Here is a 55,394-nt window from a genome sequence, read left to right on the forward strand (position 1 = left end):
CCAGGTCGCAGGCGCAGAGCTCGCCGTCGCGGAGCGCGTGGACGACCGCGAGCCGCTTCTCGTTCGCGAGCGCCTTGAACACAGCCTCCTCGTTCGCGACCGCCTCCGGGTCGGGTCGGCGATCGTCGATGGCCGACCCCTCACAGCAGGCCCTCTCGCTTCCCTCCTCGAGCCGCCCGAGCGTCGCGGTCGTCGATCCGGTTCCGTCGTCGATTCGGTCGCCGGTTCCGTCGTCGATTCGGTCGCCGGTTCCGTCGTCGATTCGGTCGCCGGTTCCGTCGTCGATTCGGTCGCCGGTTCCGTCGCGTTCGTCGTTGGACTGATTGGACATATTCGATGAGTTCTTTCTTTTCGTTCGGTCGTTCACGCTTCCCCCTCGTCCGTATCCGGGTCTATCTCCTCGATACGAACGTCACAGCAGTCACTGTCCTTCTCACCGCCGCCGAACAGTCGGTCAAGCATCGACATACATATTGAGAAAACTCGATTCGACTTTAGTGTTGTGGTCGTTCCGGTTCGAGAGGGTCCACGCTACCCGTCCCGTTCGCGACCGTTCGAAACCGATGATCCCGTTGAGATCCTGTCTTTCAGATGAGGTCTCGTGTGAAACGGGTGCTCGATGAACGGTGCGTATTGTATGCCGAGGATTCCACCAGATCAGAGAGATGTTTCGATAGTCACGCGGGATACATCGCGCGAATGTAGCATTGAAGTGACCGAAGAATTGGGTACACCGATCAGTCAGCACGAGTACGAGCTGAACACAATTAAAATAATCTTCACAAGTGTTGGTTGACAACGCCGCGGCCATACTGTTTTATCGCTCTCAATAGAAGCCGTCCAGACACGCGTCGGAGTATCGATCTGTCCGGCGGTGTACTGCCAGCCAGGGACGTTTCCCAGCCAGTACGCCGCTGAAAACGTTCTCGCTCTCGGATTGCGGCTGCTTGAACGCTCTCGACATCCATGGATTCGATCGACTGGTCCTCCATCAGGATGTCACCTTCTACGACAACCGTCTCAACATCTCCCGCAGTTACGGTATTCATCAGTACTGAAGGAAGGTTGCTGTACGGCTGATGGCGCGGCGTATTGACGTCGATGACGACGAGGTCGGCGCGTTTTCCCGGTTCGAGACTCCCGATCTTCCCGTCGAGACCAAGTGCGCGTGCGGCATCGATGGTGAGCATTTTGAGGAGATCGTACGAGGACCATTGCTGAGCTCCGTATTCGAAGTTCGCCAATAACCGGGCGTGTTTGGATTCCTGAATGAGGTCCCAGGAATCGAACCAGAACGGATCATCTAGGCCGATGACGACGTTCGCGCCGAACTCTTGGAGTGCGGGGAGCGGGAACCAAGTTTGTGTTCCGGCTTGGAAGTAACTGTACACAGTCGGGCAGTGAAGCACGTGTGCGCCGGCATCGGCGATCCGCTTCGCGTCGTCTCGGCCCGCGTGTAGTAGATGGGTGAGTAACGTTCGCTCATCAAGGAGGTCGTACCGGTCGAGTAAGTCGAGTGGATCATCGGTGCCGCTTCCCGCAGCCATCGTGTTGGCCACGGCGGAATCGTACAGATGTGTATGAAGTCGCAAGTCGGGATAGTCCGCCCGTAGTTCGGCCACACCCTCCCAGAGCGTCCGTGAACAACCGGCTTCGCCGCCCGGTGCGATACTCGCTGTGACTCGTCCCTCGAAAGTATCGTGATAGGTTTCGATGAACCGTCGGGCGTCTGCGAGCTGTTCGGCTGCGGACGCGGGGGTGAGGAAGTCCGCGAGTTCCGGTCCGATCACGCCGCGTAATCCAGTCTCACCGATCGCTTCCGCCCCGAGTTCCGGCGTGAAATCCATCGCGTTGACGGTTGTGACGCCGTGTGTGAGTTGGCGCAGGCAGGCGAGCCGCCACGCGGCGTCGAAAAAATCGTCCCCCAGAGTCGATTCGGCCGTGTGGTACAACGCGAAGGCTTCCTTGAGCAATTCGTCACCGGCGAGTTCACTGAACAGTCCTTGAACAAGGGTGAAATCGGTGTGACGGTGGGCGTCGATGAGACCAGGGATCACGACCTTGCCGCTCGCATCGATCACGTGTTCCGCGGTCGATCGGCGATCTGCGGGCTCAGTTGGTTCGACCGACGAGATGGTTCCGTCGCTCACTCGAACAGAGCCATTCTTCAGCAACCGGTTTTCATGATCCACCGTAACCACGATCCCGTCGTGAATCAGGAGATCAGTCATGATCGACACACGGGAGCTGAACCGCGAAAGTCGTTCGGGAACGGTGACCGCTCGGCAGGGCAAGCTCCCGGCTGTCCGGTCGTGGTGCGGTCGTCAGCATCCTTTCAGATCGTCCGTGGCGACCACGTGTTCAATCGGTAGATCATCCGCAGCACAGCCAGTACGATTCCAGTACCGACCAGGACACCGAGATATGACGGTGGGTTCGTCACGGAGACGAGAATACCGATGGCGAACACGGCGAGACCGACACGGAGAACGGTGTTCCCCGCAATGTCCTGTACTACGTCGTCCGGGATCGCCGCAGTCTCGTCGTAGCCAGCGAGGAGAAACGTCCACCCGCGGAACTTGATTAGTGCGCCCGCGATCGTCAGGAGGAAACCGAGTGTAAGCCATGCTAACGGGCTGGATGACGGCTCCATCACGGGCAATCACCTCGCCCGGGGGTAATCTCGAAGGTAGTGATCATGCCGAACAATCCGGTTTCGATCTCCTCGACTGAGAGATCTGCCTCGTCGACGATTTCGTTCGGTTCTTGGGTCCAGCGACACCCACTCTTCGCATAGTGAGCATCGGCGCGCCACTCTTGGAACCGAGCAATCGGTCCTACATTACTCCGGCCGTGTTCGATGAGACGAATCGTTCCGTCCGGCTCACAAACCCGGTCCATTTCTTGGAGTACAGCGACGGGATCTGGGAACGTACACGTCGATAGCGCTGATATCACCGCATCGAAGCTGTCATCCGGGAACGCGAGATTCTGGGCATCCATCTCCAAGAGTGTCCCCTCTCTCCCTAGATCAGTGAGTTGCGTCTCAGCGTTCGCCAGCATCTCCGGACTGATGTCTATCCCGACGAGTTCGACCGTCTCGGGTAGATATCGGAAGTTCGTTCCGGTGCCGCAAGCGATGTCTAACACTTTGCCTTCTACGTCGCCGAATTGGTGGCTACGACGGTGCCCGATGATGAGCCGATCGAGCCATTCGAGCCGACGCATCCCGTCCGCAAACTCGTCGTATGAGTCTTTGATTTCCGAGACCGACATTGGTCGGTTCGACGACGAGCCCGTATCATTCCGATCGTGATTGTGGGTTGTGTTCATTCGTTTTGAGTTCTCAATTGGGATTACTATTTTCGGCCGTCAGTTCACAGAACCGTCTGAGGAACGTCTTGCGGTCAGTCCGTCCGGCTTCGGCCGTCACTAACGCCTCTTCGAGTCCGTCGCGGTTCTGGTGACAACACTCACGATCACAGGGCTTACAGAGGTACTCGAACTCCTTGCCCTTACGGCTCCAGCGGTCGCCGTGTTTATCATACTCTCGAGCGTCCTCGCGGTTGAGTGTCTCACCGCAGGCGATACAGGTCACTTCCTGGTTGGAGTCGTCGCCCCACGACCTCAAAGTGGACATCGTCACCGATCCACCTCCCCCATGATGGTGTCGAGACTTCCGAGGGTTGCGACGAGATCAGCGATATACTCTCCCTCTGCCATCGCCGGAAGTGCCGACAGGTTCGAGAACGATGGCCCCCGGATCTTGAACCGTGCGGGGGTCTCAGTGCCGTCTGCGCGGATGTAAATTCCGAGTTCACCCTTGGCACCCTCGACGGCCCTGTAGCACTCGCCGGACGGTTTCAACGTCCGCGGCACGTTGGACTGACAGGTTCGATCTGCTTCCGGCCAGTCGGTAAGGAGATCGACGCATTGTTCGACGATGGCTGCCGACTCTTCCATCTCTCGTAGCCGGACAAGCACGCGGGCAAAGTTATCACAGCCGTCCTCGGTGACGACGTCCCACCTGAGACGATCATAGTAGCCGTACGGGTCGTCTCGCCGGAGGTCGTAGTCGATACCGGAGCCGCGAGCGACCGGTCCAGTGACTCCGTATTGCTTTGCCACCTCCGCCGGAAGTTCGCCGGTGTCAACACAACGCAGTTGGAAGACCTCGTTGCTCGTCAACAGGTCATGGTACTCTTCGAGCTTCTGTGGCAGATCGTTGGTGAAAGCGCGTACGTTCTCGAAGAACTCATCGCGCGGCTCCGGAACGTCCCAGGCAACGCCGCCGACCCGGAAGTAGTTGAACATCATCCTCTGGCCAGTCAAATCCTCTAAGAGATCTTGGACGCGGTCCCGGTCTCGAAAACCATACATAAAGGTGGCATTGAACTCGCCGCTGACGTCCAGTGCGTACATCGCAGTGAACAGCAAATGCGAGAGGATGCGCGACAGTTCGGCGCTCATCGTCCGGACGACCTGCGCGTACTCCGGAACTTCAATATCGGCCAGGTCTTCGATGACGCGGGCGTACGCCCACTCGTTGAGTAATCCCGCCCCGCCCCAATCCCATCGGTCGGGGTATGGCATGATCTGATGACGATAGGTTCCCTGCTGACACATCTGTTCCTCACACCGGTGGATGTACCCGATATCCGGCTCCACGTCGATTACTTGTTCACCATCCAAGACTGCCTCCAGATGGAGCACGCCGTGGGTCGAGGGGTGATGTGGTCCAATGTTGAGAAACATCGTATCACCCTGCCGACTGTCCTCTTTGATGGGATTGGCATGCTCGGACAGCGGCACGATCTGGGACTGGTTCCGATCGTAGTTCTTCGAAAGCGGGTGGCCCTGCCAGGTCTCCGGCAGGAGAATCCGTCGTAGGTTCGGGTGCCCTTCGTACTTGATACCGACGAGGTCGTAGGCCTCCCGTTCGTGCCACTCAGCTGTCGGATAAACCGGCGCGGCCGATTCGGATACCGGGTCATCCTTTGTTGTCGGGACGACGAGGGACAGCTCGCACGTCCGGTCGTCGTAGCTGGTGAGGTGATACACCGTCTCGAAGCGGTCTTCGTACTCTTGGGCAGTCACACACGAACAGTGGTCGAACCCCACTTCCGAGCGAAGTACTGAAAGAGCTCTACGGATCCGGTCGGCACGGATCACGACCGCGGGGGCGTTCTCGTGTACTTCACGGCTGACGACGGCGTCGTCGGGGAGGGCCGTGACCGCCTCATCCACGAGTTGATCAGCGGTCGAGCGTTGTTTCCGTTGCATCGTCTAGCGGGTGTCAGTTCGCGTCGCAGTCTGGTAGGAACGCTGCCTCACCAGTGGTGGTGTATAAATACGAAATCCGTGATAATTTAGTCAAACACACTCCATTTCGGTACATGCGCTATCTCACAGTATTAGTCAAACCAAGTGGAGGTGGTACGTTTCATCCGCTTGGAGAGAAGCTGACGGATGACCCTTCTATTAATCGGCGAGCCATTCACTACGTTGAGCTTCTCGCTGATGACACCGTACTGTTGTTTGCTGAGGCAAGTGGTAGTCAGGAACGGTACAGACAGATTATGGAGGAGTCATCTCATGTGATCAGTTATCTGACTGCCGGAGCGGACCGTTGGATGGCTGTGAGTCAATTCGACCCGACAGAACCGGTACAACGGGCACTGGAACTACAGCGAGAATCGTTTTTGGTGGTTGATACACCTATCCGCTTTACCGCTGATGATTCGCTCAAGATAACGTATCTGGGGACTGATGAGATCTTCAGAAAACTGTACGAGTACGTCGAAAGTGTAGAATATATGGCGATTGATGTTCTTGAAACGGGTGATTACGAAGCCAACGGATCATCCTTTAGCAGGATGATTACGTCTCGGCAAGAAGAAATTCTGGAGACAGCGGTTGATTTAGGGTATTATAATGAACCTCGGCAAGCATCACTTGAGGACATCAGCGAGGTCGTTGGAATCACTCCTGGAACAGTCGGTGAACATCTCCGAAAAGTCGAAGAACGTGTATTTAACGAAATCATTCAGTAACGTAATTTCAAACATCGTTCAATTCTGGCGTAATGCTACGCAGTGCGAGTTAGGGCGTCTATGAGGACAATAGGTCGATCCGTCCCCGACCCTGCCGATCAGTCTCTGTATTCAAAAATGACCCCATGGGTGCGGCAATTATCGTATTCGGTTACGTAACGTATCCTCGCTCACACGAGAGTACAATTCGATGATCGTGGTATATATTCAGAACACGGTTGGCGTTTCAAGCCCCCACTAATGTCAGTCACAACAACACCCCCGAGTACTGAGGTATCGCTACCAGCCGATCACGATTTGGAATCGACTTATCGCAGCGTTAACGACGTTCAGCTACATGTGGTGGCGGTCGGCGACCCCGATGCTCCACTCGTCGTCCTTCTACACGGACACCCCGATTTCTGGTACGGCTGGCGTGACCAGATTATTCCGCTGGTCGAAGCAGGTTTTCGTGTCGTCATTCCTGATCAGCGGGGCTGTAATCTAAGCGAAGCTCCCGATGGGATCGATGCCTACCGACTCTCGAATCTCGCATCTGATGTCTGTGAACTGATCTACAGCGAAGGTAGGGAGTCAGCCCACGTAGTCGGACACGATTTTGGTGGCTTTGTCGCTTGGAATGTCGCCCTCCGGCACCCCTCGATGGTCAATCACCTCGGGATCTTGAATGTTCCCCATCCGACAGTGTATCAAGAGACCCTCCGGTCGAGCCCCCAACAGATCCTTCGGAGCTGGTATGTGTGGTTCTATCAGGTTCCGAAACTCCCCGAATGGCTTCTGGGCCGAAATGACATGGCCAACATGGTTGATTCCCTCAAAATCACGTCAAATGAGGGCACATTCGATACTGAAACGATTGAGCACTATAAGGCAACTTGGCAAAACACTGGTATCAAGCCACGGATCAACTGGTACCGGGGATTCCGTCGGTCAGACAGCCCTCCGCGCGACACAATTACCCACCCAACGCTGATCTGCTGGGGGGAGGATGACATCGCTCTCCGCCCTATAATGGCCGAAAAGAGCCTCAATTACTGCGAGAATGGGCAACTTCGGATATTCCCCGATGCGTCACACTGGGTCCACCACGAGCGGGAAGAAGTGTCTGAAGAGTTAGTCCAGCATCTCGAATCGAGATGAACACACAACCGTGCCCTCCACTCAGTCACGCCGGATGCTACTACTGTCCGCCGGAATCGTGCTCTCGATTCTGCTTTCTGGGTGGTCGTCTGTCTCGGAGTTCACCCGGGAATCGACCCCTGTCTCCATTGCGGAGGTGTGGATAAGAACCTCGGCGATAACTACGTTGTATTCGATGTCGTAATAGATCGCCGGTCTCCATCGATACGTGCGTGGCCTGTATCGATCACGAATGGATCGATATCTGTCTGTTGATGGAAATTCTATGGAGCCAGACCGATCTCAAGGACATCGACTATCCTCGATGAACTCCTCCAGTCGCTTCCTCCCCCTCGTCGACGACTACTCCTCGTCGGGCTCCGCCGCGAGCGCGTCGTCGCGCAGTTCCCGACAGCGCTCGCCCTCGACGGTGAGTTCCGGAACGGGCGTCGGCGACCCGTCCGCGTCGACGGCGACGAAGACGAAGTACGAGTCCGTCGTCAGCTCCCGCTCGCCGGTCCGGGGCGACTCGCGGAACGCCCGGAGCCGGACGCGCACGCTCGTCCGGCCGGCGGCGTAGACGTACGACTCGATCACGCAGGTGTCCCCCTGCGGGATCGGCCGCTTGAAGTCGAGCTCGTTGATCTTCGCGGTGACGCACGTCTCGCCGGCGTGGCGCATCGCCGACATCGCGCCCACCTCGTCCATCCACTTGACGACGTTGCCCCCGTGGGCCGACGCGTAGTTGTTGGTGTGGGTCGGCTGGACGCGCTGACGGTTCTCGATGTAGGTGTCGCTGACGCTCGGCATACCGCGAGGAGGGTCGGCGGATGGAAAGCGTCGTCGGCGGGCCGGACGCGTCAGTCGTCGGCGGGCGCGGCCGGTTCCGTCGCGTCCGCTGCGCCCGTCGTGTCCGCCGCGTCCGCGCTCCCGGCCAGCGCCTCCGCGACCTTCTCGATCGGGTGCGGCGGGGCGCTCGCGCCCTCGCGGTCGCCGAGTTGCGAGCGACAGGACGCCCCCGGCGCCGTCACCGTCTCGCCCGGGCTCTCCTCGACCTGGTCGAAGAGGATCCGACCGATCGCCCGCGAGAGGTCGTAGTGTTCCGACTCGTAGCCGAACGACCCCGCCATGCCGCAACACGAGGAGTCGAGGGGATCCACCTCGTAGCCGGCGCGCCGCAACACGCCCACCGCGTGGTGGTCCTTGTCCGTCGCCTTCTGGTTACAGTGGCCGTGATAGGTGAGGGACTCCTCGGGCGCGTCGAACGCCAGTCGCTCGTCGATCCGGCCGGCGTCGAGGTACTCTAGGACGCCGTAGGCCGCCGCCGAGGCCGCCCGAACCTCCTCGCCGTCGAGGAGGTCCATGTACTCGTCCTGGAACATCACCGCGTCGGAGGGCTCGACGAAGAGGACGGACCGGCCCTCCCGGACGCGCGGCGCGAGCGCCTCGACGTTCGCCTCGGCGCGCTCGCGGGCGACGTCGAGGAAGCCCGTCGAGAAGGCCGCCCGACCCGAGGGCGCGAGGTCGTCCGGCACCTCCACGCGGACCCCGGCGGCCTCCAACACCGCGACGGCGGCCTTCCCCGCGGCCGGGTAGCTGTAGTTCGTGTAGGTGTCCGGAAAGAGCACGACGGTGTCCTCGGCGTCCGCGGGGGAGACCGTCGACCCGCCCCGCGCCACGAACCACTCCTCGAAGCTCGTCGACCGGAACGTCGGCAGCTCGCGCTCGGGCGCGATACCGGCGACCGCGTCCATGACTCGTCGAGCGCCGGGGAGCTTCGCCGCCGCGTTCGACACCGGCGCGAGCTTGCTCCCGAGCGCCGAGAAGCGGTCGATGTCCCGGAAGATCCGCTCGCGGAGCCCCGACCCCTCCTCCTCGTGGTGTTCGTGTTTCACCTCCGCTTTGAGCTTCGCGAGGTCGACGCCGGTCGGACAGTCGCTCTTACACCCCTTGCACCCGACACAGAGGTCGAGCACCTCCTCCTGGAAGCGGTCGGAGTGGATCTCCCCCTCGTCGAGGTCGCCGCTGATGGCGGCTCGGAGCATGTTGGCGCGTCCCCGCGTCGTCTGGATCTCCTCGCCGGAGGCCCGGTAGGTCGGACACATCACGCCCGAGTCGGTCTCCCGACAGGTGCCACAGCCGTTACACAGCTCGACGAGGTGTGAGAAGCCGCCCTCGTCGTCGAAGTCGAGCGCCGTCCGCGGCTCGATCGACTGATACGTCGCCCCGTACCGGAGGTGCTCGCGCATGTCGGTGTCGGCGGCCGTCTCGGGATAGCCCCGGTCGCTCGCGGTGTCGCCGTCGACGTAGACGACCTTACCGGGGTTCAGCCGCCACTCGGGGTCGAACGTCGACTTGAGTTCCTGGAACGCGCTCCAGAGCGTCTCGCCGTACATCTTCGGGTTGAACTCGGTGCGCGCGAGGCCGTCGCCGTGCTCGCCCGAGAACGCGCCGTGGTGCTCCAACACGAGGTCGGTGACGTCCTCCGAGATGGAATGCATCCGCTCTATTCCCTCCTCCTCCTTCAGGGAGAGGATGGGCCGGATGTGGAGGGTGCCGCTCCCGGCGTGGGCGAAGTACGCCGCCGACGTGTCATGGGCGTCGAGCACCGCCTCGAACTCCCCGACGTACTCGGCCAGCTCCTCGGGCGGCACCGACGCGTCCTCGATGAACGGGTACGGCTTCGGGTCGCCCTCCATGCCCATCAACAGCGGAATGGCCGCCTTCCGGAGGCTCCAGAGGTCCGCCTGCTCCTCCTCCGTGTACGCCTCCAGGACGTCGAAGGCGTCGCCCGCCTCGACGAAGTGGTCGTTCGCGTCGGCGACCGCCGCCTCGAAGTCGTCGACCAGCTCGTCGTCCCACTCCAGCATCAGCGCCGCCGCGGCGCGGTCGGGGATCGGCTCGGCGTACTCCGCGAACTGCGGAGAGCCCGCCGCGAGCCCGAACACCTCGTCGTCCATCAGTTCGACCGCGCTCACCGGGAACTCCAGGGCCTCGGGGACCGCCCGCATCGCCGCCGGGAGCGAGTCGAAACAGTACAGCGCCAGCGCGGTCTCCTCGGGGCGGGTGACGAGCGACACCTCCGCCTCGACGACGACGCCGAGCGTTCCCTCCGCGCCGACGAACAGCTTCGAGAGGTTGATGACCTCCTCGCCGTCGTCGTTCTCGTAGACGACCTTGTGGAGGTTGTACCCCGAGACCGACCGCTTGAGTGTCGGGTACCGCTCCTCGATCTCCGCCTCGTTCTCCTCGACGAGCTCGCGGACCGTCTCGTACAGCGCCGCCTCCCGCTCGCCGCCCTCCTCGCCCGCGACGATCGCCTCATACTCGGGCGAGTCGAGGACGACCTCGCGGGTCTCGATGAGCGTCCCGTCCGCGAGCACGACCGTCAACTCCTCGGTGTAGGCGTCGGTGATCCCGTACCGGACCGAGTGCGCGCCGGTGGAGTTGTTGCCGATCCCGCCGCCGACCGTCGCCCGCGCCGAGGAGGCCGGGTCGGGCGCGAACTTCAGCCCGTCCTCGGCGAGGCGGTCGTCGAGGTCGTCCTGGACGACCCCCGGCTCGACCACCGCCCGGCGTTCCTCCGGGCGGACGTCCAGTATCCCGTCCATGTGCCGCGAGAAGTCCAACACGACACAGCCCGGTCCGACGGTCTGGCCCGCGAGCGAGGAGCCCGCCCCGCGCGGGAGGACGGGCACGCCGTGGTCGGCGGCGACCCGCATCGTCTCCCGGACGTCCGCGACCGACCGCGGCGACACGACCCCTGCGGGCCGCGCCGAATAGATGCTGCCGTCCGTCGCGTACAACACCTGCGCGTACTCGTCGAACTCGACCTCGCCCTCGACGCGCTCGCGGAGGGCCGACGCGAGCGCCCGGTAGGCGGGCACGTCCGGCCTGTCGTGGCCGAGCGCGGCCGCAGACGTGTCGAGCTCGGACGCCTCGATCCCGGACACGCCGACTCCTGACGCGTCGAGCCCGGAGGGATCGGACTCCGACGCCCCGCTCCCCGTCGTGGGGTCTGTTGCCATACCGTAACAGGGCGTCGACCGCCGAATAAATCCATCGTTAACGATGATGACGTACGTTCGTCGTCAGTCGCGGTCGACCGGGATCCCGGAGTAGCCGCAGCCGTCACACGAGAGCGTCTCGCGCGCGCCGAACGCGTACGTCGACAGCGGGGCACCACAGCGCGGGCAGGGGTCGCCGCCGTCCGGGGGCGGGGCGTACTCCACGTCCGCGACGACGACCCGGACGGCGATCTCGTCCGCGGCCGAGTCATCGACCGCGCCGCCCCAGATCACGTTCGCGTCCGCCCCGACTCGCTCGCGGACCGCCGCGATCGCGTCGGTCGCGGCGGCGATGCTGGTCTCCGGGTCGACGACCACGTCGACGAGGACGGCGCTCGCGCCCGCGGGATCGACGCCCTCCGGTAGCCGTGCGAACGCCGCGTCGACCGCGGTCGCGGGCGCGGGATCGAGCGCGGCCGCGGACGAGGACGGGTCCGCGAGCGCGACCTCGGGAGCGTCGCGGTCGGCGGTCGGGCCGCTCCCCGTTTCGGCGGCTCCGGTCCCCAGCGCGGCGACGCCGGTCGAGAGGGCGGTCCGGGCGTCGGCCAGGTCCAGGTTGACGAAGCCGGGCCGTTGAACCGCTTCGAGGAACGTCCGGATCGCCTCCTCCGCCCCGCCGTCGCCGGCGAGAAGCGTCGCGTCGACCCGCCGACGCACCGCCGCCAGCGACTCGGCGTCGACGCCCGCCGGAACGACCGCGACCGTGAACGCGTCGACTGCGTCGAGCGTGTCGAGGGCGTCCGGAGTCCGATCCGAGTCGAGAGTCGGGTCCACGACGACCAGGACGGCGGCGACGTCGTCGGGGTCGCCGCCGCCCCCGGCGACGAGTTCCGCGGTCGTCGCGACGCGAGCGCCGGGGAACGCCCCGTCCGAGGGGGTGGCATCGCCGTCGATCCCGCAGACGACCACGGAGCCGTCGAGCGCATCGGCCCGCCGCCTGAGGTCCTCGCTCGAGACCATCTACCGCGTCGGTTCCGCCCCCGACGACAAACCTCTTGGCACTGGGGACGTCACCGACCCGCTCGTCGTCCGCGTTTCAGCACCCTGAAACGACATGTCAGGAAAAGAGAATCGTTATATCGGATCGCCGGACACCGGTCGATCAGACGAGCGCAGAGACGTGACGAGTCCCACCCTGCGGATCGGCGGCGGCTCCGAGGACCCCGACGCCTCGGTTCCGGCACCGGTCTCGCCCGACGACCCCGAAGCCTGGTACGCCCCGGACGTCCGCGCGCAGTACGAGTCCGCGCCCGGCGTCGTCGCGACGATCCGCGAACGCGACGGCGGCCGGTTCGGCTATGACGTCCGCGAACCGCCCCTCTCGACGGCCGACGAGCGCGCGCTCGAACGGGTCAGAGAGCACTTCTCGGCGGTTCGTGGCCGCCGCCCGCTCACCCGCGCCGGCGCGGTCGAGCGCGCGGAGGCGGGGTTCGAGCCGAAGTACGAGCGGGTGCTCGACCGCCTGCTCTCGACGACCGCGGCCGCCCGCCGCCGGATCGGTCACCACGCGCTGTGTGAACTCCGCCTGTTCGGCGACCTCACGCCCGTCGCGCTCGACGGCCGGATCGAGGTCGCGGACGTCGGCGACGACCGCGAGCTCGTCGTCCACACCGACGCGTTCGCGCCGCTCGAGACGGGCGTGGACGCCGACGCCGAGTACGTCGAGCGCGTCGCCGGCGAGCGGCTCGCGCGGTACGCGGTCGAGTTCGCCGGGTTCGCCGTCGACGTGGTGATCTACCGGGAGCGGCTGCTCGGCTCGGACGCCTTCGAGACGAAGTACGCCGCGCTCGAGCCCGACCTCCTCCCCGGCGACGAGGCGCTGATCCGCGACTGCGAGCGCCGGATCTGGGAGACGCCCGTCGACCGACTGATCGACGACCGGACCGCGTTCGTCGCCGAGCACGCCCGTCGATACCTCTCGCGGCGGCTCGCCGGCGGCTCCTCTCCACGGGGGTGGGTCGCGACCGTCCGCGAGCGCGTGCGGAACGCGCTCGTCGATCGGGACCTCCTCGCTCCGAGCGTCGATCCGACGTACGCCGACGACCGTCTCGAGGACCTCGTGTACTACGTGCTCAGGGACTTCGTCGGCGAGGGCGTCCTCACCGTTCCGATCCGCGACCCGCACCTGGAGGACGTCGAGGCCAACCGCGTCGGCGAGCGCGTGAAGGTCGTTCCCCGCCCCGCGGTGTTGTCGAGCGCCGCCGCCGGGGCTACCGACGATCCGGCGGCCGACGCCGTCGAGGGGGACTCGCCGAGCGGCCGGGCCGGCATCGACCCGCTCGCGGGCGGCGGCCGGATCCCGACGAACCTCGCCTTTACCGACGAGTCGCGGTTCGTCGACGTCGTGACGCGGCTCTCGGCCCGCGACGGCGTGGAGCTGAACGCCTCGACCCCGTCCGCGAAGGTCAACCTCGACGTCGACGGCGTCTCGGAGACGGTCCGGTGTGCGGTCGCGCTGCCGGTCATCTCCGCGGACGGCCCGCACGTCTCGATCCGGAAACAGGCGCCCGACCCGCTCACCCCGGTCGATCTGATCGCCCGGAACGCGCTCTCGACGGAGCTCGTCACCCTGTTGTGGCTGTTGTACGAACACCGCGGCGTCGTCCTCTTCGCGGGGCCGACGGGGGCGGGCAAGACGACGTTGATGAACGCCCACATGCCCTTCATCCCCTTCGACGACCGACCGATCTCCATCGACGAGGGGTCCCGCGAGGTGCGGCTCCCCCACGAGACCGGCGTGGCGCTGACGACCCGCGACCACGAGAACGACTACAAGGCGGTGAGCATGGCGACGCTGATGACGGAGGCCAACTACCTGAACCCCGACGTCGAGGTGATAGCCGAGATCAACACGCCCGCCAGCTTCGAGACGTTCGCCGAGACGGTGAACACGGGCCACGGCGTCGTCGGCACCACCCACGCGGCGGACGTGGAGACGCTCGTCAACCGCGCCATCGAGCGCGGGCTCCCGCCGTACCTGCTCCGGGAGATCGACCTCGTGGTCTTCCCGCGGCAGGTCGGCGGGGATCGGTACGTCGCGCAGGCGGTCGAGCCGCTCTCGCCCGCCGAGTACGACGCGCTCGACCCGGCCGCGACGGAGAGCCGGACGGGCGACCCGAAACACGGCGGGGCCGGCGTCGTCGAGCGCGACGACACGACCGTCCACTACAACACGGTCGCGTGGCGTGACCCCGCGGGGGGCTTCCGGATGGACGGTGCGCCGACGGCGGACGCCGCGACGTCGTACGCCGACGGCCGCCGGCGGCTCCACGCCCTCGCGCGGCTCGCCGAGCGGACCGACCGCGACCTCGAGGCGGTCGAGTCCGAGTTCGCCGCCAAACACCGCTACGTGGAGTACCTCGTCCGCGACGGCCTCGACGACTTCGACGAGCTGTTCGAGTTCCTCGCCGACCTCCGGGCGGACGAGGCCGCGACCGTCGAGCGCGCCGCGCGCTCGCTGCGGCGCGAAACGGACGGCGACGGACGTTCCGGAGACGAGCGTACCGGAGACGAACGATCCGGAAACGGACCGTCCGGGGGCGTGCCGTGAGCGGCGGCACGGGGGCGCCCGCCCGCGGCGAACGCGGGGCCGAATCCGCCCTCGGCGAACGCGGGGCCGAACCCGCCCCCGGCGACGCCCGATCCGCCGGCGTCGACCGGCTCGTTCACGCGCTGTTCGCCCGCCACGCCGACGACCGCCGCCACGACGTCGACAGGCAGCGCTACCGCGGGGCGGACCCGTCGACGGGCTTCGAGACGTACCTCGCGCGGACGTACGCGCTCTCCTGGCTCGCGTGTCTCGCGGCGGCCCTTCCGGCGTTCCTCGTCGCGAGCGCGGTCGCCCCCGGAACCTCGACCGCGCTCGCGGACGGCCTCGACGCGCGCCTGCCGTTCGCCGTTCCCGCGGTTCCGCCGACCGCGGTCGCGGCCTGTCTGTCGGCGATCGTGGCGGTCCTCGTCAAGCGAGCGACGGTCCGTGCCGGCGGGCTCTACCTCCGGTGGCTGGTCTCGGCGCGCCGGACGCGGATCGAGCGGACGCTCCCCGGCGCGGTCAGGTACCTCGACGCGCTCTCCTCGGGCAGCGACGACGCCCGGACGCTGGTGGCGAAGGTCGCCCGGAACGACGCCTACGGCGGCGCGGCCGTCTCCTTCCGGAAGGCGCTCAACGCGGCGCGGCTCACGGGGAGCCTCGACGCCGGACTCCGCCGCGTCGCTCGCGACACGCCCTCGCGGGACCTCCTCGCCCCGTTCCTGCTCAAGTTCCGTCAGCACGTCGCGGCCGGCGACGAGGCGCTCGCGGAGTTCCTCCGGACCGAGAGCCGCCTCCTGGCGCATCGACAGGAACACGCCCGGACGCGGGCCCGCCGGTACCTGAAACCGATCGCGGAGCTGTTCGTGCTCGTGCTCGTGTTGCCCGCGCTGATCGTCGTCGCCGTCACGGTGACGAGCGTGTTCGCGCCCGGGTCCTCCCGGCTCGTCGACACGCCGGTCGGGACCGTCTCGCCGCGCGGGGTCGCCGTCTACGCCTCCGTCGGGTTCCTGCTCGCGGTCGGGCTCGTCGGGATCGCCGCCACCGGCGCGCTCCGTCCCGTCGACTCCCGCACGAGCTATCGGCGTCCGGACGGGTTCCGCGACGTGCTCGCGTCCGCGCCGTCGAACCCGGCCAGCGCGTCGATCGTCGCGGCCGTTCCCGCGGCGGCCGTGGCCGCGTGGCTCGCGTACGCCGGGTATCCGCTCGTGAACGTCTCGCTTCTGGCGTACGTGGCGTTCGCGCTCCCCGTCGGCCTGGTCGCCGCGCGGCGCGGGCGGATCGACGACGCGAAGGACCGCCGGGTCGCCGACTTCGTCCACGCGGTCTCCGCGCACGCCTCCGTCGGCCGCCCGTTCCCCGAGGCGGTCGCGACGGCCGCGAGCGAGACCGACCTCGGCGTGTTGCGCGACGACGTCGCGGACCTCGCGTTCAACCTCTCGTTGACGACCACCGGAAGCGGCGGGGCCGCCGACGCCGTCGACGTCGACGCCTCCGCGATCGACGCTTCCGCGGTCGCCGCCCCCGCCGCCGGCAGCGACGTGCGCGCCGCGGCGCTCGATCGGTTCGTCCAGCGCGTCGGAACGCCGCTGGCCGCCCGGACGGTCGGGCTGGTCGCCGGGGCGTTGAACGCCGGGAGCACGGTCGACGAGGTGTTCGAGACCCTTCAGGTCGAGGTCGACCGGCTGACCCACGAGAAGCGCGCGCTCCGCGGGGCGATGCGCCGGTACGTCGTGGTCGGCTGGGTCGCGGCGCTGTCGGTCGCCGCCGCGGTCGCCGCGATCAACGCGGGAGTGATGGAGACGGACCGCCTGCTCGCGCTCGCGGCCGCGCTCGACGCGCCCTTCGATCCCGAACTCGTCCATCCCGAACTGGAGCGGTTCCGCCTCTACGTGGTCGCACAGGCGACGATGCTCGCGTCGGGATGGTTCGCGGGGGCCGCCGCGCGCGGCAGGTACGGGGCGCTCCTCCACTCCGGCGTGCTCGTGGCGGCCTGTTACGTCGGCTTCGTCGCGATCGGACAGGTCTGAACGGCCCGATGACTCCCGGCGGGAGGCGCCGACGGGTCCGCGTTCAGAGCTCCATCGACCGTTCGATCCGCGTCGTGAACCGCTCGGGATCGAGCCGGTAGAACGCGAAGCTCACCTCGCTCGTGGGCTCGCCGAAGACGTCGACGATCGGGATCCTACCGGTCCGCTCGAGCCCCTCGATGGTCTCCTCGGCCACGGACTCGTCCGTCGTCGACACCAGCCGGCCGCTCGCCGCGACGCTCCGCCACCGTCCCTCGTGTTCCCCGTAGGTCACGAACGTCGCCTCGCGACCGTCGAGTTCGCCCTTCGTCCGGCCCGGGCCGACGGAGAGCCGGAAGTAGAGGACGGACTCGACCGGGTCGTATCCGTAGGAGATCGGGACGCTGTGGGGCGGTTCGCCCTCGGCGGTCGCGAGCGAGATGACGCCGGTCCCCGATCGTCCGAGGAACTCGTCGCGCTGGCCGTCGTCCATGCGGACCGCGTCGATGTCGCCCATACCTCGATCGATGGCGTGCGTTACCATATACTCTGCCACGCGGTTCCGCCGACCGCAATCTATATTGTCCATAATACACAATATCAATCCATGAGCGAGACCGAGCGAAACGGCGTCGATTCGGGAGGAGCCCGGCAGGAGGGATCCGAACTGAGCGAACGCGAGCGGATCCGCGAGCGAAAACGCGAGAAGTTGCGTGAGCGCCTCGAAGGCGCGTCGAACGACGGATCCGACGCCGACGGTGGTGGCGGGTCCGATGCCGACGGCGGAGCCGACGCCGGAACGCCGGCCGAGCCGGTCGAGGTCGAGACTCCCGAGGAGTTCCGGCGGCTCGTCGACGCACACGACGTCGTGCTCGTGGACTGTTATGCCGACTGGTGTGGGCCGTGTCAGATGATGGAGCCGACCGTCGAGTCGCTTGCGGCCGAGACGGACGCGGTCGTCGCGACGGTCGACGTCGACGGATTGCCCGGGCTGGCCCAGCAGCTCGGCGCTCGAGGCGTGCCGACGTTCCTCGTGTACGCGAACGGCGAGCCGGTCGACCGGTTCGTCGGCGCGCAGGACCGCACCACGCTCGAAACGGCGATCGCGAGCGACGCGGCCTGACCGTTCGCGGTCCCCCGCTAGCCGCTCACGACGCCCCGCCCAACGGCTCGTAGTCCTCCGATTATCCCTTCTGGGATCTCGCCGCGATCGTTTATGTACGGCCGCGGCCGGAGCCGATCCATGACCGCTTCCGGCGAGTACGGACGAGGGGACTTCGGGCAGGGCGGACTGAACGACCGGTTGGACGTCGAGGAACTGGTCGAGGAGATCGGCCTCGACGACGAGGAGATCGCGTGGCGAAAGGAGTTCGTCGGCTTCGACGAGGAGGACGTGCGTCGCCTCGAGCGGTACGAGGAGGCGTTCGCGGCCAACGCCGACCGGGTCGCCGCGGACTTCTACGACAACCTCACCGACCACCAACAGACCGTCGACGTCATCGGTCGCTCCGAGAAGGGGATCGACCAGCTCAAACGGACCCAGTCGGCGTACCTCGTGACGCTGGCCGGCGGCGAGTACGGCTCGGACTACTTCACGGACCGCGCCCGGATCGGTAAGATCCACGACCTGCTGGAGATGCCGATGAAACACTACCTCGGCCAGTACGGGGTCTACTACGACCTGATCCTGCCCCTCGTCGGCGACCGGCTCGTCGAGTCGATCACGGAACGGCTGACCGGCGCGGCCACGGACGGCGGGCCGGCGGTCGCCGAGGGCGGACCGGGCGACTCGACCTCGATCCCGACGGGCGACGCCGGGACCGACCGCGACGCCGTGGGGGAGGACGACCTCGAGAACGCCGTTCGGGCGGAGGTCGACGACGCCATCGAGGACGTCCTCTCCGTCCTGCGGATCGTCAACCTCGACATGCAGGTCGTCACGGACACGTACATCCACTCGTACAGCCGGGAGATCGAGGCGGAGGCACGACGCAACGAGCGGCTGATGACGGAGGTCCGCGAGGGGCTTCGTGACCCCGTTCGCGACCTCCGGACGTCCGCCGCCGACGTCGCCGAGAGCGCGGCGACCATCCGCGACGACTCCGGGCGGCAGTCCGATCGGATCCGCGAGATCGCCGCCGAGGTGGGGAACCTCTCCGCGACCGTCGAGGAGGTCGCCTCGACGGCCGACCAGGTCGAGGGCGCGAGCGACCGCGCGGAGACCCTCGCGGAGAACGGTCGCGACGCCGCGGACGACGCCGCGGAGGTCATGGACGACATCGGGGCGGCGGTCGACGGGGCCGCGGCCGACGTGGCGACGCTCGAGGAGCGCGTCGGCGAGATCGACGAGTTCGTCGACGCGATAGACGGGATCGCGGAGCAGACGAACCTGCTCGCGCTCAACGCCTCCATCGAGGCCGCGCGCGCCGGCGAGGCCGGGGCAGGGTTCGGCGTCGTCGCCGACGAGATCAAATCGCTCGCCGAGGAGTCCAAGCGTCACGCCGGCGACATCGAGGAGATGGTCTCGGGGATCCGAACGGACACGGAGGAGACCGTCGAGAGCCTGACGGAGGCGAACGAGCGGGTCTCCCGCGGGGTCGAGCGCGTCGAGGACGCGATGCGGAACCTCACCGACATCGCCGAGGCGGTCTCGGAGGCCGCGGCGGGGATACGCGAGGTGTCCGACGTCACCGACGACCAGGCGGCGGCCGCGGAGGAGATCGCGGCCACGGTCGACGAGGTCGCCGAGCGGTCGGCTCGCGTCACCGACGAGATCGGTGACCTGGCGGCCGCCAACGAGCGACAGGCGGAGATGGTCGAGGAGGTCGAGTCCGCCGTGACTCGGCTCTCGGCCGAACGGCCCGCGGCGGACGCCGACCCGACGGACCCGGTCTGAGAACGCGTCTCCGACGCGCCTCCGGCCTCACTCGACGTGATCGAACGCGACGGCGAGGTCGTCGGCCCCGAAGAAGACGAACCGGTACCGTCCGGGCCGGAGGTCCGGACATACCCGGAGGTCGTCGTTCGGATGTTCGGCCACGAGTCCCGCCTCGTCCATCGTGAACGACCACTCGACCGTCTCCCCGGGTCGCGTCGAGAGCAGCTCGTCGGTGTACTCGAAGCGACCGTCCTCGGTCCCGCGCACGTCCGTCCACCCCTCATCGGTCTCGACCTCGAGGGTGTACTTCGAGTGGTTCCCGACGCCGATCGGCCGAGCCGAGACGTTCGTCATCTCGACCCGGAACGCGTCGCCCCGCTCGAACCGGAGTGCGCCGTCCGGGTCGTCCGCGCCGTCCGGATCGTTCGAGTCGTCCGTGTCGCCCGTGTCGCCCGAGCCGTCGGAGCCGCCGCCGTCGTGTTCGGGGTTCACGACGCGGAGCTCGAGGCCCGACTCGCCGTCGACGCCGCCGCCCGATCCCCAGTTCACCGACCCGTCGTGGACGATCGGGTGTCGCTCGAACCGCTCGTCCGGACACGCCAGCGCGGACGGGACGTTCGGGGGATCGCCGGCGGGCCGCACGAAGCCGTCGAGCGCCGACGGGTCGCGGACCCCGTCCGCTCCGGTCAGCTCGGCACGGTTCCCCCAGCCGTCGGTTATCCCGACCCGGATCAACTCCGGAAGGGGATCGGCCGTGACACGGAGGAACGCGCCGGAGTACGTGATCGCTTGCCCGCACGCCACGTCCTCGCCGTCGGCGTCGACCACGGTCGCCTCCGCGGTCAGCGTCCCGCCGTCGTCGACGGCGACCTCCGCGAACTCGACGACGCGATCGCACGTGTTCCGGCCGACGGACTCGACGTAGGCGAGGACCGACCCGTCGAAGTCGGTCTCCTCCGCGAAGCCGACCGTCTCCGGGCGGGCCTCCCCGAGGAGCCACTCCACGTCGGCGCGGTCGTCGAACAGCGTACAGAATCCCGGCCGCTCCGCCCGCCGCCACGCCGGCCCGGAGAGCGCGCCCGCGACCCGGTGGACCGTCGTCTCGATCTCCCCGTCGCCAGCGTCCGAATCGCCGTCGTCATCGCCTCCCGAACCGGCGTCGTCATCGCCTCCCGAACCGGCGTCGTCGTCGCCACCGACCGGCCCACCGCCCGCACAGCCCGCCATCGAGACGGCTCCGCCGGTGCCGCCGACCGCCGCGACGGCGCGGAGCGTCGACCGTCGTGTGATTCGGTTCATGTCCGGCCGTACGTCGGTCCCGGATAAGGGCTTCGTGGAGGCACAAACGGCTCTCTGTGCTATCTCGTCGTCACCCGTCTAGGGTCGTCCGAACACCCCATCCAGTTCCGTCCGGTCGACCCCGGCGGCCAGCCCGAGCGCCAGCCCGACGCGGGCCTTCGCGGCCGGGAGGTCGTCGGCGAAGACGATGCCGTGGTCCGCGAGCGTGACCGCGCCGCCCGGCGTGCCGTACACCGGTTCGGTCGGACCCGCCGGCCGTCCGGCGACGACGACGGGCACCTCCCCGACCGCGTCCGCGACGGCGTCGCCGATCGCGGCCGTGGCGTTCCCGAGGCCGGTGCCCTCGATCACGATCCCGCCCACGTCGGCCGCGAGGGCGCGCTCGATCCCCGCCGCGGTGGCTCCCGTCCCCGAGTGGATCACGGGGACCTCGGGAACGCGGTCGGCCGCCGCGACCGGATCCGACGGGTCGATCGGCCCCTCCGGCCCGCAGAGCGGGTCGATCGCGACGTGCCGGCGCGGCTCCCGGACGAGGTCGGACGCCGCGCGGGTGAACGTCGCGACCGGCGCGGTCGCCGGCGAGGTCATCGTCGAGAGCGCGTTGCTGTGGCCCTTCACGGCGTCGCGGCCGGCGTGGAGCTCGTCGTCGAACGCGACGTGGACCCCGTCCGCGAACCGGTCGTCGGCCGCCGCGCGGACCGCGAGCGTCAGGTTCGCCGGCACGTCGCTCGAGGGCTCGTCGAGGCGACGCTGTGCGCCCGTCACCACGACCGGCGCGGGCAGGTCCGTGAGCACGTCGAGCGCGTACGCGGTGTCGGTCAGCGTGTCGGTCCCGTGCGTGACGACGACCCCGTCCGCGCCCTCCTCGACCGCCTCCCGGGCCGCGGCCGCGGTCGCGAACACGTCGCGCCAGCGCACGTCGAACCCCGGCTGTGCGCACACCTCGCGGGCCGACACCGTCGCGTACGCCTCGACGCCCGGAACCGCCTCCACGAGGTCCGACCCCGTCTTGGCCGGCGCGGCACCGTCGTCGCCCGGCTCCGACGCGATCGTCCCGCCGCAGGCGACCACGCACACGCGGGGTCGCTCCCCGTCTCCGTGCTCTCCGCTCCCCTCGGTCTCCTCGACCCCGTCGTTTCCCATGCCCGACGGTGGCCCCGGGAGGGGTAAATCGCTTCGCCCCTCGGCAGTCGACCGCCGGTTCGGTCCGGGTCGTCGGCCGCCGGTTCGGGTCGCCGGCCTCCGATTCGTTCCGGGGGTCCGTCGTTTTCCGGTCTCGAGGCCCCCGATCGCCTCCGATCGGCCGACTTTCGGAATCGCAGCCAGCATCCATGAAAGAATCTCCTAAGGGCCTATTAAACTTTTTAGACTGTTTTGAGAAGGTTTTGAAACGTCGCGAAACACGGTACAAGGTGTGAATTACGCCGAACCCTCGGCGGGCTATATGTGGGTACCACCCCTTGCCCAAGTCGTCAGATGTCCACTCGCGTCCCCCTCAACCGACTCGCCTTCGACCTCCCGCTCGCGGGGCGGATGGTTCACGTCGTCCGCGCCGCCGCGTTCTGGGCGGCGATAGTCCTCCCGATCGGCTACCCGTTCCTGCTGTCCGCGGGGCTCGACGGGACGAACGGCCTGTACTTCGTCGGGCTGCTGGCCGCGAACGCGGTCGCGCTCGCGGTCGGTCACGACTACGACCCCGGCTCGCCCGACGGTCACGACGCGGCGGACCGCCACGGCGTGGCGGACCGCCCCGACCACTCGCGCGCTCGCGACCCGTCGAACGCCCGAAGGCGGGGCGACGACGCCTGACATCGACCCTCCGGAACCGTTGCCCTCCGCTCTCCTCCCTCCGCTTCCGCTCTCCTCCCTCCGCTTCCGCTCTCCTCCCTCCGCTTCCGCTCTCCTCCTTCCGCCTCCCGTCCGTCGGACTCCCCACCGGCGTCTCGAAGCGCTTACCCACGCGCCGATCCGAGCGTGAGCATGACCGACGCGACGCGGGTCGAGTGGCGCGAATGGGGTCGCGAGGCGTTCGCCGAGGCCGACGAGCGGGACCGGCCGGTCCTCCTCTCGCTTTCGGCCACCTGGTGTGAGGGATGTCACGAGATGGACGCGACCACCTACGCCGAGCCGCGGGTCGCCGCCAACGTGGACGAGTGGTTCGTCCCGATCCGGGTCGACGTCGACCGCCGCCCCCGAGTACGCGAGCGATACAACATGGGCGGGTTCCCGACGACCGCCTTCCTCACGCCCGACGGCGAGCTGCTCACCGGCGCGGGCTACCTCGGCGTCGACGGGATGCGACAGGTGCTCGAGTCCGTCCACCGGATGTGGGACGAGGAGGGCCGCGAGGCGGGCCGGATCCCCCGCGCGCTGAACGGCGACCGGCCGCCGGCCGGCGAGCTCTCCGAGGCGATCGAGAGCCATCTCGCCGGACAGCTCGAGAACAAGTACGACGAGGAGTACGCCGGTTGGGGAACCGACGCGAAGTTCCCGCTCCCCCGCACCGTCGAGTTCGCGCTGAAACGCGACCGCGACCGCGCCCTGCGCACGCTCGACGCCGTCCGCGACCACCTCGCCGACGAGGTCGACGGCGGCTTCTTCCGGTTCGCCGGCACGCGGGACTGGAGCGACGTGGCCTACGAGAAGCCGGCGGACACGAACGCGGCGGTGACGCGGGCGTTCGCCAACGCCTACCTCTACACCGGCGAGGAGGCGTACCGCGAGCCCGCCGCGGCGGCCGTCGAGTTCCTCACCGACGACCTCTGGACCGGCTACGGCGTCGGCGGGAGCCTCGGGCCGGGGCTGGGTCGGGCCTACTACGCCGCGCCTGCCGAGGAGCGGGCGGAGCTCGACTCGCCCCGACGCGACCTCACCGTCCTCGCCGGCGCGAACGCGCTCGCGGCCGACGCGCTCCTGGCGTTCGCGGCGTACACCGACGACGGCCGCGCCCGCGAGTACGCCGAGCGCGTCCTCGACGGCCTCGAACGCGACCTGATCGATCCCGACTCCGGCGTCGTGACCCACTACCGGTCGACGGACGACGACGGGACCGGCGATATCGCCCCGAGCGACCTCCTCGAGGACGTCTCGCGGGTCGTGAGCGCGTACGTCCGTGCCGCGGGCGTGCTCGGCGAGGGGACCGACGTCGCCCGCGCGGTCGCCGATCGCGCGATCGAGGAGCTCCACGTCGACGGCTCGTTCGTCGACGGGCCGCGTTCGGGTGCCGGGCTGCTCGACCGCCCCTTCAGGCCGCTCGACGGCAACGTGGAACTGGCGTCCGCGCTCGTCGATCTCGCGGCGCTCACCGGCGAGGACCGCTACCGGGCGGTCGCCCGCGAGACCGCCGAGTCGTTCGCGGGCGCGACCGACCGACTCGGGGTACAGGTCGCCGGCTACGGCAGCCTCGTGGGACGACTGCTCCGCGGAACGACCGTCATCGTCGTCGGCACCGAGCCCGGAAGCGACCTCCACCGGGCGGCCTGGCGGGTCGCCGACCACGAGAAGGTCGTCGTCCCGAACGCCCACCGCGAGGACGCGCCCGCGCCGCGGACCGTTCCCGAGGGTTCGGCCGTCGTGCTCGCCGGCGACGCCGTCTCCGAGCCCGCGACAACGCCGGACGAGTTGATGACTCGCGTCGCCGAGACGGTCGACTGACGCCGACCGACGCCTGCCGTCGAACGGCGATCTCCGGGAACGGCTAATCCGGTGACGACTTCCGACGACGAACGGGCCGCCCTCGCCGGACGGTCGGGAACGTCTCCCGCCCGAAACGCTCGTAAACGTCCGACGCGTTTATATCGATACCGCGACACCGTGGGGTATGGCATCCCTCCGTGACCTCGGTCTGTCGGAGTACGAGGCCCGCGCGTACCGTGCCCTGTTGCGGACCGGACCGACGACGGCGAAGGACCTCTCACGGGCCAGCGAGGTCCCGATGGGCCGGATCTACGACGTACTCAACAGCCTCGAGAGCCACGACCTCGTCCGGAGTCAGGCGGCCAGCCGCCCGAAGAAGTACGTCGGGGTCGAGCCGGACGCCGCCCTCGATCGGTTGCTCGAGGAGAAGCAGCGCGAACTCGAGGCGAAGGCCGAACAGTACGCGTCGGTCGTCGAGGAGCTCTCGACCGAGCTCGACGCGACCGACCCCGTCGACGGGGAGTTCTGGACGGCCGCCGTCGGCGCGGAGGACGCCACGGACCTCCTGTTGGAGCGGATCGCGGCCGCGGAGCGCCGGATGGTCGTCGTCGCGGGCGCGCCCGCGACCGGGTTCGACCTCGGCACCGTCGGCGATCGGGTGACCGCCGAGTTGGAGGCGGCGCTCGACCGCGGCGTCGAGGTCCGGGTGTTGTTGTCGCCGGAGACGGTCGACGCGCTCCCGCGCAGCGTCGGCCGCCGGTACACCGCCGAACTCGCGGACAACGAGGGGTTCTCGGTCCGGACGACGCCGGGCGTCGACGGGACGTTCAACGTCTTCGACGGGCTTGAGGTGTGTATCGAGGTGCCGCACCCGCTCTCGGGCGAGGAGCCCTTCGCGATGATCGACATCAAGGACGCCGAGTTCGCCGCCAGCGTGAGCGAGGAGTTCGAGCCGCGGTGGGCGGAGGCGGAGTCGCTCTCGATCGGTTGACCTCCTGAGCCGGTCTCAGCGGTCGGGTACGTCCGGATCGACGAGCGGGGAGTCGGCGTTGACACACCCGGGACGGCCGCACACGCCGGCGTCCTCGCCCGCGCGCTCGACGCCCGGCGAGAGCGACTCGATCCGCCAGTCGACGGCGTGACCGGTGTCGGCCTCGTGGTCCGCGAGGTCCTCTCGAGCCGTCCGGAGCCGCTCGTGTGTCGCCTCGAACCGACAGTCCGCACAGCGGACGACGACGCGCGTTCGGTCCATACCGGAACGAGGAGCGAGACCGGCAAAACCGCTCCGATCGCGGGGTCGACGCGGCTCCGAGCCGACCCGTCGGGTCGTCTCCGTCACCCCGTCTCGTCGGGTTCGGGATCGGTCCGCCAGCCGCCGGTGAGTATCACGGCCCAGACCGCCGCGCCGGCGAGAACGAACACGGCGGCCAGGTACGGGACGATCGGGAGGCTGAGCCCGAGGGCGTCGAGCACGGTCCGGAGCTCGTAGACGATGACGCCGACGATCGCGAGCCCGACGAGCAGCCCGCCGCGGGTGACGTCGAGGCTCACGCGATCACCCCCCATGTGGCGGCGTCGAGGACGCGCGCGCCCAGGAGCGCGAGCGCGTCGACGAGCGACCACGCCGCCGGGACGGCGACCTCGGCGACCGCGCCGACCGCGGCGTCGATCCACACCGGATACGTCCCGACGCCGGGACCGAGCAGTCCCCCGTCGCCGATGATCGCCGCGAGCGGGAGCGCGTACGCGAGCACGACGAGGGTGACGGCGATCCCCGCCCAGATCCGGAGGTCGTCGAGCACCTCGGGGGCGTCGTCGGGACCGGACAGCGCGGGGCGAAGCGTCTCCGCGATCCCGGAGACGCGCGGGTTCCCCATCGTGAGCACGAGGTTCCCGATGAACAGGACGGTCGAGAGGAACAACAGCGTCCCGCCGATCGCGATCTGGACGTTCAGCTCCTCGAAACCGCCGAACGCGACCGGGTAGTCGAAGCCGGAGTACTCCGGCTCGGCGGTCCGCCGGGGGACGCCGAGGAGTCCTTGGGCGTGCATCGCGTTCGACATGAGCGCCATTCCGATGAACCAGAGGACGACCTGGAACAGCCCGATCTGTCGGCTGTAGACCGGCTTGTTGGTGATCTGCGGCCAGAGCCAGTAGGTCGCCGCCATGAACGTGAGCGCGACCGCGGTCCCCACGGTGAGATGGAAGTGGCCGGGAACCCAGATCGTGTTGTGGATCATGTAGTTGATGTTCATCCCGGCGTTGACCATCCCGGAGAACCCGCCGGCCGCGAACATCAGCCCCGCCAGCATCATCCCGGTGAACGCGGGGTCACGCCAGGGGAGCGACCGGAGCCAGCCGAAGATCCCGGTTCCGCCCCGCTGTCGGGCCCCGTACTCGACGCTCGCGACGACGGTGAACGCCGTGAGCAGGCTCGGCAACAGCAGGAACATCGTGTTCGTCATCGAGATGAACTTGAAGCCCTCGGCGATGCCAGGGTCGAGGTACTGGTGGTGGATGCCGACCGGCGTCGACAACAGCAGGAACAACACGAAGACGACCCGCGCGAGGGGGTCGCTGAACAGCCGCCCGCCGGCGATCGACGGGAGCACCGTGTACCACAGCAGGTACGCGGGCATCAACCAGAAGTACACCACCGGGTGGCCGAAGAACCAGAACAGCGTCCGGGTGAGCGTCGGGTTCACCGACTCGATCAGCCCGAGCGACCAGGGGAGGAGGAAGATCAGCACCGACGCGGCGACCGCCGAGGAGGCGATGTACCACATGATCATCGTGGTCAACACCATGAACGTCTGGAGCGGGATCCGCTCTCCCGGGTTCTCCTCGCGCCACGCGAGCCAGGTGCGGAACCAGTCCGCGCCGGCCAGCCAGCTCCCGACGATGAACACGGCGAGTCCAGTGTAAAAGAGCGGGTGCGCCTGAAGCGGCGCGTAGAAGGTGAAGAGCACGTCCGCGCTCATGTCGATCGAGTCGACGAAGCCGGCGAGAACGGAGATCCCGGTCATCGTCATCCCGCCGGCCATGAGCGCGTACCACGTCCAGGTGATCCTGATGTCCACGAGGGGTCGGTCGAGGCTACGGACGACCGCCCACGTGAACAGCCCCACGAGGAAGAACGTCGTGAAACTGAGCGCTAAGAACACGCCGTGAGCGGTGAGGGAGGTGTAGTAGTCCGTCGAGGAGATGAGTCCGCGGAAGATCCCCGTCCGATGGAGCGTCTGGATGATCCCGAAGACCGCCCCCAACGTGAGCGCGAGGAAGGCCCCGAGAAGCGACGATCGAACGACCTTCGCCTCCGCCGGGAACTCGTCGTAGAACGTCTTTTCGGCCTCGAGCGCGTCGCTCATGCGCTCTCACCTCCCTCGTTCGTCTCCTCGAACTCCTCCTCGGGGACGACGTGGAGTTTGCCCTCCATGACGTGGTGGCCGGCCCCGCAGTACTCGTTACAGAGGATCCCGTACTCCTGGGGCTCGCCCACCTCGACGGTGAGCTCCGAGACCTCGCCGGGCACGACCATCGTGTTCGCGTTCGTCCCGACCACCTCGAAGCCGTGGATCACGTCTCGGGAGGTGACCTGGAACGTCACCGTGCTGTTCTCCGGAACCACGATCGGGTCGGGTTGGAACCCGAACTGGAACGCGACGACGTACGCCTCGTAGTGGTTCTCGCCGACCCGCTCGACGCGTGGCTCGGCGAAGCGGTCGTCCTCGTCGAGGGCGTTCGCGTTGATCTGGTCCTCGCTGTCGGCGACCATCGCGACCCCGGGACCGACCGCCCCGTAGGTGACGGACCCGAGAAGCAACAGGATCAGGAGGATGGCGAACACGAGCCAGATCTTCTCGTAGGCGTGAACGTGCATCCGTGATCACCCCACCACGACCAGGTCACGGCCGAGGAACTCGACGTAGTAGATGAACACCCATGCGATCACGAGGATCACGAAGTACACCGCGATGAGCGCGAGCGTGCCGACGGGATCGAACTCCTCCTCGCCCCCCGCGTCGTCCGCCGGCGCGCCTGCCGTCTCGGTTCGGCTCATGGGTGCGATTACGGGTAGCCAAACATATAATATCCACCCGTTCCCGGGGTATGAAAATCCGCTTGGACTATATGGTGACGGCCGCACACGTGTCCGTATGGACTTCTCGCTCCAGCACGCCGTGTTCCTGGTGCTCGGTGGGCTGCTCCCGGCCGCGGCCTACATCGCCTCGCGCGCGGAGTACGTCGTCGCCGTCACGTTCGTCAACGTGGTGCTCATCTGGGCGAGCCTCCGGGTCGCCACCGGCGGGGGCCTCCGGCCCGGCGGCGACGACGACAGGCTCGAGCCGAGCGACATCGAGGAGGCGTAAGCGGCCACACCGCGCGGGCGGTCGCGCGAAGCGCGCGGACGAAGCCAGACACCCATGCCGAACTGTACCCTCTGTGACCTGCCGACCGGATCCGACCCCCACACCGATCCGGCCGTCGAGGGCGAGTACTGTTGTCGTGGGTGTCTCGAGGTGGCGCGCTCGCTCGAGGACGTGGACGACGCCGAGGACCTCGATGAGCGGGCTCCGGACGCGGAGCCGCCGGACTCCTTCGACGGCGAGACGGCCTTTCTCCACGTCGACGGCATGCACTGTGCGACCTGCGAGTCGTTCCTCGAGTTGACCGCCGCCGAGCGCGAGGGCGTCGCCGCCGCCGAGGCGAGCTACGCCACCGACACGATCCGCGTCGAGTACGACCCCGACCGTGTGACCGCCGACGACCTGCCCGAAGCGCTCTCGGTCGCCGGCTACACCGCGAGCGACCGTGCCGACCCCGAACCCGAGGGCGACGACGTCGACGTGGTCCGCTTCCTGATCGGCGGCGGGTTCTTCGGGATGATGGCGATGCTGTGGTACGTCCTCTTCTTGTATCCGACCTACTTCGGCTACGAGCCGCTCCTCGATCTGGGCGGCGTGAGCGGGCTCTACCTGTTCACGCAGATCTGGCTTTTCACCTCCATCGTGTTGTTCTACACCGGCTACCCGATCCTCCGCGGGGCGTACGTGAGCCTGCGAGCGGGCCGACCCAACATGGACCTGTTGGTGTCGCTGGCGGCGGTCAGCTCCTACGCCTACAGCACGCTCGCGATGCTGCTCGGCCGGACCGACCTCTACTTCGACGTGACGATCGCCGTGATCCTCGTCGTCACCGCGGGTAACCAGTACGAGGCGCGGATCAAATCGCGCGCGACGGGGATGCTCTCGGAGCTGACGACCGCGGCCGAGCGCGAGGCGCGCCGGGAGTCGGGCGAGACCGTGCCGACGGCGGCGGTCGAGCCGGGCGACCGGCTGCTCGTGCGTCCCGGTGAGCGCGTCCCGTTCGACGGGAGCGTCGCCGAGGGGACCGCCGCCGTCGACGAGGCGCTCGTGACCGGCGAGTCGCTCCCGGCGACGAAACGCCCCGGCGACGCGGTCCGTGGGGGGACCGTGGTCACGGACTCCCCGCTCGTCGTGGAGGTGGGCGAGGACGCGACGAGCACGCTCGACACCCTCGTGCGCCTGCTGTGGGACATCCAGAGCTCGCGCTCGGGGATCCAGCGGCTCGTCGACCGGCTGGCGACCGTGTTCGTCCCGCTCGTGGTCGCGGTCGCGGTCGTCGCCGGCGTCGGAACGTTGGCGTTCGGCGGCTCCCCGACGGACGCGGCGCTCGTCGCGCTCACCGTGCTCATCGTCTCGTGTCCGTGCGCGCTCGGGCTCGCGACCCCGCTCGCGATCGCGGCGGGGGTCCGCGACGCCGCCCGCCGGGGGATCGTGATCGTTTCCGACGCCGTCTTCGAGGCCGGCGCCGAGGTCGACGCGGTCGTGCTCGACAAGACCGGCACGCTCACCGACGGCGAGATGCGGCTGCTCGGGACGGTTCTCGACGATGGTCCGGAATCGGCCGAGGCCGACGCCGATCCGAACTCCGATCCCGTCACCGACGCCGACCGACTCCTCCGGCGGGCGGCCGCGCTCGAACGCGCCTCCGCGCACCCGGTGGCCGAGGCGATCGTCGACGCGGCCGCGACGGAGCGAGGTGAGGCGGGTCCGCCCGCCTCCGCGGCCGTCGCCGACGGCGGCACCGAACCCGCGGGCGGGGCGGGCCACGCGGGTGGGACTGAGCCCGATCCACCCGGCGAGTCGAGCGAACTCGCCGGTCCCGTCGCCGTCGACGCCGCCGACGTTACCGTTACCGACCGCGGCGTCGAGGGGCGGATCGACGGCGACCGCGTCGTCGTCGGACACCGGTCCCTCTTCGAGGACCGTTCGTGGGAACTCTCCGACCGGCTCCGCGAGGCGGGCGAGCGCGCGACGGCGGACGGGAACGTTCCCGTCCTCGTCGGGTGGGACGGGCGCGTTCGGGGCGTTCTCGTCGTCGGCGACGGGGTCCGCGAGGGGTGGGAGGCGGTCGTAACCGACCTCGCCGACCGCGGGAAACGCGTCGTCGTGCTCACCGGCGACTCGGCCGACGCGTCGCGCCGCTTCGCAGAGCACCCGGCGATCGACGAGGTGTTCTCGGAGGTCCCGCCGGAGGCGAAAGCCGAGACGATCCGTCGGATCGGCGCCGGAGAGCGAGTCGCGATGGTCGGCGACGGCAGCAACGACGCGCCGGCGCTCGCGGCCGCCGACCTCGGCGTCTCCGTCGCGAGCGGCACCGACCTCGCGGCCGACGCCGCCGACGCCGTCCTCCTGGAGGACCGGCTCGCCGCGATCCCGGAGCTGTTCGACGTCACCCGCGGGACGAACCGACGGATCAGGGAGAACCTCGGCTGGGCGTTCGCCTACAACGCGATCGCGATCCCGCTCGCCGTCTCCGGGGCGCTCAACCCGCTTCTGGCCGCGCTCGCGATGGGGACGAGCAGCCTGCTCGTCGTGAGCAACTCCGCTCGTTCGGTCGTCGCCGACGAGTGATCCCGTGGCCCGTCACGGCCGTCATCCCGGGGACTGCCCCTCGCTCGACGAGGAGGACCGCCCGTCGTCCTCGCTCGATGAGGACCGGTCGCTCCGTTCCCCCGGAAGGAGCCGCCTCGCCAGCGCGCCGAGCCGCTTGTACGCGAGGTTGACGTACAGCCCCGCGAGGAACACCGTTCCGGCGACGAGGGCGTCGTTGCTCGCCGCCTCTGCCAGAACGACGTCCGAGAGCAGGAAGACCCCGATGCCGAGCGGCAGCGCGGCGAGGAGGCGGAAGTTGTACCGGAGCAGCCTGCCGGTCGAGCCGTCGAACCGCTCGATCAACGTCGTGAAGACGAACCCCAACGCGCCGAGCAGGCTGAACACGGGAACGTACGGCGGAACGATGCCGGTCGAGAGGCCCGCCACTCCGAGGAGGGGGCCGTCGTACGCGAGGGTCGCCGCCGCCACGAGAACGGCGGTCAAAAGGAGATCGCCCGCGATGACCGCGATCCCGACGCGCGAGCGGTACCAGGTCCGATCGAGCCACCCGGGCCCGGTCGCGCTGCCTTCCGGATCCGATCTGCCGTCCGGACGCGGCCCGTCATCCGGGCCCGGCCCGTCGCGACCCCCGTCCGAGCCGGTCCTCTCGAGTTCGGCCGGCTCCCGTCCCGTTTGACTCGCCATCGACTCGGGGGGTTGTCAGCGAGAAATAATTAATCTTCCCCGGGAGATGACCTCCGTTTCCGACCCGGCGAGCGGCCCGAGCGGACGGATCTCGGCTTACGCGGCCGCGCCGACGTGTGGTTTCACCGCGCGAACGATCTCGTCGACGTCGTAGCCGTCCTCGTCCTTGTCGAAGACGACCTCCCCGTCGACGCGGACGATGAACACGCCGTGGTCGCCCGTCACGAGCGCGACCTCGTCGAGTTCCTCCCCGAACTGCTCGAGGACCGCCCGCGAGACGTCCTGTGCCCGGTCCAGCATGCCGCACGGTACGCAGTACTCGACCTCGACTCGTGTCATACGCGTGGTCCTTGGAGCCGAAACGGGTTAAATGGGAACCCTGGAAAGCGATTTCCCGTCCGGATCGAGGGAGGAAGGTCCGGAAACGGTCGATCCGCGCGTCGGTCGTTCAGGGATTCAAAACGGTGACGCCGTTGATCTCGAAGCGTGCGCCGCCGTCCTCGGACTCGGTGACGTGGAGGTTCCACCCGTGAGCCTCGACGATCCGTTCGACGATGGCGAGTCCGAATCCGCTCCCGTCCTCCGAGGACGTGTATCCGGTCTCCAGCACGCGGTCGCGTTCGTCTGGGTCGACCCCGGGCCCGTCGTCCTCGACGTAGAACCCGTCCTCGCCGTCGAGGCTTCCGAGGCGAACCGTGACGGTCGGCCCGCCGTGTTCGACGCTGTCGCCGGGCGAAGCCCGGCTGCTAGTCGAACCGTGTTCGACGCTGTTCCGGAACAGGTTCTCGAGGACGTGGAGGAGGCGGTCACGGTCCGCCCGGATCGTCGCCGTCGTTTCCGGAACCAGCTCCGCGTCGCCGGTGTCCACCCTCGCCCAACACTCGCGGGCACACGCCGCGAGGTCGACTTCGGTGGTCTCGTCGACGGTCTTCCCCTCGCGAGCGAGCGTGAGCGTCTCCTCGATGATCCCCTCCATCCGATCGAGGGCGGGAGCGACCGATTCCAGGTGTTCGTCGTCGGGGTGTCGTTCCCGGGCGAGATCGACGCGTCCCTTGACGACGGTAAGCGGGTTCCGGAGGTCGTGTGAGACGACGCTCGAGAACTCCTCGAGCCGATCCCGCTCCCGTTGGAGTTCGTGCTCCCGTATCCGGCTCCGCTCGGCCGCGATCTCGCGTTCGATCGCCCTCGCCTCGAAGAGCCCGATCACCAGCCCGATCCCCGCACCGAGGCTGACGGCCCACCGCACCCAGCCGACCACTTGGAACCACGTCTCCAGCGGCATGGTCGCCATGAACCCGACGTTGACGGCCAGCAACGCGAACGAACCCGCGAGACACCAATATCCCAGACGCGTGTACCGTGCCGCCGGCAACTCGGAGGCCCCGATCCAGCGAGCGGCGTAGCTGAAGCCGAGAACGAGGAGTGCGGAGGTGACGAACCCTATCCAGTACCCGTCCGGAGGTGGAGCCACACCGAAGGAGACGAGAACGATCTCGAACACGAGCGAGCAGGCGACTACGGCGGCGAGAAGGAGGAGCGGCCACAGCGAGCGGAGTCCCGTCGTCGTATCAGGACCCATACCATGGCGTCCGCCGGAAGGGTATTTAATCCAAACGTCACGTGTGGACGCCGATCCTCCGGATTCAGACCACGAGCGCGTCGAGGACGACCGCGAACAACAGGAGCCCGAGGTACGCGTTCGACGCGTGGAACGCCCGGAACGCCGCGGACTCGCTCCGCTCGTAGTGGAGCCGGACGACGGCCCACAGGAAGACCGCGCCGAGCGCCACGCCGACGAGCGCGTACAGGCCGCCGAGCGGCTCGGCGACGAGTGCGAGCACCGCGGCGGCGACGAGCGTCGCCCCGAGGTACCAGATGACGTGCCGCCGGGTGGCGGTCTCGCCGCGAACGACGGGCATCATCGGGAAGCCGCCGCGCTCGTAGTCCTCCTTGTACGCCAGCGCGAGGTTGTAGAAGTGCGCGGGCGTCCACAGGAAGATCACGGCGGCGAGGAGCAGCCCGCCGCCCCCGACCTCGCCGGTGACCGCCGCCCAGCCGATGAGCGCCGGGAGCGCCCCCGCCGCCCCGCCGATGACGGTGTTCTGGACCGTGTTCGGCTTCAAAACGAGCGTGTACACGACGCTGTAGAACAGGATCGCGACCAGCCCGAGCGCGGCGGTAAGCGGGTTCACGCTCCAGAACAGCCCGAGCGAGACCGCCGTCAACAGCCCGCCGAACGCGAGGGCGTGCGGGACCGGGACCAGATCGGTCGCCAGCGGGCGGTCGTTGGTCCGTTGCATCCGCCTGTCGACGTCGCGTTCGAACACGTGGTTGAACGTCCCGGACGCGCCGATCGAGAGCGCGCCGCCGACGAGCGTCGCCGCGACCGCGTACGGGGTGAACCCCGGACCGCCGGCCAGCGCCATCGCGGCGGCGGCGACGAGACAGAGCAGCCACATCAGCCGCGGCTTCATCAGTCGGAAGTACGCGGCCGCGGTGGCGCGCAGCCGGGGCACCGTCGCCGTCGGCACCGACGGCTCGGGAGCGTCCTCGACCGGGGGGAGGTGGTCCGTCCCCGGCTCGAAGTCGGTCGGCGCGTCGTCGGCGTCGCCGGTCGCGGCCTCGAGCCACCACGCCAGCGCCGCGAGGACGCTCGCGAAGATCGTCACGCCGAGGACGAGGTGGACCAGTCCGAGCGGGACCGCCCCGCCCGGCACCGTGAGCGAGGTCTCGCCGAGGGCGACGACCGCCCCGATCCCGGCCTGTGCCGGGAACAGCGCGAGCGCGAGGAGGAGCGCGGCGCGGACGCGGCGGCTCGCACCGTCCCGGAACGCCAAGGCCGCGGAGGCGACGACGGAGACGCCGACGGCGGCCGCCAGCGCGCGGTGGCCGAGCGCGACCCAGGCCGCCGGCTCCGCGGGGAGCGCGAAGCCGCCGCCGCAGGCGGGCCAGCCGCCGCAGGCCGCCGCGGCGTCGGTCAGGGAGGTCGTCGCCCCGACGACGACGAGGAGGTACACGCCCATCGCCGCCGCGGCGAGGACCGCGGGGAACCGGTCGGGTATCGTCACGTGGATCGGCTTGGGCGTCGGTCCATATATGTCCCGCGCTTCCGTCGGTCGTCGGTCGGCCGCGACGCCGCCCCGAACGGACCTCGGTTCGGGTGCGGCCTCACCCGCGACGCTCGAGGACCCGGTCGATGATGTCGCCCGTCGAGAGCAGCTCGTCGTCGTGTCCGGGTTCCCGGCCGGACGCCCGCTCGACGCGGCAGTCGATGCCCCGGTCCTCGAGCGCGGCCGCGATCGCGGCCGCGTCGTGGTGCTGGTCGAAGCCGAGCACGATGACGTCCGGGTCGATCGCCTCTATCGGCACGAAGATGTCCTCGTCGTGTCCGAGGTGGGCCTCGTCGACGGCGGCGAGCGCGGCGACCATGTCGCGCCGCTGTCGGTCCGAGAGGATCGGCTCCGCCTTGTGGGTGACGTTCGATCCCCGTGCGACGATCGCGTGGAGCTCGTCGCCGTACGTCGCGGCGTCCTCGAGGTAGTGGACGTGGCCGGGGTGAAGCAGGTCGAAGGTTCCCTGCGCGACGACCCGCGTCATCGCAGCCACGAGAGGAACCCGCCCCGGTCGTCGTTCGCGTCTCCCAGCTCGCGGTCGATGTCCTCCTGGGTGAAATCGAAGAAGTGCTCGTCGGGCATCTCGACGTCGAGCACCTCGAGGGTGCGCTGGTTCCCCTCGTTGTCGAACGCCTTCCAGTCGCCCCACCCGTAGGGCGCGCCGACGATGACGTGGACCTCGCCCTGTCCGAACGTCGCGAGGTCGGCGTCGCTCGGCCGGAGCACGCCGTTCGGGTGCGAGTGGACCGACCCGACCGAGCGCATGTCGTTCGGCTTCATGTGGGACCTGACCGACGCGCTCATCGGCGAGGACTCCGTTCCGGGGATGACGAGGACGTCCGTGATGACCTGGCCGTCCCGGTCGATGTCGAGGGCGCTCGCGTCGTCCGCGCGGAGGAACCCCATGTACTCGTTGGGGTGGGTCGCCTCGCTGGCCTCGAGGACGAACTCCATCGTCTCCCGGGCGATCCCGAGGAGGTCGTCCGACCGGAACAGTCGCATGCCTCGAGACACTCGCCGTCGACTCATATGGGTTCCGGACCGCCGGGCCGCGACCCGGCCGCGACCGCCGCCTCGACGGCCTCCGTCCGGCGAGCACGATATAACAAGCTTAACACCGTCCGATCCCGAACGACGTGTATGAGCGAGCACACCGCCGGGGATTCCGGCATGCGGGACGATTCGAGTCCCGAACCCGACGCCGTGAGGGCGGAGGGGAAACCCGAGGACCGGGACGTCGTCTACGACCTCGCGCCCGACTGTACCCTCGAGGACGTCGAGACCGACGCGCTGTATCACGCCGCCGTCAACGGCGTCGTCGAGTACGGCGTCTTCGTCGACGTCTCCGACGCCGTGAGCGGGCTCGTCCACGAGTCGAACCTCGAGGGCGAGTACGCGGTCGGTGACCGGCTGATCGTCCGGCTGACCGAGGTCAAGGAGAACGGCGACGTCGCCTTCGACGAGGCGTCGCCGGGCGGCTACACGACCGAGACGGTCGAACACGAGCCGACGATCTCGCGCGTTCGCGGGCTCGTTCCCGGCGACGAGGTGACCGTCGAGGGCGAGGTCGTCCAGACGAAACAGACGGGCGGGCCGACCATCTTCGGCGTCGCCGACGCCTCCGGCGTCGTCTCGTGTGCCGCCTTCGAGGAGGCGGGCGTGCGGGCGTACCCCGGGATCGAGGTGGGCGACATGGTCCACGTCTCCGGGACCGTCGAGACGCGTGAGGGCGGACTCCAGCTCGAGGTCGATTCGCTGAAGGGGCTCTCCGGAGAGCGGGAGACGGAGGCGAGAGACCGGTTCGAGGCGGTACTCGAGGAGCGCGCGGAACCGGCCGACGTGGACCCACTCGTCGAGTGGGAGGCGTTCGAGTCGATCCACGACGACCTCCGCGAGTTGGCCCGGCTGCTCCGGCGAACCGTGCTCTCCGGACGGCCGATCCGGGTCCGCCACCACGCCGACGGCGACGGCATGTGCGCGGCGATCCCGGTCCAGTTGGCGCTCGAACGGCTCGTCCGCGAGGTCCACGAGGACCCGGACGCCTCCCAGCACCTCTTCAAGCGGCTCCCGAGCAAGGCCCCCTACTACGAGATGGAGGACGTCACCCGCGACCTCAACTTCGCGCTCGAGGGGCGCGCCCGCCACGGCCGGAAGCTCCCGCTCCTGCTCATGCTCGACAACGGGTCGACGGAGGAGGACGTCCCCGCCTACGAGAACCTCACGCACTACGACATCCCGATCGCGGTCGTCGACCACCACCATCCCGACCCGGAGGCGGTCGCCCCGCTGCTCGACGCCCACGTCAACCCGTACCTCCACGGCGAGGACTACCGGGTCACCACCGGCATGATGTGCGTCGAGCTCGCCCGGCTGATCGACCCGTCGCTCACCGAGGAGCTCGAACACGTCCCGGCCGTCGCCGGGCTCTCCGACCGGTCGAAGGCCGAGGCGATGGACGAGTACGTGGACCTGGCCGCCGAGGCCGGCTACGGGAAGGACGACCTCCTCGACATCGGCGAGGCGCTCGATTACGCCGCCCACTGGCTGCGCTACTCCGAGGGGAAGACGCTCGTCAACGACGCCTTGAACGTCGGCTGTGACGACCCCGAGCGCCACGAGGAGCTCGTCGAGTTCCTCTCCGAGCGCGCCGAACGCGACGTGGACCGCCAGCTCGAGGCCGTCGACGAGCACGTCGAACACGAGCGGCTCGCCTCCGGCGCGCACCTCTACCGGATCGACGTCGACGAGTACGCCCACCGGTTCACGTACCCCGCGCCGGGGAAGACGACCGGCGAGTTACACGACACGAGAGTTCAGGAGACGGGCGACCCCGTCATCACGATCGGGTACGGCCCGGACTTCGCCGTCCTCCGCTCGGACGGCGTCCGGCTCGACATCCCGACGATGGTCACCGAGCTGAACGAGGAGCTCCCCGAGGCGGGCGTCTCCGGCGGCGGCCACCTCGTCGTCGGCTCGATCAAGTTCGTGAAGGGTCGGCGCGAGGCCGTCATCGACGCGCTCGTCGAGAAGATGGCCGACGCGGAGATCGACGAGGCCCTCTCGTCGACGGCCGTCATCGACGACGACTGAGCCGGCGAGCCTTTCGCTCGATCCCGTTCACGCGAACGCCACCTCGCGACGAGCGACCGCTCCGGCGACGACCACCGTCCCGAGCAGTCCGCCGACGGTTCCGACCGGCAGGTGGACGCCGCCGCCGCGCCAGTCGGCCGCGTACGTCCGGGCGTAGAAGTCGGCGACGCCCGCGTTCTCGACGGCGAGGAGCACCTCGCGGTTCTCCGTCGTCGCTCCCTCGTTCCAGTTGAGACTCCCCACGACGGCGGTGTCGTCGACCACGAGCCCCTTGGCGTGGACCTTCTCGTACCGGCCGCGCGGCTCCGCGACGGCGACCTCGATCGGTTCATCGGACAGCGCCTCCGCCAGCTCGCGGTTCTCCTCGCGGTCGTACCACGCGTTCGACAACAGGAGGTGGACGTCGACGCCGCGGTCGGCCGCGCGGCGAAGCGCCCGGACGATCCGGCCGTCCGGCCCGCCCGTCCGCGGGACGATCGCGAGGACGCGGTCGTCGGCGGCGTCGATCCGCTCGACGAGTCGGTCGCCCGCGTTGCCGGGCGCGGTGAGCAGTTCCACGTCCGCGGGCGCTGGCGTCGGCGGATCGAACCGTGTGGGATACAGTCGGTCCTCGTCTCCCGAGCCTTCGCCGTCGCCGTCGTCGTCCCCGTACCTCGGCGGGCCGTGAAACGTCGTCTCCTCGCGAAACGCGCGCCAGGACCGGGTGTCGGGACCGGTCGCGTCGTTCTCGAAGAGCGCCGCGAGGTCCTCGGCGACCGCCGGGTCGTCCGCGATCACGCCCCAGCCGCGGTTCGACTCCCCGCCGGTCCCCGACCGCTTCCAGTTCTCCGTGAGCACGACCGCCCGGTCGTCGGCGACCGCGTACTTGGCGTGGTGAAACCGGAACCGGTCCGGGTCGCCGTCGAGGACGCGCACCTCGACGCCGGCGTCGACGAGCCGGTCGGCGACGCGCGCGCCTCGCCGGGGGAAGCCGCCGACCGGGGTTCCCTCCAGCAGGACCCGCACGTCCGCCCCGCGAGCGGCCGCGTCGACGAGTCGGTCCGCAACGCGCTCGGACTCGATCGTGTAGCCGGCGAGGTAGATCCGATCGTCCGCGGTCGCGAGCGGCTCGACGGGCGTCGCCGGGGTGTCCGGGAGGACGAACGGCGTCACCGACGCGCCGGAGACGCGCTCCGGCTCGCGCGGCTCGTACCCGATCGGTCGCCACTCGCCCCACGTCGCTCGCCAGCGGTACCCCTCCCGAACGCGGCCGTACTCGACGACGTCGACGGCGTCGCCGTCGCGGCGCAGTTCGATCCGGTCGCCGCTCGCCGAGAGCGGGAAGTACGCGTCGAGTTGTCGGGCCCCCGGCGGCGTCTCCTCGCCTCTCCCCGCGGCGAGGTGGTCACGCGCGAGCTTCGGCTCCATCGAGAGCGCGACCGTTCCGTTCGCGTCGGGCGGGAGCATCGCGTCGTGGTAGCCGTCCGAGAGCGACCAATTTCCCGGTTCCGGGAGCCGAACGACGAGGTACTCGCCGCGATTGCCCTCGGTGGTCGGGTTGGGATACAGCTCGAGGATCCGCGGATCGGAGGGATCGGCCGTGCGGTTCGCCGCGCCGGACGACGCCGTCGTCTCGTCGGTCGGCGGCTCGGATTCGATCGCTCCGGGCGACCCCGTCGGCGCGGCCGCTCCCGCCACGCCGGCGACGCCCGCGGCCGACGCGACGGTCGCGAGCAGGACCGCGACCGCGACGGCGACCCGGACGGCGCGACCGGACCGAACTGACCGACGGGATCGGTCGATCGAGGGAGGCATACGGGCTCTGGTTGCGGTATCCGGTATAAGCGGTCGGGTGCCCCCTCGTGGTACCACGACCCTCGCAAGGGTTATCCCCGAATCGGTCGTACGTTTGTTTGCAATGGCAAACGGAAAGGTTGATTTCTTCAACGACACTGGCGGCTACGGTTTCATTTCGGCTGAGGACGAGGACGATGACGTGTTCTTCCACATGGAAGACGTTGGCGGCCCGGACCTCGAAGAGGGACAGGAGCTCGAGTTCGACATCGAGTCGTCGCCGAAAGGCCCCCGCGCGACGAACGTCGTCCGCAACTAAGCTCCGTCGGGCGACCGTCGCCCCGAGACCTCACACGACGACCATCGAGCCCGTTTCGTCCTCATCGGAGGGCGCCCGGACGCGACCCAGTTTCTCACGCATATCACGCACGGAGCAGCGTCCGCGTCGGACGCCGAGCCGTCGCTGACGTCGATGTCGACGCATCCTCGAGCCGACGGCTACGAGCGGTTCGAAGGCGATTCGCGGTTCGAAACGAGGGAAACGAGACCCGATCGACCGACTACGCCGGCGTCGCCGCGGCGTCGAGGGTCGCCTGCGCCTTCTCGGCTTCCGTCTGGACGATGAACGAGCGTTCGTCGGCGTACTCGGCGACCGCCTCGAGCGCTTCACGGGTGCCGATCTGTCGGAGCGCCCAGCCGGCCGCCGCGCGGACGTCGTCCGAGTCGTCCTCGGCGAGCGCGTCGGCGAGCGGGTCGATCGCTCGGGTGTCGCCGATGAGTCCGAGCGCGCGCGCGGCGAGCGGCCGGACGTGGTCGTTCTCCATCGTCAGCTTCTCGGCGAGCGGACCGACCGCGTCGGTCGCGCCGATCTCGCCGAGCGCCTTGAACGTCGCCTTCTGGAGCTGCGGGTTCGAGTCCTCGTCGACGTACTCGAGGAGCGTCTCGACCGCATCCGCCGCCGCCATCTTCCCGAGGATCCGGATCGCGAACTGGTCGCGCTTGCCCGCACGCCCGAGCAGTTCCTCGAGCGACGCCTCGGTCTTCCCGCGCTTGCCCATGCGCTCGAGCGCCTCGAGACAGTGCCGTTCCATGAACTCCGACTGGAGCGCGTCGAGCGCGAGCAGGATCATGTCGACGTTGCCCCGCGCCTCGTGTTCCTTCAGCGCGGCCCACTCGACCGGGTAGTCCTTGTAGTGGCCGAGCACGTCGTAGTAGCCCTGCGCGCGGAGTTGCTCGTGGGTCTCGAGGTCGTCCCACTCCTCGGCGTCCTCCAGCCCGTTCTCGAGGGCGTCCGTCGCCTCCAGCAGCGCCGCGATCGTCTCCGCGTCGTCGTCGGGGTCGAGACCCGCGCCGTCGATCCCCGCCTCGACGGCGTCGAGGGCGTCGACGAGGACGGCGATCCGGTCGTCGTCGGTCCCGTCGCCGTCGTTTCCGTCGTCACCGTTCTCGTCGTTGCCGGCCTCAGTCTCGCCGTCCGCGTCGGTGTCGTCGTCAGCGTCGTCGGCGTCGACCTCGTCCGTCTCGTCCGCGTCCGCCGCGTCCGGATCCGTCTCGATCGCGTCCGCATCGATGGCGTCGTCGACCGCCTCCGCGGCCGCGTCGACGAACGTCTCGACCGCGTCGGCCGCGTCTCCGCGGCCCTCGGCGGTCCACTCGGTGTCCTCGAGCGTCGAGGCCGCCGTCCCGATCGCCTCGACGACGTCCTCGGCGTAGGGGCCGCGGGCGTCCTCGACTCCCTCGCGGAGCTCCGCGATCCGGTCCTCGAGGTCGCCGCGCGGGTCGTCGGCGTCCTCGTCGTCCTCGTCGGGTTCGGGGAGGTCGGCGTCCGCCAGGGCGTCCTCGGCGTCGTCGAGCAGCGCCTCGACGTCGTCGAGGTCCGCCTCGGTCTCGGCGTCCTCGAGCAGCGCCTCGATCTCCTCGAGGTACTCGGTCAGGGACTCCTCGGTCGCCTCGTCGGGGAGCGTCGGGGCGGTCGCCTCGGGCTCGTCGGCCTCCGCCGTGTCGGCGGCGTCGGCCTCCTCGGAGGCGTCGGCCGGCTCGTCGTCGCCGTTGCTCATATACCGGAGAATGCGCGCGTCGTCCATTAAGACGTTTCCCTTCGCGGCGGTCCGCTCGCCGAGCGCGTCCCCACCGCGCCGGGGCCGCAGTCCGGACGACGTGCCGGGGCCGCAGCCCGGACCGAACGCGCCGCGGTCCGGACCGGACACGCCGCGTAGCCGACCACGGCGGCGACGCTCGAACGATCACCGACGGGGTACACGGAGGGCGGGACCCCGAGCGGGAGGACGGCTACCGTTCGATCTCGACCGTCAGATCGGTCGCGATCCAGGCGTCGGTGTTGCCTTCCTCGATGAAGACGGTCCGGTCGGGCGTGGTGTGGTTCATCGCCACGGCCGGCGGTTCGTCGTCCGGAGCGTTGCGGTCGCGTTCGACGCGTTCTCCGCTACTCATTATCGGCCGCTCGGGGACGGGAGGGGTTATAGGTTTCGGTCGGCCTAAACCATGTGGCCGACGCGGGAAGCGCTCGGCGTGCGGATCGGTCGGATCCCGGGCCGGTGATGGCGGCGATCCGGGCGGGATATCGGAGGGCATTACCCCGACGGCGGCGTGGATCCGACGATGACGGACTCGCTTTTCACGCCGTTCTCGCTGCGCGACACGGAGATCCCGAACCGGGTCATGCTCTCGCCGATGTGTCAGTACTCCGCCGAGGAGGGACTGGCGAACGAGTGGCATCGGGTCCACCTCGGCACCCGCGCGGTCGGCGGCGCGGGCGTCGTGATGGCGGAGGCGACCGGGGTCGAGCGGCGCGGCCGCATCACGCCCGGCTGTCTGGGTATCTGGTCGGACGAGCAGGCCGAGGCGCTCGAACCGGTCACGTCGTTCGTCCGGTCGCAGGGCGCGGTCCCCGGGATCCAACTGGCTCACGCCGGGCGGAAGGCCTCCCACGCCCCGCCGAGCGAGGGCGGCCACGCCCTTCCGGAGGACCACGCGGACGGGTGGGAGACGATCTCGGCGACCGACGAACCCTACCCCGACGAGGAGCCGGCGGCGACCCGCCGGATGGACGCCGGCGACGTCGAGGACGTGATCGACGCGTTCGCCGCCGCCGCGGAGCGCTCGCTGTCGGCCGGCTTCGAGATCGCCGAGGTCCACGCCGCCCACGGCTACCTCCTCCACCAGTTCCTCTCGCCGGTCACTAACGACCGCGACGACGAGTACGGCGGGAGCTTCGAGAACCGGACGCGGCTGGTCCGCGAGGTCGTCGAGGCGGTCCGCGGCGTCTGGCCCGACGACAAGCCCGTCTTCGTCCGGATCTCCGCGACGGACTGGCTCCCCGACCGCGATTCGTGGGACGTGGACGACTCGGTTCGACTGGCCCCCCTGCTCGCCGAGGCCGGCGCGGACCTGATCGACGTCTCCGGCGGCGGGATCCACCCGGACCAGCAGTTACCGAACGCGGGACCGGGCTATCAGGTGCCGTACGCGGAGGCGATCCGCGAGGAGACGGACGTGCCGGTCGCCGCGGTCGGCGGGATCACGGAGCCGACCCACGCCGACGCGCTCGTGCGCAACGGCCGGGCCGACCTCGTCGCGCTCGGCCGCGAGATGCTCCGACACCCCTACTGGCCGCTCGAGGCCGCCCACGAGCTCGACGTGGAGGTCGAGTGGCCCGTCCAGTACCGCCGCGGCCGGTTCGAGTAGCGGCGGGTCGGCCGTTCCGTTCGTCCTCCCCGGCCGGGTGCCCTCCCCGGCCGGGCGCCTTCCCTGACCGGGTACCTTCCTCCGGACGGGCTTTTTATCTCCCGGCCGCGTACGGGAGCACATGAGTTCCCGTGGTTCCCGCGACGGCCCGCGTGACGACGACCTCGAGGAGCGGCTCGACGAGCTCGAGGACGTCCTCTCCGAGCTCCGGGCGGACCTGCGATCGAGCGATCGGGAGGGCCGCGACCGATCCGGTCCCGTCCGCTCGCCCCGCCCGTCCGGCCCGCCGCGACCCCCGCGGCTCTCCGAGCTGGTCCGGTTCACCGAGGAGTACACCATCCCGACGGTGATCGCCCTCCTCGAGACCACGATCACGTCGCTGGAGCTGTTGCGCGGGACCCTCCGGCTGCTCGATCCCGGGCGCGACCTGCGCGAGGACGCGGACGCGACCGCGGGTCGGCTCGCGGGCGCTCGCGACGGGGCGGCGGCCGGGCTCGCGCGCTCGCTCTCGGAACTCCGGACCGCGCTCGCGGAGGCCGACCTCCCCGAGGAGGCCGCCTCGCGGTCGATCATCGAGGACGCCCGCGACCTCTCCGCGGAGATCGAAGCGCGGATCGAGGAGGGGCGCCGGGAGGTGGACGCAACGAGGCGGTCGGATCGGAGAGCGGACGACCGAACGCGGAGCGACGATCGAACGCGAGGGGACGACCGAACACGACGGGGCGATCGAGGCGACGACGGCGCGGTCCACATCGACGTGACCGACCCGGACGACGAGCGGGGGGGCCGTTCGGCGGACGAGGGCGGCGGAGACGAGCCCGACGTCGGGAAGCGACCCGAGGTCGACGTCGAGTCGGAGCTCGAGTCGATCAAGAGCCAACTCGACGACGAGAACGACGGGGAGAGCGAGGCGGACGACGGTTCCGAGAGCGACGAGGCGGATGCCGGCGGCGAGGAGGGAGATTCCGACGGCGACGACCGCTGACGGGCCCGGTCACCACTCCGCGCCGAGGTGGTCGGCGACGCGCTCGGCGGAGTCGCAAAGTAACGCGCCGTCGTCGGTGAACACCTCCAGCGCGACGGTGCCCTCGAACTCCCCGAGCGCGTCGCTCGCGCCCCCGTAGTCGACCTCGCCAGCGCCGACCGGCATGTGGGTGTCGCCGCGCCGGCGCACGTCGTGACAGTGGAGGTGCGAGATACGGTCGGCGTGGCTCCGGAGGAACCGCCGTATCGCCCCGTTCCCGCCCTCCATGTAGGCGTGGCCGACGTCGAAACAGACCGCGGTGTCGGTCTCGCGGGCGATGTCGCCGAGCACCGAGAGCTGGATCCCGCGGTGCTGGTGGCCCACGTTCTCGACGACGACCTCAACGCCCGCGTCGCGGCCGGCGTCCGCCACGCGGCGGAGCTGGTCGGCGGCGACCTCGCGGAACTCCACGTCGTCGCGGTCGGCGGAGGTGGCGTGGAGGACGGCCTTCTCCGCGCCGAGATCGCCGACCGCCTCGAGGAGCCGCCGCTGGTAGGCGACGATGGCGTCGTTGACCTCGGGGGCGTAGCTCGTGAGGGGTTGGCTGTACGGCAGGTGAACCACCAGATCGCGACCCGCCAACGCCCGGTCGAGCCGATCCGGGTCGATCGACTCGGGCGGGAGGCTGCCCGCGCCGACGCCGAGCTCGACGAAGTCGAACGCCGCCGGCGACGCCGCCAGCCGGTCGAGGTCGTCGCCGACGGTCACGCCGATGTCCATACCGGCGGACTGGGTCGGGATCGACTTAAACACGGGCGGATTCCTGTCGGGTACTCGTCCGGTCGTGGTGCGGTGGCGCGACCCCGCGAGTGCCCGGGAGGGCACGAGCGGGGCGCGAGGTCCGGTGCGGTCCGTACCGTTCAAACGGCGTGGTTCGCGAGATGCGCCGTCAGGACTCGCGCCACTTGTGGCCGCACTCGACGCAGGTGAACAGCCGAACCTCGTAGGAGCCGCCCGGCTTCGGCATCATCTCGTAGTGGGCGCGGTCGCCGTCGCAGTCGTCCGCCGGACAGGGCTCCCGCATCGTCTCGCCGGATCCCTGGGTCGCGTCGGCCACGTCGGGTGCCCCGTCGTCCCGCTGTCCGTCCCGGGTCGTCATCGACGACTCCGCTCGCGAGTCCCGCGGCTCCTCGTTCTCACAGGAGCGACACACCCACGTGTCGCCCTCCGTGCGCATCATCGAACCGCACTCGTCACAGAATCGCATACGACGCGGAGACACACGGCTGTCGGATATATGTGTTAACTTCCGATCCGTCGTGGACGTCGGGCGACCGCTTCGCGCGTCCGAACTCACTCCTCGTCGACGAGCGAGCCGAGCACGCGCTCGGCGTCGGCGGGCACGTCGAAGTCGTGGTAGTGCTCGCCCTTCTCCTTCGAGAGGACGTTGAGCGCGGCCGCCGCACCGTCGCCGGCGGAGATGACCGCCTGCCACTCCTCGGCGCGGACCATCGCGCCCGTCGCGTAGGCGTTCTCCACGGAGGTCTCCATGTCCACGCCGACGTCGACCGTGTCGTCCTCGGCGAAGTCACAGCCGAGCTCCTCGGCGAGGTCCCGGCTCGCGCCCGTCGCGAGCACGACGTAGTCGGCGGCGTACTCTTCCTCGGCGGTCGAGACGACGAAGCCGTCGTCGGCCGCCTCGACGCCGGTCACCTCCACGCCCTGGTGACGCTCGACGCCGAAGTCGTCGACCTGGTCGCGCATGGTGTCGACGAGGAGGGTGCCGTCGACCGACCCGATGCCGGGGTAGTTGAACAGGTGTGCCTTGTGCATCCACGTGCCGTCGGTGTCGAAGACCGCCGTCTCGAGACCGTTCTTTGCGGTGAAGAGGGCTGCGCTCAGACCCGCGGGGCCGCCGCCGATGACGATGACGTTTGCCATGTCGGAGACACGGGCTCGACCCGCATAAACGCGCGGTAACGGGAGTGTGATCGGGTGGCTGGAGGGGAATCGGCGTGGATTCGACGGGGGTTCGGAAGGTGATCGAACGGCGGCCGATCAGTCGTCCGCGAGCGGCGCGTCGACGTCGATCTCGCCGGCGTCGATCTCGGCTTCCACCTGTCGGGCGGCCTCGACCATGTTCTCGGTCTTGCCGTAGGCGATCTCGCGGGGGAGCAGCTTCAGCCCGCAGTCCGGCGATATCGTCAGCTTCTCCGGTGGGACGACGCGGAGGCCCTGCCGGATGTTCTCCTTGATCTCCTCGACCGGCTCGACCTCGGCGGTGTGGGCGTCGACGACGCCGAGCGCGAGGTCCGGCTCGAACTCGGGGTCCTCGAACGTCGGGATCTGCTCGTAGTCGCCGTTACACAGTTCCACGTCGAACTCGTCGATCGGGAAGTCGTTGATCTCGGGGTAGATCCGCGAGTAGTCGCCGTAACAGACGTGTAAGCCGATCCGCACGTCCTCGTCGATCCCCGAGACGATCCGGTCGAGCGCCTCGCCGACGATGGCGTGGTCCTCCGGCGTCGTCGCCAGCGCGGGCTCGTCGATCTGGACGTAGCGCGCGCCGGCCTCGACCAGCTTCTCGACCTCCTCGTTGACGAGGTCAGCGAGGTCGTAGACGAGCTCCTCGGTGGAGGAGTACGCCTCGTTGAACGCCCAGAACCCGAGCGTGTACGGTCCCGTGATCGGTACCTTGACCGGCCGTTCGGCGACGTTCGTGGTGAACTCGAACTCGTCGACGAGCCACGGCTCGTCGTAGGAGACCTCCTCGACGACGCTCGGCTTGTCGAAGTAGTTGTGGCCCCACACCTTCACCGGGCCGTTGAACTCGTAGCCGTCGATGCGCTCGGCGAAGAACTCCACCATCTCGTTGCGGCGCATCTCGCCGTCCACGACCGTGTCGAGCCCGGCGCGCTCGTGTTCGTGGGTGATCAGCCGGCAGGCGTCGTCGTGGGCCTCCGCGAGGTCCGACTCGTCGAACTTCGAGTCGGGATCCTCGACCAGTTCGTCGGCGCGGTTCAGCCACTTCGGCTTCGGATAGGAGCCGACGACGGTCGTGAGCAGGAACGAGTCGTTCGGGTGGTCTATCGGACGGAACTGTTCGCGGTTGGCGGACGGGTTACGGACCATTATTCGAGCACCTCCGTGGCGGCGGCGAGCGCGGAAAGCTTCGCGCGGTACTTGTTCTCGGGCAGGTAGAACAGCTCGGTGTTCGGCGTCAGGTAGGTCGTCTCGAAGTCGGCGGCGGGGGCCTGTCCCTCGAACCACTCGACGCGTTCGGCGACCGTCTCCGGCTCCTCGACGAGCGTGTTCTGTCCGTCGACGAGCCCGAGCGCGATCGATTCGGTCGCGCCGTACTCCTGGACGTTGTACACCGTGTCCTCGCGGTCGCCGGCGACGAGGTCGAGCCCGAGCGCGTCCGCGTCCGCCTCGTCGACGAGGTGGGCGTAGAGCTTCTCGTCGAGCGCGCCGTAGAACGTCTGGACGACCACGTCGGCGTCGGTCGCCGCGGCGACCGTCGCGATCGCGTCGGTCGCGCGCTCCTCGGTCCCGTCCGCCGGCGGGTTCGTCACCAGCGACGGCTCGAGGAGGAACAGCGTCTCGTGGGCGGGGAACGCCTCGACCTCGCCGGCGAGGAAGTCGGCTATCGCCGCCTGGAACTCGGCGTCGTCGCCGTAGTGCTCGTCGGTCGCCAGGTCGGCGAGCGAGTACGGTCCCGGCAGCGTCGCCGCGAGCGGGGCGTCGCCGGCGTTCGTCCCGTCGATCAGGTCCGCGGCCGCCTCCAACTCGCCGGCGACGTCGCCGGAGAAGTCCAGGTCGTCGACGACCCGCGGGTCGCGGTAGAAGTTGTTGTTGTCGTAGTACCGCACGATCCCGCCGGTCTCGACGCTCTCGTGGACCGTGAGCGGGTGCGCGATCATGTCGTCCCAGCGGGCCTGTCCCTCGGCGACGCGGTCGAGACCGGCCTCGAGCTGGTCGTCGACGAGCTCCGCGCGGACCTCGCCGTACGTCTCCGCGATCTCGCCCCCCTCGTCGCCGCTCAGGAGGTCGCCCTTCTGGTGACCCTTCAGGTCCGAAAGCGTCCCTTTCGCCCAGTCCGGGAGCGGATAGATCCCCGGCGTGGCCGCGACTCGTTCAGTCATCACCGTGGGTTGGATATGCCGTTGTATAATATTTGCGAACCTGTTTCATGCGTCTTGGTTATTCCTATTGCTCACCGAGAGGCGAGCCGAACCCTTAGTACGGGTCGCGTCGAACCCCGACCCATGTCCGTCGTCTCGCTTTTCCCCTCGGCGACGGAGGTCGCGGCGGCGCTCGGCGCCACGCCCGTCGCGGTCTCCCACCAGTGTGATCACCCGCCGACGGCGGCCGCCCGCCCGACGATCACCGGACTCGTTCGCGACCTCGAGGACGACCCCGAAACGCTCGACCGGGTCGTCGCCCACGACGACACCTACTACCTCGACGGCGACGCGCTCGCGGCGGCCGACCCGGACGCGATACTCACTCAGGGCGTCTGTGCCGTCTGCGCGCTCGACGCCGGGCTCGCCCGCCGGGCGGTCGAACGGCTCGACCTCGACGCCGACGTGCTCGACGTCCACGCCGACGACCTCGCGGACGTGCTCGCGAACGTCGAGCGGATCGGCGACGCGGTGGGCCGCCGGGACGCGGCGGCCGAGTTACGCGCGGACCTCGACGCCCGCATCGACGCCGTCGCCGACGCGGTCCCGGGCGGGGACGAAGGGGAGGGCGAAGCCGGAAACCGCCCCCGCGTCGCCGTCCTCGACTGGACCGACCCGCTCCGCCACGGCGGGCTCTGGATCCCGGACCTGATCCGGATCGCCGGCGGGGAACCCGGACTCGTCGCGGCCGGCGAGCGCTCGCGGGCGGTCGACCCGGCGGAACTACGCGAGTTCGACCCTGAGGTGGTCGTCGTCGGTCCCTGTAGCGCCGACGTCGACGAGGCCGAACGCGCGGCACGCGACCTGCTGGAACGCGAGTCGTTCGACGGGACCGCCGCGGTGCGGGAGGGTCGCGTGTTCGCGATGGACGGCACCGCCTACCTGAACCGCCACAGCCATCGGGTCGTCGACACGCTCGAGGCGCTCGCGGCGGTGATCCACCCGGACCGATTCGAGGCGGACGGGAGCGGCAGCGAGGACGCGAAGGTCAGACGCGTCGGTCGAGCCGCAACACGGTGAGCGTCTCGAACGGGAACGACTCCTCGCGGGCGACCGCGTGGGCGAAGCCCGCCTCCTCGACCAGCGCCAGCACCTCCTCGTAGCCCGTGAGCGAGGAGACGAGCAGGAAGACGACCCCGTCCGGGGCGAGCACCCGTCCCACGTCGGCGAGGAACGGCTCGATGAGCTCCCGGCCCGACTCGCCGCCGGAGAGCGCGTGCTCCATCCAGTCGTCCCACTCGTTTTCCGGGTCGGTCGGGAGGTACGGCGGGTTGAAACACACCGTGTCGAACGCGTCGTCGCGGAACGGGTCGAGCAGGTCGGCGACGACCGCCTCGACGCCGCGGTCGCGGGCCTCCCGCGCCGCGTGCGGGTTGCGGTCGCTGCCCACGACGCGGAGCCCCCGCTCCGCCGCGATCCGTTCGGCGACCCAGCCGGAGCCGGTGCCGACCTCCAGCACGCGGCCGCGCGCACCCTCGATGGCCGCCTCAGCCAACAGCCCGGAGTCCTCGGCGGGCTGGTACACCGTCGGCCCGTCGCGGTCGAGGCGGTTCACGACCCCTCCGAGCCGTCCGTCTCACCCGACGGCGTCGGTTCGCCCTCGACGCCGCCGCCGATCCGGGCGTTCAACTCGGCGTCGGCCCCCTCGGTGCGGCTGGAGAGCGTCTGCTGCGGGAAGGGGATCGTGATCCCCTCCGCCTCGAGTTCGGTCTTGATCGCGGCCATGACCGCGGTCTGGGTCCGCCAGCGCTTACGCATGCTCGGGTTCGTGATCCAGTAGCGGACCCCGAAGACGACCGCCGAGTCGGCGAACCGCTTCGTCACGACGTCGGGCTGGGGCATCCGAGCCACCCCGTCGAGCCCGGAGACCGCCTCCTCGATGACGCCCGCCGCCCGGTCGAGTTCGGTGGTGTAGTCGACGCCGACCTCGATCTCGATCCGGAGCCGGTTCCGCCGCGACCGGTCGACGACCGCGCCGGCGCGGACCTCGTCGTTCGGGAGCGTCACCACCTCCCCGTCGAACGAGCGGAGCCGCGTGTTGATGATCGAGATCTCCGTGACGGTCCCCTCGAACTCGCCGATCGACACCCAATCGCCCACCTCGAACGGCCGCGAGAACATCAGGACGAACCCGGCGAGGACGGCCCCGAGCGTCTGTCTGGCGGCCATCCCCACCACGATCCCGAGGAACCCCGCTCCGACGAGGAGGCTGCCGACGTTGTCGGTGAACAGCCCGATGGTCACGAGCACGACGAGGGTGTACACGCTCAACTGGACGATCCGGCGGAGCATCTCCTCCTGGTGTTCGGAGATCGCCGTGCTCTCGACGGAGAGCTCGCGGATCACGCCCCCGAGGAAGTCGGTGATCGCGTACGCGCTCGCGAGCAGGATCACCGCCAACACGACGTTCGACAGCTGGTCCGCGATCGCGGCCGACTGAAACGCGTCGACGAGCGCCCCGCTGCGCTCCCAGACGACGAGAAGCGAGAGCACCCCAACGGCGGTCGTCCCCGCGACCGTCGTCGAGAGCGCCAGCCGCCGCTTCGAGGAGAGCTCCTCGTCCCGCCGTTTCAGCCGCCCGACGACCAGCCGGACGCCGACGACGGCCGCGAGGATCGCCGCCGTGAGGAGGATCCGCCGGACGTTCCCGCTCACGAGCCGGTCGAGGTCGGCGAGCACGCCGACGAGGGTTCCGACCCCGCCGGTCATCGTCTCACGCCTCCGGTTCGAGTCCGGCCGATCACGGTTTCACGGCTCCACGGCATCGTCTCACGCCTCCGCCGGCGACCCGTGCTCGCGGGCGAGCTCCGCCAACGCCGCGAACGCCGAGGGATCGAGCGTCCCCGGCCGTCGTGAGAGGACGTCCTCCCCGGCCGCATCGACGACCGCGTCGGGCCGACCGAGTCCGGAGATGTGCGCAGTGTTGCGGATCGCGTTCCGGACGGTCTTGCGCCGCTGGGTGAAAAGCGCCTTCACGAACCGGAGGAAGAACGCCTCGTCGCCGACCTCGTAGTCGGGGTTCCGCGGCGTACAGCGGACGACCGCGCTCTCGACCGCGGGCTGGGGGTCGAACGCCTCCTTGGGGATCCGCTCGACTATCTCGACGTCCGCGTAGTGCTGTGCGGAGACCGAGAGCCGCCCGTACGCGGACTCGCCGGCCGACGCGACCATCCGGTCGGCGAACTCCGCCTGGAAGGTCAACACGAGCGGCTTCCTCTCGGGGAGCAGCCGGAAGGCGATCTCCGAGGAGATCCCGTACGGCAGGTTCGCGACGCAGGCGGTGAACGGCGGGAGATCGACCGCGAGGGCGTCCCCCTCGATCACCTCGAGGGTCCCCGCGTCGACGGCGTCGGCGAACTCCTCGCGGAGGAACGCGGCGAACGGGGGGTCGCGCTCGATCACGGTCACCCGGCCGGCGGGATCCGGGTCGTTCGCGCCAACCGTCGCGAGCAGCCGGTCCGTGAGCGCGCCCGCCCCGCCGCCGACCTCGAGGACGTGGCTCACGTCCGCGTCCTCGGGGAGGTACGCGGACAGCCGGTCGAGGACTCGGTCGTCGACGAGGAAGTGTTGATCGTTGTCGGGGTTCGCGCGGGTGCCGGCCCGCCGCGCGAGCGAGTCGGGGTCGCGGGTTCCGTACGCGTCCGCGGTCCCCGCCGATCGATCGGTCATGGCCGCGCTACACGGCGGTTCGGGGTAAAAGTCCCGTTTCCGAGTCGATCGCGCCCCGCCGGTTTCGGGTCGACCGGCGTCACTCCTCGTTCCCGACGAACGTCCGGTACTTCAGGTCGTCCTCGCGGACCTCCTCGACGATCCGCTCGAGTATCACCTCGCGGGGGCGGTGGAGTCCCGAGATCCGCTCCGAGACCTCCTCGAAGCTCTCGAACGGGCCGCGTTTCCGCTCGTCGAGCACCCTGTTCCGGAGCTTCTTGCCGATCCCGGGCAGGAGGTTGAGTTGGTGGAGCCGGAGCGTGATCGGCCCCGCCTCGTTGTAGAAGTCGACGAACCGGCGCTCGTCGCCGTCGACGATCGCCTCGACGGCGTACTCGATCTCGGCGGCCGCGTTTCGGGTGAGGTCCTCGAAGTCGACCTCGCGGTACCGCGAGACGGCCGGTCCGTCGAGGTCGACCCGGTCGCTCACGGAGACGTCCGCGTCCTCCTCGAGCGACAGCTCGTACAGCCCGAACGACGCCGTGCCGAGCGCGTACGCCACCGGTGACTTCTGGTAGCCCGGTCGGCCGTCGTCGGGTCGGCCGTTCGGGAGGACGTCGAGGAGGACGGCGACGGAGCGCTCCTCCGTCCCGTCCTCGGAGGCCGAGTCGCGCTCGTCGGCGGCGTCTGTCGCGTGGTCGCTCATGCGAAGGGGTAGCGCGTCCGAACGGTAAAAAACCGCTGCCGTCGGGGAAACCCGGGACCGTTCGGCGATGGCGACCGGGACGACCCCGTTCGGGCCGAAGCGAGACGCTCCGCCGTCTTCAGGCGTACTTCGCGACGACGTCGAGGACTTCGTCGAGCTCCTCGCCGTCGAGCGAGTACCGCTCCTGGGCGAAGACGGAGCGGAGCTCCGTGCGGTCCTCGGGAAGGAGGTCGGTGATCTTGACCGCCGTCGGAACGTCGATCCGCTCGAGTTCGGCGAGCTCCTCGACGAGTTCGCGGGACTCGTCGGCGTCGAGGTGGCCGAACCGGTTCACGTGTTCGATCGCGCGGGCCAGCTCGTATCGAAGCTCGCGCTCCTCGTCCTCCGCGCGGTCGGCCTCGATCTCGCCGAGGATGTCCTTCGCCTCCGCGGTGGTGAGGTACTCCTCGTCCAGCTTCTCCTTGAAGATCGTCATCTTACTGCTGACGGCTCATGTGGGCGGCACGGACGATGAGCGTCTTGGTCTTGCCGCCGTCCGTGATCTCGACTTTGAACGCCGCGCCCTGTTTGCCGGTCACGGTGCCGGTCCGGCCGTCGAAGCGGGGGTGGAAACGACCCTCCTGGACGCTCGGGTCGATCTTGAGGTGGACCCGGCTGCCCTCCTCGAACTCCTGGATCGCGCGCTGGGGCGGCGAGGTTCCGCGGTTTCTCGGCTTGTTCGACAGCTTGTCTCGAGTGGCCTTCTGGGGTCCATTGGAACTCGGCATGGTCGTTGGGGTACGGTTCCGCTGCCGCAGTTATAAATGGTGCGTTACGCGCCGGAGCGCCGAGCGACGCGGCTTTGAGCGTTCGACCCGAAGGCGACGTCATGGACAGGGCCGTTCCGTTCGCCACGGCGTTTCTCGTCGGGGTCTGCGTGTTCGCCTGGCTGGCGGGCCCGGTGCTCGAGGCCCGGTTCGGCACCGAGGCGCTCGTCCTCGCCTACGCCGGCGTCGCCGTCGGTGCTGCGGGAACCACGTACGTGCTGGTCCGGCGACTCGACGCCCGTCTCGGCGGCGGGACGAGCGTGGCACGGGGCGGAGGCGGCGCGAACGACGTCGACGCCGAGGGGGACTCCGCCGCCGCCGCCGAAAACACGAGGGACGGGGGCGAAAACGCCGGCCGAGCCGCCGGGGGTTCCGGCGGTAACGGAGGCGACCGCGCCGGCGACACGGTGACCGTGAGCCTCGACGAGCTGGAGGCACTCGACGTGGAGCGGGAGGTGCGCGAGCTCAAAGCCGAACGGGAGTCGGGAGGTGACGAGTCGGATTGAGTCGGGACGAGCGGGGACTGTGCCGGACGGAACGGCCCTCGGCCCCGTGGAAAGCCCGACGCGAGCCCCTCCATCGAAAGCCCTAATCGCTCGTCTCCCCTGATACGTTCGTAATGAGTCATCAGCTGCCGGACGTACAGGCGTCGGCCCCGGACGTCACCGTCGGGCTCTCGCAGGTCGGCGTCACCGGCGTGGAGAAACTCGTCAAGCTCGCCCGCGGCGACCGGCGACCGATCGTCCTCATGGCCGAGTTCGAGGTGTTCGTCGACCTCCCGAGCGGGCGGAAGGGGATCGACATGTCGCGGAACCTCGCGACGATAGACGAGATACTCGAGGAGATCACTCGCGAAGAGGCCTACCGCGTCGAGGACGTCTGCGGCGACGCCGCCGAGCGACTCCTGGAGAAACACGACTACACCACCACCGCCGAGGTGTCGATGACGGCGGAGCTCGTCACCCGCGAGGACACTCCGGCCTCCGGGCTCGAGACCCAGAGCACGGCGACCATCCTCGCCAGCGCGACCGCGACCGACGAGGGGACCCGCGCGGAGATCGGCGCGGAGGTCACGGGGATGACGGTGTGTCCCTGCTCGCAGGGGATGTCCGAGTCCCGCGCCCGCGAGAAGCTCGCCGAACTCGGCGTCGACGAGGAGACCACCGAGGCGTTCCTCGAGGCGGTCCCGCAGCCGGGCCACTCCCAGCGCG

General features: G+C 69.0%; 54 protein-coding genes and 1 pseudogene (1 of these 55 running past the window's edge). 18 read left to right on the forward strand and 37 right to left on the reverse strand.

Annotation, left to right across the window (positions count from 1 at the left end; all coding sequences use genetic code 11):
• The 6 genes and pseudogenes from F3H10_RS13570 to F3H10_RS13595 all read right to left on the reverse strand — a co-directional run.
• Positions 1-331 (reverse strand): annotated as a pseudogene (locus tag F3H10_RS13570) (winged helix-turn-helix transcriptional regulator); the annotation flags it as partial.
• Positions 332-779: 448 nt separating this feature from the next.
• Complete coding sequence (locus tag F3H10_RS13575) at positions 780-2,231, reverse strand: amidohydrolase family protein (protein WP_149785297.1); 1,452 nt, start codon at positions 2,229-2,231, stop codon at positions 780-782.
• A gap of 104 nt (positions 2,232-2,335) precedes the next feature.
• Positions 2,336-2,653, reverse strand: coding sequence for a hypothetical protein (locus F3H10_RS13580; RefSeq protein ID WP_223174322.1), 318 nt, complete (start codon positions 2,651-2,653; stop codon positions 2,336-2,338).
• Positions 2,653-3,276: a class I SAM-dependent methyltransferase gene (locus F3H10_RS13585; RefSeq protein WP_149785299.1), complete on the reverse strand. Its 624-nt coding sequence runs from the start codon at positions 3,274-3,276 to the stop codon at positions 2,653-2,655. Before F3H10_RS13585 ends, F3H10_RS13580 begins: the two co-directional genes overlap by 1 nt.
• Before the next feature lie 70 nt (positions 3,277-3,346).
• Positions 3,347-3,640 (reverse strand): DUF7562 family protein, encoded by a 294-nt coding sequence (locus tag F3H10_RS13590; RefSeq protein WP_149785300.1) that lies wholly within the window; start codon positions 3,638-3,640, stop codon positions 3,347-3,349.
• 2 nt (positions 3,641-3,642) lie between these two features.
• Positions 3,643-5,283: an NADH-quinone oxidoreductase subunit D gene (locus tag F3H10_RS13595; protein WP_149785301.1), complete on the reverse strand. Its 1,641-nt coding sequence runs from the start codon at positions 5,281-5,283 to the stop codon at positions 3,643-3,645.
• Positions 5,284-5,396: 113 nt separating this feature from the next.
• On the opposite strand from F3H10_RS13595, the gene F3H10_RS13600 reads away from it, so the two are divergent.
• Together F3H10_RS13600 and F3H10_RS13605 are read left to right on the forward strand one after the other, a co-directional pair.
• Positions 5,397-6,053: a helix-turn-helix domain-containing protein gene (locus tag F3H10_RS13600; protein WP_149785302.1), complete on the forward strand. Its 657-nt coding sequence runs from the start codon at positions 5,397-5,399 to the stop codon at positions 6,051-6,053.
• A gap of 240 nt (positions 6,054-6,293) precedes the next feature.
• Positions 6,294-7,193, forward strand: coding sequence for an alpha/beta fold hydrolase (locus F3H10_RS13605; RefSeq protein WP_149785303.1), 900 nt, complete (start codon positions 6,294-6,296; stop codon positions 7,191-7,193).
• Positions 7,194-7,535: 342 nt separating this feature from the next.
• On the opposite strand, the gene F3H10_RS13610 is transcribed toward F3H10_RS13605, so the two are convergent.
• The 3 genes from F3H10_RS13610 to F3H10_RS13620 form a co-directional block, all read right to left on the reverse strand.
• Positions 7,536-7,982: an acyl-CoA thioesterase gene (locus F3H10_RS13610; RefSeq protein ID WP_149785304.1), complete on the reverse strand. Its 447-nt coding sequence runs from the start codon at positions 7,980-7,982 to the stop codon at positions 7,536-7,538.
• A 50-nt stretch (positions 7,983-8,032) separates the two neighbouring features.
• The gene (locus tag F3H10_RS13615; protein ID WP_149785305.1) at positions 8,033-11,200 is read right to left on the reverse strand and encodes an FAD-binding and (Fe-S)-binding domain-containing protein; all 3,168 of its coding nucleotides are present in this window, start codon (positions 11,198-11,200) and stop codon (positions 8,033-8,035) included.
• 63 nt (positions 11,201-11,263) lie between these two features.
• Positions 11,264-12,199 (reverse strand): zinc finger domain-containing protein, encoded by a 936-nt coding sequence (locus F3H10_RS13620; RefSeq protein ID WP_149785306.1) that lies wholly within the window; start codon positions 12,197-12,199, stop codon positions 11,264-11,266.
• A 94-nt stretch (positions 12,200-12,293) separates the two neighbouring features.
• On the opposite strand from F3H10_RS13620, the gene F3H10_RS13625 reads away from it, so the two are divergent.
• Both F3H10_RS13625 and F3H10_RS13630 read left to right on the forward strand, forming a co-directional pair.
• Positions 12,294-14,789, forward strand: coding sequence for a type II/IV secretion system ATPase subunit (locus F3H10_RS13625; RefSeq protein WP_149785307.1), 2,496 nt, complete (start codon positions 12,294-12,296; stop codon positions 14,787-14,789).
• The gene (locus F3H10_RS13630) at positions 14,786-16,798 is read left to right on the forward strand and encodes a type II secretion system F family protein (protein WP_149785308.1); all 2,013 of its coding nucleotides are present in this window, start codon (positions 14,786-14,788) and stop codon (positions 16,796-16,798) included. Before F3H10_RS13625 ends, F3H10_RS13630 begins: the two co-directional genes overlap by 4 nt.
• 43 nt (positions 16,799-16,841) lie before the next feature.
• On the opposite strand, the gene F3H10_RS13635 is transcribed toward F3H10_RS13630, so the two are convergent.
• Positions 16,842-17,294 carry a pyridoxamine 5'-phosphate oxidase family protein gene (locus F3H10_RS13635; protein WP_149785309.1) on the reverse strand — a complete coding sequence of 151 codons (453 nt, stop codon included), beginning with the start codon at positions 17,292-17,294 and terminating at the stop codon, positions 16,842-16,844.
• Positions 17,295-17,384: 90 nt separating this feature from the next.
• Between F3H10_RS13635 and F3H10_RS13640 the strand changes: the two genes are divergently transcribed.
• Together F3H10_RS13640 and F3H10_RS13645 are read left to right on the forward strand one after the other, a co-directional pair.
• The gene (locus tag F3H10_RS13640) at positions 17,385-17,900 is read left to right on the forward strand and encodes a thioredoxin family protein (protein WP_149785310.1); all 516 of its coding nucleotides are present in this window, start codon (positions 17,385-17,387) and stop codon (positions 17,898-17,900) included.
• A 120-nt stretch (positions 17,901-18,020) separates the two neighbouring features.
• Positions 18,021-19,673 carry a globin-coupled sensor protein gene (locus F3H10_RS13645; protein ID WP_188127945.1) on the forward strand — a complete coding sequence of 551 codons (1,653 nt, stop codon included), beginning with the start codon at positions 18,021-18,023 and terminating at the stop codon, positions 19,671-19,673.
• A 27-nt stretch (positions 19,674-19,700) separates the two neighbouring features.
• Here F3H10_RS13645 and F3H10_RS13650 read toward each other — a convergent pair whose 3' ends face one another.
• Together F3H10_RS13650 and F3H10_RS13655 are read right to left on the reverse strand one after the other, a co-directional pair.
• Positions 19,701-20,954, reverse strand: coding sequence for a hypothetical protein (locus F3H10_RS13650; RefSeq protein ID WP_149785311.1), 1,254 nt, complete (start codon positions 20,952-20,954; stop codon positions 19,701-19,703).
• A 78-nt stretch (positions 20,955-21,032) separates the two neighbouring features.
• A complete protein-coding gene (locus F3H10_RS13655) occupies positions 21,033-22,097 on the reverse strand; it encodes an asparaginase (protein WP_149785312.1) in 1,065 nt (354 codons plus the stop codon).
• Between the two features lie 333 nt (positions 22,098-22,430).
• Here F3H10_RS13655 and F3H10_RS16390 point away from each other — a divergent pair, with 333 nt between their 5' ends.
• From F3H10_RS16390 to F3H10_RS13670, 3 genes are all read left to right on the forward strand, one after another.
• The gene (locus tag F3H10_RS16390; RefSeq protein ID WP_223174324.1) at positions 22,431-22,763 is read left to right on the forward strand and encodes a hypothetical protein; all 333 of its coding nucleotides are present in this window, start codon (positions 22,431-22,433) and stop codon (positions 22,761-22,763) included.
• Positions 22,764-22,934: 171 nt separating this feature from the next.
• The gene (locus tag F3H10_RS13665; RefSeq protein WP_149785313.1) at positions 22,935-24,608 is read left to right on the forward strand and encodes a DUF255 domain-containing protein; all 1,674 of its coding nucleotides are present in this window, start codon (positions 22,935-22,937) and stop codon (positions 24,606-24,608) included.
• Between the two features lie 166 nt (positions 24,609-24,774).
• Entirely contained in the window at positions 24,775-25,581 is an 807-nt protein-coding gene (locus tag F3H10_RS13670) for a TrmB family transcriptional regulator (protein ID WP_149785314.1), read from the forward strand.
• A 15-nt stretch (positions 25,582-25,596) separates the two neighbouring features.
• On the opposite strand, the gene F3H10_RS13675 is transcribed toward F3H10_RS13670, so the two are convergent.
• The 5 genes from F3H10_RS13675 to F3H10_RS16140 form a co-directional block, all read right to left on the reverse strand.
• Positions 25,597-25,842 (reverse strand): DUF7542 family protein, encoded by a 246-nt coding sequence (locus F3H10_RS13675; protein WP_149785315.1) that lies wholly within the window; start codon positions 25,840-25,842, stop codon positions 25,597-25,599.
• An 83-nt stretch (positions 25,843-25,925) separates the two neighbouring features.
• Positions 25,926-26,141: a CbaC protein gene (locus F3H10_RS13680; protein ID WP_149785316.1), complete on the reverse strand. Its 216-nt coding sequence runs from the start codon at positions 26,139-26,141 to the stop codon at positions 25,926-25,928.
• Positions 26,138-27,958: a b(o/a)3-type cytochrome-c oxidase subunit 1 gene (locus tag F3H10_RS13685; RefSeq protein WP_149785317.1), complete on the reverse strand. Its 1,821-nt coding sequence runs from the start codon at positions 27,956-27,958 to the stop codon at positions 26,138-26,140. Before F3H10_RS13685 ends, F3H10_RS13680 begins: the two co-directional genes overlap by 4 nt.
• Positions 27,955-28,470, reverse strand: coding sequence for a cytochrome c oxidase subunit II (locus tag F3H10_RS13690; RefSeq protein ID WP_149785318.1), 516 nt, complete (start codon positions 28,468-28,470; stop codon positions 27,955-27,957). Before F3H10_RS13690 ends, F3H10_RS13685 begins: the two co-directional genes overlap by 4 nt.
• Positions 28,471-28,476: 6 nt before the next feature.
• Positions 28,477-28,650 carry a hypothetical protein gene (locus F3H10_RS16140; protein WP_188127946.1) on the reverse strand — a complete coding sequence of 58 codons (174 nt, stop codon included), beginning with the start codon at positions 28,648-28,650 and terminating at the stop codon, positions 28,477-28,479.
• Positions 28,651-28,747: 97 nt separating this feature from the next.
• On the opposite strand from F3H10_RS16140, the gene F3H10_RS13695 reads away from it, so the two are divergent.
• Entirely contained in the window at positions 28,748-28,960 is a 213-nt protein-coding gene (locus F3H10_RS13695) for a hypothetical protein (protein WP_149785319.1), read from the forward strand.
• A 54-nt stretch (positions 28,961-29,014) separates the two neighbouring features.
• Complete coding sequence (locus F3H10_RS13700) at positions 29,015-31,528, forward strand: heavy metal translocating P-type ATPase (RefSeq protein ID WP_149785320.1); 2,514 nt, start codon at positions 29,015-29,017, stop codon at positions 31,526-31,528.
• Between the two features lie 21 nt (positions 31,529-31,549).
• On the opposite strand, the gene F3H10_RS13705 is transcribed toward F3H10_RS13700, so the two are convergent.
• The 6 genes from F3H10_RS13705 to F3H10_RS13730 form a co-directional block, all read right to left on the reverse strand.
• Positions 31,550-32,194: a hypothetical protein gene (locus tag F3H10_RS13705; protein WP_149785321.1), complete on the reverse strand. Its 645-nt coding sequence runs from the start codon at positions 32,192-32,194 to the stop codon at positions 31,550-31,552.
• A 96-nt stretch (positions 32,195-32,290) separates the two neighbouring features.
• Positions 32,291-32,533 (reverse strand): SelT/SelW/SelH family protein, encoded by a 243-nt coding sequence (locus F3H10_RS13710; protein ID WP_149785322.1) that lies wholly within the window; start codon positions 32,531-32,533, stop codon positions 32,291-32,293.
• 109 nt (positions 32,534-32,642) lie between these two features.
• A complete protein-coding gene (locus F3H10_RS13715) occupies positions 32,643-33,773 on the reverse strand; it encodes a sensor histidine kinase (RefSeq protein WP_149785323.1) in 1,131 nt (376 codons plus the stop codon).
• A 64-nt stretch (positions 33,774-33,837) separates the two neighbouring features.
• Complete coding sequence (locus tag F3H10_RS13720) at positions 33,838-35,262, reverse strand: heme o synthase (RefSeq protein WP_149785324.1); 1,425 nt, start codon at positions 35,260-35,262, stop codon at positions 33,838-33,840.
• Between the two features lie 100 nt (positions 35,263-35,362).
• Complete coding sequence (locus F3H10_RS13725) at positions 35,363-35,791, reverse strand: adenylyltransferase/cytidyltransferase family protein (RefSeq protein WP_149785325.1); 429 nt, start codon at positions 35,789-35,791, stop codon at positions 35,363-35,365.
• On the reverse strand, positions 35,788-36,309 hold the full coding sequence (locus F3H10_RS13730; RefSeq protein ID WP_149785326.1) for a Mov34/MPN/PAD-1 family protein: 522 nt from the start codon (positions 36,307-36,309) through the stop codon (positions 35,788-35,790). The genes F3H10_RS13725 and F3H10_RS13730 overlap by 4 nt, the downstream gene beginning before the upstream one ends.
• 138 nt (positions 36,310-36,447) lie before the next feature.
• On the opposite strand from F3H10_RS13730, the gene F3H10_RS13735 reads away from it, so the two are divergent.
• Positions 36,448-38,397, forward strand: a complete 1,950-nt coding sequence (locus F3H10_RS13735; protein ID WP_149785327.1) for a DHH family phosphoesterase — start codon at positions 36,448-36,450, stop codon at positions 38,395-38,397.
• A 27-nt stretch (positions 38,398-38,424) separates the two neighbouring features.
• On the opposite strand, the gene F3H10_RS13740 is transcribed toward F3H10_RS13735, so the two are convergent.
• Positions 38,425-40,191 (reverse strand): phospholipase D-like domain-containing protein, encoded by a 1,767-nt coding sequence (locus F3H10_RS13740; protein ID WP_149785328.1) that lies wholly within the window; start codon positions 40,189-40,191, stop codon positions 38,425-38,427.
• 103 nt (positions 40,192-40,294) lie between these two features.
• On the opposite strand from F3H10_RS13740, the gene F3H10_RS13745 reads away from it, so the two are divergent.
• Entirely contained in the window at positions 40,295-40,489 is a 195-nt protein-coding gene (locus F3H10_RS13745; RefSeq protein WP_149785329.1) for a cold-shock protein, read from the forward strand.
• A 241-nt stretch (positions 40,490-40,730) separates the two neighbouring features.
• Here the strand turns inward: F3H10_RS13745 and F3H10_RS13750 are convergent, their stop codons facing one another.
• Positions 40,731-42,254, reverse strand: a complete 1,524-nt coding sequence (locus F3H10_RS13750) for a HEAT repeat domain-containing protein (RefSeq protein ID WP_455325739.1) — start codon at positions 42,252-42,254, stop codon at positions 40,731-40,733.
• Positions 42,255-42,459: 205 nt separating this feature from the next.
• Positions 42,460-42,621, reverse strand: coding sequence for a hypothetical protein (locus F3H10_RS16145; protein WP_188127947.1), 162 nt, complete (start codon positions 42,619-42,621; stop codon positions 42,460-42,462).
• Between the two features lie 168 nt (positions 42,622-42,789).
• On the opposite strand from F3H10_RS16145, the gene F3H10_RS13755 reads away from it, so the two are divergent.
• Together F3H10_RS13755 and F3H10_RS13760 are read left to right on the forward strand one after the other, a co-directional pair.
• Positions 42,790-43,875: an NADH:flavin oxidoreductase/NADH oxidase gene (locus F3H10_RS13755; protein WP_149785331.1), complete on the forward strand. Its 1,086-nt coding sequence runs from the start codon at positions 42,790-42,792 to the stop codon at positions 43,873-43,875.
• A 121-nt stretch (positions 43,876-43,996) separates the two neighbouring features.
• On the forward strand, positions 43,997-44,860 hold the full coding sequence (locus tag F3H10_RS13760; protein WP_149785332.1) for a DUF7547 family protein: 864 nt from the start codon (positions 43,997-43,999) through the stop codon (positions 44,858-44,860).
• Between the two features lie 9 nt (positions 44,861-44,869).
• Here the strand turns inward: F3H10_RS13760 and F3H10_RS13765 are convergent, their stop codons facing one another.
• The 5 genes from F3H10_RS13765 to F3H10_RS13785 form a co-directional block, all read right to left on the reverse strand.
• Positions 44,870-45,619 (reverse strand): sugar phosphate isomerase/epimerase family protein, encoded by a 750-nt coding sequence (locus F3H10_RS13765; RefSeq protein ID WP_149785333.1) that lies wholly within the window; start codon positions 45,617-45,619, stop codon positions 44,870-44,872.
• A 169-nt stretch (positions 45,620-45,788) separates the two neighbouring features.
• A complete protein-coding gene (locus tag F3H10_RS13770) occupies positions 45,789-46,106 on the reverse strand; it encodes an RPA12/RPB9/RPC11 RNA polymerase family protein (protein WP_149785334.1) in 318 nt (105 codons plus the stop codon).
• A gap of 86 nt (positions 46,107-46,192) precedes the next feature.
• Positions 46,193-46,780 carry an NAD(P)/FAD-dependent oxidoreductase gene (locus F3H10_RS13775; protein ID WP_149785335.1) on the reverse strand — a complete coding sequence of 196 codons (588 nt, stop codon included), beginning with the start codon at positions 46,778-46,780 and terminating at the stop codon, positions 46,193-46,195.
• Positions 46,781-46,897: 117 nt separating this feature from the next.
• The gene (locus F3H10_RS13780; protein ID WP_149785336.1) at positions 46,898-47,971 is read right to left on the reverse strand and encodes a methionine synthase; all 1,074 of its coding nucleotides are present in this window, start codon (positions 47,969-47,971) and stop codon (positions 46,898-46,900) included.
• Positions 47,971-48,984, reverse strand: a complete 1,014-nt coding sequence (locus F3H10_RS13785; protein ID WP_149785337.1) for a 5-methyltetrahydropteroyltriglutamate--homocysteine methyltransferase — start codon at positions 48,982-48,984, stop codon at positions 47,971-47,973. The genes F3H10_RS13780 and F3H10_RS13785 overlap by 1 nt, the downstream gene beginning before the upstream one ends.
• A 123-nt stretch (positions 48,985-49,107) precedes the next feature.
• On the opposite strand from F3H10_RS13785, the gene F3H10_RS13790 reads away from it, so the two are divergent.
• The gene (locus tag F3H10_RS13790) at positions 49,108-50,043 is read left to right on the forward strand and encodes an ABC transporter substrate-binding protein (protein WP_149785338.1); all 936 of its coding nucleotides are present in this window, start codon (positions 49,108-49,110) and stop codon (positions 50,041-50,043) included.
• Here F3H10_RS13790 and F3H10_RS13795 read toward each other — a convergent pair.
• The 6 genes from F3H10_RS13795 to F3H10_RS13820 all read right to left on the reverse strand — a co-directional run bounded on the left by F3H10_RS13795 (position 50,012) and on the right by F3H10_RS13820 (position 54,144).
• Positions 50,012-50,578: a HemK2/MTQ2 family protein methyltransferase gene (locus F3H10_RS13795; protein ID WP_149785339.1), complete on the reverse strand. Its 567-nt coding sequence runs from the start codon at positions 50,576-50,578 to the stop codon at positions 50,012-50,014. The two genes, F3H10_RS13790 and F3H10_RS13795, sit on opposite strands and share 32 nt — an antisense overlap.
• The gene (locus tag F3H10_RS13800) at positions 50,575-51,732 is read right to left on the reverse strand and encodes a mechanosensitive ion channel family protein (RefSeq protein WP_149785340.1); all 1,158 of its coding nucleotides are present in this window, start codon (positions 51,730-51,732) and stop codon (positions 50,575-50,577) included. Before F3H10_RS13800 ends, F3H10_RS13795 begins: the two co-directional genes overlap by 4 nt.
• 60 nt (positions 51,733-51,792) lie before the next feature.
• Entirely contained in the window at positions 51,793-52,692 is a 900-nt protein-coding gene (locus F3H10_RS13805) for a 16S ribosomal RNA methyltransferase A (RefSeq protein ID WP_149785341.1), read from the reverse strand.
• 79 nt (positions 52,693-52,771) lie between these two features.
• The gene (locus F3H10_RS13810; RefSeq protein WP_149785342.1) at positions 52,772-53,377 is read right to left on the reverse strand and encodes a DUF655 domain-containing protein; all 606 of its coding nucleotides are present in this window, start codon (positions 53,375-53,377) and stop codon (positions 52,772-52,774) included.
• A 118-nt stretch (positions 53,378-53,495) separates the two neighbouring features.
• A complete protein-coding gene (locus tag F3H10_RS13815; protein WP_149785343.1) occupies positions 53,496-53,852 on the reverse strand; it encodes an RNA polymerase Rpb4 family protein in 357 nt (118 codons plus the stop codon).
• A 1-nt stretch (position 53,853) separates the two neighbouring features.
• Positions 53,854-54,144, reverse strand: a complete 291-nt coding sequence (locus F3H10_RS13820) for a 50S ribosomal protein L21e (protein WP_149785344.1) — start codon at positions 54,142-54,144, stop codon at positions 53,854-53,856.
• Between the two features lie 101 nt (positions 54,145-54,245).
• Here F3H10_RS13820 and F3H10_RS13825 point away from each other — a divergent pair, with 101 nt between their 5' ends.
• A complete protein-coding gene (locus tag F3H10_RS13825; protein ID WP_149785345.1) occupies positions 54,246-54,689 on the forward strand; it encodes a hypothetical protein in 444 nt (147 codons plus the stop codon).
• 113 nt (positions 54,690-54,802) lie between these two features.
• Positions 54,803-55,394, forward strand: the 5' portion of a protein-coding gene (gene mptA / locus F3H10_RS13830; RefSeq protein WP_149785346.1) for a GTP cyclohydrolase MptA. 335 nt of this gene lie beyond the right edge of the window; the window shows 592 of its 927 coding nt (coding positions 1-592); it begins with the start codon at positions 54,803-54,805; its stop codon lies off the right edge, out of view.

Source organism: Halorubrum aquaticum, assembly GCF_900113615.1.
In the GTDB taxonomy this organism is placed as follows: domain Archaea; phylum Halobacteriota; class Halobacteria; order Halobacteriales; family Haloferacaceae; genus Halorubrum; species Halorubrum aquaticum.

Excerpts from the sequence above, each read along its gene's own strand:
- F3H10_RS13575 (WP_149785297.1), bottom strand. The coding sequence starts at position 2,231 with ATGACTGATCTCCTGATTCACGACGGGATCGTGGTTACGGTGGATCAT.
- F3H10_RS13580 (WP_223174322.1), bottom strand. The coding sequence starts at position 2,653 with ATGGAGCCGTCATCCAGCCCGTTAGCATGGCTTACACTCGGTTTCCTC.
- F3H10_RS13585 (WP_149785299.1), bottom strand. The coding sequence starts at position 3,276 with ATGTCGGTCTCGGAAATCAAAGACTCATACGACGAGTTTGCGGACGGG.
- F3H10_RS13590 (WP_149785300.1), bottom strand. The coding sequence starts at position 3,640 with ATGTCCACTTTGAGGTCGTGGGGCGACGACTCCAACCAGGAAGTGACC.
- F3H10_RS13595 (WP_149785301.1), bottom strand. The coding sequence starts at position 5,283 with ATGCAACGGAAACAACGCTCGACCGCTGATCAACTCGTGGATGAGGCG.
- F3H10_RS13600 (WP_149785302.1), top strand. The coding sequence starts at position 5,397 with ATGCGCTATCTCACAGTATTAGTCAAACCAAGTGGAGGTGGTACGTTT.
- F3H10_RS13605 (WP_149785303.1), top strand. The coding sequence starts at position 6,294 with ATGTCAGTCACAACAACACCCCCGAGTACTGAGGTATCGCTACCAGCC.
- F3H10_RS13610 (WP_149785304.1), bottom strand. The coding sequence starts at position 7,982 with ATGCCGAGCGTCAGCGACACCTACATCGAGAACCGTCAGCGCGTCCAG.
- F3H10_RS13615 (WP_149785305.1), bottom strand. The coding sequence starts at position 11,200 with ATGGCAACAGACCCCACGACGGGGAGCGGGGCGTCGGAGTCCGATCCC.
- F3H10_RS13620 (WP_149785306.1), bottom strand. The coding sequence starts at position 12,199 with ATGGTCTCGAGCGAGGACCTCAGGCGGCGGGCCGATGCGCTCGACGGC.
- F3H10_RS13625 (WP_149785307.1), top strand. The coding sequence starts at position 12,294 with ATGTCAGGAAAAGAGAATCGTTATATCGGATCGCCGGACACCGGTCGA.
- F3H10_RS13635 (WP_149785309.1), bottom strand. The coding sequence starts at position 17,294 with ATGGGCGACATCGACGCGGTCCGCATGGACGACGGCCAGCGCGACGAG.
- F3H10_RS13640 (WP_149785310.1), top strand. The coding sequence starts at position 17,385 with ATGAGCGAGACCGAGCGAAACGGCGTCGATTCGGGAGGAGCCCGGCAG.
- F3H10_RS13645 (WP_188127945.1), top strand. The coding sequence starts at position 18,021 with ATGACCGCTTCCGGCGAGTACGGACGAGGGGACTTCGGGCAGGGCGGA.
- F3H10_RS13650 (WP_149785311.1), bottom strand. The coding sequence starts at position 20,954 with ATGAACCGAATCACACGACGGTCGACGCTCCGCGCCGTCGCGGCGGTC.
- F3H10_RS13655 (WP_149785312.1), bottom strand. The coding sequence starts at position 22,097 with ATGGGAAACGACGGGGTCGAGGAGACCGAGGGGAGCGGAGAGCACGGA.
- F3H10_RS16390 (WP_223174324.1), top strand. The coding sequence starts at position 22,431 with ATGTCCACTCGCGTCCCCCTCAACCGACTCGCCTTCGACCTCCCGCTC.
- F3H10_RS13665 (WP_149785313.1), top strand. The coding sequence starts at position 22,935 with ATGACCGACGCGACGCGGGTCGAGTGGCGCGAATGGGGTCGCGAGGCG.
- F3H10_RS13670 (WP_149785314.1), top strand. The coding sequence starts at position 24,775 with ATGGCATCCCTCCGTGACCTCGGTCTGTCGGAGTACGAGGCCCGCGCG.
- F3H10_RS13675 (WP_149785315.1), bottom strand. The coding sequence starts at position 25,842 with ATGGACCGAACGCGCGTCGTCGTCCGCTGTGCGGACTGTCGGTTCGAG.
- F3H10_RS13685 (WP_149785317.1), bottom strand. The coding sequence starts at position 27,958 with ATGAGCGACGCGCTCGAGGCCGAAAAGACGTTCTACGACGAGTTCCCG.
- F3H10_RS13690 (WP_149785318.1), bottom strand. The coding sequence starts at position 28,470 with ATGCACGTTCACGCCTACGAGAAGATCTGGCTCGTGTTCGCCATCCTC.
- F3H10_RS16140 (WP_188127946.1), bottom strand. The coding sequence starts at position 28,650 with ATGAGCCGAACCGAGACGGCAGGCGCGCCGGCGGACGACGCGGGGGGC.
- F3H10_RS13695 (WP_149785319.1), top strand. The coding sequence starts at position 28,748 with ATGGACTTCTCGCTCCAGCACGCCGTGTTCCTGGTGCTCGGTGGGCTG.
- F3H10_RS13700 (WP_149785320.1), top strand. The coding sequence starts at position 29,015 with ATGCCGAACTGTACCCTCTGTGACCTGCCGACCGGATCCGACCCCCAC.
- F3H10_RS13705 (WP_149785321.1), bottom strand. The coding sequence starts at position 32,194 with ATGGCGAGTCAAACGGGACGGGAGCCGGCCGAACTCGAGAGGACCGGC.
- F3H10_RS13710 (WP_149785322.1), bottom strand. The coding sequence starts at position 32,533 with ATGACACGAGTCGAGGTCGAGTACTGCGTACCGTGCGGCATGCTGGAC.
- F3H10_RS13715 (WP_149785323.1), bottom strand. The coding sequence starts at position 33,773 with ATGGGTCCTGATACGACGACGGGACTCCGCTCGCTGTGGCCGCTCCTC.
- F3H10_RS13725 (WP_149785325.1), bottom strand. The coding sequence starts at position 35,791 with ATGACGCGGGTCGTCGCGCAGGGAACCTTCGACCTGCTTCACCCCGGC.
- F3H10_RS13730 (WP_149785326.1), bottom strand. The coding sequence starts at position 36,309 with ATGCGACTGTTCCGGTCGGACGACCTCCTCGGGATCGCCCGGGAGACG.
- F3H10_RS13735 (WP_149785327.1), top strand. The coding sequence starts at position 36,448 with ATGAGCGAGCACACCGCCGGGGATTCCGGCATGCGGGACGATTCGAGT.
- F3H10_RS13740 (WP_149785328.1), bottom strand. The coding sequence starts at position 40,191 with ATGCCTCCCTCGATCGACCGATCCCGTCGGTCAGTTCGGTCCGGTCGC.
- F3H10_RS13745 (WP_149785329.1), top strand. The coding sequence starts at position 40,295 with ATGGCAAACGGAAAGGTTGATTTCTTCAACGACACTGGCGGCTACGGT.
- F3H10_RS13750 (WP_455325739.1), bottom strand. The coding sequence starts at position 42,254 with ATGGACGACGCGCGCATTCTCCGGTATATGAGCAACGGCGACGACGAG.
- F3H10_RS16145 (WP_188127947.1), bottom strand. The coding sequence starts at position 42,621 with ATGAGTAGCGGAGAACGCGTCGAACGCGACCGCAACGCTCCGGACGAC.
- F3H10_RS13755 (WP_149785331.1), top strand. The coding sequence starts at position 42,790 with ATGACGGACTCGCTTTTCACGCCGTTCTCGCTGCGCGACACGGAGATC.
- F3H10_RS13760 (WP_149785332.1), top strand. The coding sequence starts at position 43,997 with ATGAGTTCCCGTGGTTCCCGCGACGGCCCGCGTGACGACGACCTCGAG.
- F3H10_RS13765 (WP_149785333.1), bottom strand. The coding sequence starts at position 45,619 with ATGGACATCGGCGTGACCGTCGGCGACGACCTCGACCGGCTGGCGGCG.
- F3H10_RS13770 (WP_149785334.1), bottom strand. The coding sequence starts at position 46,106 with ATGCGATTCTGTGACGAGTGCGGTTCGATGATGCGCACGGAGGGCGAC.
- F3H10_RS13775 (WP_149785335.1), bottom strand. The coding sequence starts at position 46,780 with ATGGCAAACGTCATCGTCATCGGCGGCGGCCCCGCGGGTCTGAGCGCA.
- F3H10_RS13780 (WP_149785336.1), bottom strand. The coding sequence starts at position 47,971 with ATGGTCCGTAACCCGTCCGCCAACCGCGAACAGTTCCGTCCGATAGAC.
- F3H10_RS13785 (WP_149785337.1), bottom strand. The coding sequence starts at position 48,984 with ATGACTGAACGAGTCGCGGCCACGCCGGGGATCTATCCGCTCCCGGAC.
- F3H10_RS13790 (WP_149785338.1), top strand. The coding sequence starts at position 49,108 with ATGTCCGTCGTCTCGCTTTTCCCCTCGGCGACGGAGGTCGCGGCGGCG.
- F3H10_RS13800 (WP_149785340.1), bottom strand. The coding sequence starts at position 51,732 with ATGACCGGCGGGGTCGGAACCCTCGTCGGCGTGCTCGCCGACCTCGAC.
- F3H10_RS13805 (WP_149785341.1), bottom strand. The coding sequence starts at position 52,692 with ATGACCGATCGATCGGCGGGGACCGCGGACGCGTACGGAACCCGCGAC.
- F3H10_RS13810 (WP_149785342.1), bottom strand. The coding sequence starts at position 53,377 with ATGAGCGACCACGCGACAGACGCCGCCGACGAGCGCGACTCGGCCTCC.
- F3H10_RS13815 (WP_149785343.1), bottom strand. The coding sequence starts at position 53,852 with ATGACGATCTTCAAGGAGAAGCTGGACGAGGAGTACCTCACCACCGCG.
- F3H10_RS13820 (WP_149785344.1), bottom strand. The coding sequence starts at position 54,144 with ATGCCGAGTTCCAATGGACCCCAGAAGGCCACTCGAGACAAGCTGTCG.
- F3H10_RS13825 (WP_149785345.1), top strand. The coding sequence starts at position 54,246 with ATGGACAGGGCCGTTCCGTTCGCCACGGCGTTTCTCGTCGGGGTCTGC.